General features: G+C 62.0%; 50 protein-coding genes (1 of these 50 cut by a window edge). 33 read left to right on the top strand and 17 right to left on the bottom strand.

Annotated elements, in window-relative coordinates:
* Positions 1 to 101: 101 nt before the first annotated feature.
* The 3 genes from secD (at position 102) to tcdA (ending at position 4,003) form a co-directional block, all read left to right on the top strand.
* Entirely contained in the window at positions 102 to 2,006 is a 1,905-nt protein-coding gene (secD, locus tag JOD78_RS13955; protein ID WP_121037904.1) for a protein translocase subunit SecD, read from the top strand.
* A 70-nt stretch (positions 2,007 to 2,076) separates the two neighbouring features.
* Positions 2,077 to 3,021: a protein translocase subunit SecF gene (secF, locus tag JOD78_RS13960; protein ID WP_039788956.1), complete on the top strand. Its 945-nt coding sequence runs from the start codon at positions 2,077 to 2,079 to the stop codon at positions 3,019 to 3,021.
* Between the two features lie 133 nt (positions 3,022 to 3,154).
* Positions 3,155 to 4,003: a tRNA cyclic N6-threonylcarbamoyladenosine(37) synthase TcdA gene (gene tcdA / locus JOD78_RS13965; RefSeq protein ID WP_134134608.1), complete on the top strand. Its 849-nt coding sequence runs from the start codon at positions 3,155 to 3,157 to the stop codon at positions 4,001 to 4,003.
* Positions 4,004 to 4,021: 18 nt separating this feature from the next.
* On the opposite strand, the gene JOD78_RS13970 is transcribed toward tcdA, so the two are convergent.
* The gene (locus JOD78_RS13970) at positions 4,022 to 4,960 is read right to left on the bottom strand and encodes a DMT family transporter (protein WP_209531876.1); all 939 of its coding nucleotides are present in this window, start codon (positions 4,958 to 4,960) and stop codon (positions 4,022 to 4,024) included.
* A 155-nt stretch (positions 4,961 to 5,115) separates the two neighbouring features.
* A complete protein-coding gene (locus JOD78_RS13975) occupies positions 5,116 to 5,676 on the bottom strand; it encodes a DUF4337 domain-containing protein (protein WP_121037913.1) in 561 nt (186 codons plus the stop codon).
* Positions 5,677 to 6,254: 578 nt separating this feature from the next.
* Here JOD78_RS13975 and katG point away from each other — a divergent pair.
* Positions 6,255 to 8,504: a catalase/peroxidase HPI gene (gene katG, locus JOD78_RS13980; RefSeq protein ID WP_209568703.1), complete on the top strand. Its 2,250-nt coding sequence runs from the start codon at positions 6,255 to 6,257 to the stop codon at positions 8,502 to 8,504.
* Positions 8,505 to 8,669: 165 nt separating this feature from the next.
* The gene (locus JOD78_RS13985; RefSeq protein WP_034332666.1) at positions 8,670 to 9,248 is read left to right on the top strand and encodes a phosphonate degradation HD-domain oxygenase; all 579 of its coding nucleotides are present in this window, start codon (positions 8,670 to 8,672) and stop codon (positions 9,246 to 9,248) included.
* Here JOD78_RS13985 and JOD78_RS13990 read toward each other — a convergent pair.
* The 3 genes from JOD78_RS13990 to JOD78_RS14000 all read right to left on the bottom strand — a co-directional run bounded on the left by JOD78_RS13990 (position 9,236) and on the right by JOD78_RS14000 (position 13,120).
* A complete protein-coding gene (locus JOD78_RS13990; RefSeq protein WP_209568701.1) occupies positions 9,236 to 10,000 on the bottom strand; it encodes an AraC family transcriptional regulator in 765 nt (254 codons plus the stop codon). The two genes, JOD78_RS13985 and JOD78_RS13990, sit on opposite strands and share 13 nt — an antisense overlap.
* Before the next feature lie 48 nt (positions 10,001 to 10,048).
* On the bottom strand, positions 10,049 to 12,172 hold the full coding sequence (locus JOD78_RS13995) for a DNA/RNA non-specific endonuclease (RefSeq protein WP_134134612.1): 2,124 nt from the start codon (positions 12,170 to 12,172) through the stop codon (positions 10,049 to 10,051).
* A 165-nt stretch (positions 12,173 to 12,337) separates the two neighbouring features.
* On the bottom strand, positions 12,338 to 13,120 hold the full coding sequence (locus JOD78_RS14000) for a 3-hydroxybutyrate dehydrogenase (protein WP_034332649.1): 783 nt from the start codon (positions 13,118 to 13,120) through the stop codon (positions 12,338 to 12,340).
* 499 nt (positions 13,121 to 13,619) lie between these two features.
* Here JOD78_RS14000 and JOD78_RS14005 point away from each other — a divergent pair, with 499 nt between their 5' ends.
* From JOD78_RS14005 to JOD78_RS14025, 5 genes are all read left to right on the top strand, one after another.
* Positions 13,620 to 14,387 (top strand): GNAT family N-acyltransferase, encoded by a 768-nt coding sequence (locus tag JOD78_RS14005; protein WP_039788946.1) that lies wholly within the window; start codon positions 13,620 to 13,622, stop codon positions 14,385 to 14,387.
* On the top strand, positions 14,384 to 15,274 hold the full coding sequence (locus JOD78_RS14010) for a UDP-2,3-diacylglucosamine diphosphatase (RefSeq protein ID WP_121037925.1): 891 nt from the start codon (positions 14,384 to 14,386) through the stop codon (positions 15,272 to 15,274). The genes JOD78_RS14005 and JOD78_RS14010 overlap by 4 nt, the downstream gene beginning before the upstream one ends.
* Before the next feature lie 49 nt (positions 15,275 to 15,323).
* Positions 15,324 to 16,373 (top strand): glycosyltransferase family 1 protein, encoded by a 1,050-nt coding sequence (locus tag JOD78_RS14015; protein WP_121037928.1) that lies wholly within the window; start codon positions 15,324 to 15,326, stop codon positions 16,371 to 16,373.
* A gap of 380 nt (positions 16,374 to 16,753) precedes the next feature.
* Complete coding sequence (locus JOD78_RS14020) at positions 16,754 to 18,514, top strand: methyl-accepting chemotaxis protein (protein WP_209568699.1); 1,761 nt, start codon at positions 16,754 to 16,756, stop codon at positions 18,512 to 18,514.
* 359 nt (positions 18,515 to 18,873) lie between these two features.
* A complete protein-coding gene (locus JOD78_RS14025) occupies positions 18,874 to 20,628 on the top strand; it encodes a methyl-accepting chemotaxis protein (protein WP_121037933.1) in 1,755 nt (584 codons plus the stop codon).
* 164 nt (positions 20,629 to 20,792) lie between these two features.
* Here JOD78_RS14025 and sixA read toward each other — a convergent pair whose 3' ends face one another.
* Complete coding sequence (gene sixA / locus JOD78_RS14030) at positions 20,793 to 21,272, bottom strand: phosphohistidine phosphatase SixA (protein WP_039788936.1); 480 nt, start codon at positions 21,270 to 21,272, stop codon at positions 20,793 to 20,795.
* A 41-nt stretch (positions 21,273 to 21,313) separates the two neighbouring features.
* Positions 21,314 to 23,434, bottom strand: a complete 2,121-nt coding sequence (gene ppk1 / locus JOD78_RS14035) for a polyphosphate kinase 1 (protein ID WP_034332662.1) — start codon at positions 23,432 to 23,434, stop codon at positions 21,314 to 21,316.
* Between the two features lie 417 nt (positions 23,435 to 23,851).
* Here ppk1 and pstS point away from each other — a divergent pair, with 417 nt between their 5' ends.
* From pstS to JOD78_RS14075, 8 genes are all read left to right on the top strand, one after another.
* Entirely contained in the window at positions 23,852 to 24,901 is a 1,050-nt protein-coding gene (pstS, locus tag JOD78_RS14040) for a phosphate ABC transporter substrate-binding protein PstS (RefSeq protein WP_134134616.1), read from the top strand.
* 171 nt (positions 24,902 to 25,072) lie between these two features.
* On the top strand, positions 25,073 to 26,083 hold the full coding sequence (pstC, locus tag JOD78_RS14045; RefSeq protein WP_121037939.1) for a phosphate ABC transporter permease subunit PstC: 1,011 nt from the start codon (positions 25,073 to 25,075) through the stop codon (positions 26,081 to 26,083).
* Positions 26,083 to 26,979 carry a phosphate ABC transporter permease PstA gene (gene pstA / locus JOD78_RS14050; RefSeq protein WP_134134617.1) on the top strand — a complete coding sequence of 299 codons (897 nt, stop codon included), beginning with the start codon at positions 26,083 to 26,085 and terminating at the stop codon, positions 26,977 to 26,979. Before pstC ends, pstA begins: the two co-directional genes overlap by 1 nt.
* Positions 26,980 to 27,014: 35 nt before the next feature.
* The gene (gene pstB / locus JOD78_RS14055) at positions 27,015 to 27,815 is read left to right on the top strand and encodes a phosphate ABC transporter ATP-binding protein PstB (RefSeq protein WP_034332671.1); all 801 of its coding nucleotides are present in this window, start codon (positions 27,015 to 27,017) and stop codon (positions 27,813 to 27,815) included.
* A gap of 180 nt (positions 27,816 to 27,995) precedes the next feature.
* Entirely contained in the window at positions 27,996 to 28,703 is a 708-nt protein-coding gene (gene phoU / locus JOD78_RS14060; RefSeq protein WP_121037942.1) for a phosphate signaling complex protein PhoU, read from the top strand.
* A 93-nt stretch (positions 28,704 to 28,796) separates the two neighbouring features.
* On the top strand, positions 28,797 to 29,474 hold the full coding sequence (locus JOD78_RS14065) for a response regulator (RefSeq protein ID WP_034332673.1): 678 nt from the start codon (positions 28,797 to 28,799) through the stop codon (positions 29,472 to 29,474).
* A 121-nt stretch (positions 29,475 to 29,595) separates the two neighbouring features.
* Complete coding sequence (phoR, locus tag JOD78_RS14070; RefSeq protein WP_121037945.1) at positions 29,596 to 30,906, top strand: phosphate regulon sensor histidine kinase PhoR; 1,311 nt, start codon at positions 29,596 to 29,598, stop codon at positions 30,904 to 30,906.
* 430 nt (positions 30,907 to 31,336) lie between these two features.
* Positions 31,337 to 32,977 (top strand): methyl-accepting chemotaxis protein, encoded by a 1,641-nt coding sequence (locus tag JOD78_RS14075; protein ID WP_209568697.1) that lies wholly within the window; start codon positions 31,337 to 31,339, stop codon positions 32,975 to 32,977.
* A gap of 165 nt (positions 32,978 to 33,142) precedes the next feature.
* Here JOD78_RS14075 and JOD78_RS14080 read toward each other — a convergent pair whose 3' ends face one another.
* From JOD78_RS14080 to JOD78_RS14095, 4 genes are all read right to left on the bottom strand, one after another.
* Positions 33,143 to 33,895 (bottom strand): SDR family NAD(P)-dependent oxidoreductase, encoded by a 753-nt coding sequence (locus tag JOD78_RS14080; RefSeq protein ID WP_209568695.1) that lies wholly within the window; start codon positions 33,893 to 33,895, stop codon positions 33,143 to 33,145.
* A 146-nt stretch (positions 33,896 to 34,041) separates the two neighbouring features.
* Positions 34,042 to 34,887, bottom strand: coding sequence for a fumarylacetoacetate hydrolase family protein (locus JOD78_RS14085; protein WP_121037954.1), 846 nt, complete (start codon positions 34,885 to 34,887; stop codon positions 34,042 to 34,044).
* 228 nt (positions 34,888 to 35,115) lie between these two features.
* Positions 35,116 to 35,598 carry an Lrp/AsnC family transcriptional regulator gene (locus tag JOD78_RS14090; protein ID WP_209568693.1) on the bottom strand — a complete coding sequence of 161 codons (483 nt, stop codon included), beginning with the start codon at positions 35,596 to 35,598 and terminating at the stop codon, positions 35,116 to 35,118.
* A 27-nt stretch (positions 35,599 to 35,625) separates the two neighbouring features.
* Positions 35,626 to 35,952, bottom strand: coding sequence for a hypothetical protein (locus JOD78_RS14095; RefSeq protein ID WP_209568691.1), 327 nt, complete (start codon positions 35,950 to 35,952; stop codon positions 35,626 to 35,628).
* A 37-nt stretch (positions 35,953 to 35,989) separates the two neighbouring features.
* On the opposite strand from JOD78_RS14095, the gene JOD78_RS14100 reads away from it, so the two are divergent.
* From JOD78_RS14100 to JOD78_RS14125, 6 genes are all read left to right on the top strand, one after another.
* Positions 35,990 to 36,595 (top strand): cupin domain-containing protein, encoded by a 606-nt coding sequence (locus tag JOD78_RS14100; RefSeq protein ID WP_245202141.1) that lies wholly within the window; start codon positions 35,990 to 35,992, stop codon positions 36,593 to 36,595.
* Positions 36,596 to 37,527: 932 nt separating this feature from the next.
* Positions 37,528 to 38,337 (top strand): ABC transporter substrate-binding protein, encoded by an 810-nt coding sequence (locus tag JOD78_RS14105; RefSeq protein ID WP_084320241.1) that lies wholly within the window; start codon positions 37,528 to 37,530, stop codon positions 38,335 to 38,337.
* Positions 38,338 to 38,418: 81 nt separating this feature from the next.
* Positions 38,419 to 39,075, top strand: a complete 657-nt coding sequence (locus tag JOD78_RS14110) for an amino acid ABC transporter permease (RefSeq protein WP_039788912.1) — start codon at positions 38,419 to 38,421, stop codon at positions 39,073 to 39,075.
* A gap of 7 nt (positions 39,076 to 39,082) precedes the next feature.
* A complete protein-coding gene (locus JOD78_RS14115) occupies positions 39,083 to 39,871 on the top strand; it encodes an amino acid ABC transporter ATP-binding protein (RefSeq protein WP_209568689.1) in 789 nt (262 codons plus the stop codon).
* A 183-nt stretch (positions 39,872 to 40,054) separates the two neighbouring features.
* Positions 40,055 to 41,383 carry an FAD-binding oxidoreductase gene (locus JOD78_RS14120; protein WP_209568742.1) on the top strand — a complete coding sequence of 443 codons (1,329 nt, stop codon included), beginning with the start codon at positions 40,055 to 40,057 and terminating at the stop codon, positions 41,381 to 41,383.
* Positions 41,384 to 41,518: 135 nt separating this feature from the next.
* Positions 41,519 to 43,312 (top strand): methyl-accepting chemotaxis protein, encoded by a 1,794-nt coding sequence (locus JOD78_RS14125; RefSeq protein ID WP_209568687.1) that lies wholly within the window; start codon positions 41,519 to 41,521, stop codon positions 43,310 to 43,312.
* 130 nt (positions 43,313 to 43,442) lie between these two features.
* Here the strand turns inward: JOD78_RS14125 and JOD78_RS14130 are convergent, their stop codons facing one another.
* Complete coding sequence (locus tag JOD78_RS14130) at positions 43,443 to 44,354, bottom strand: LysR family transcriptional regulator (RefSeq protein ID WP_209568684.1); 912 nt, start codon at positions 44,352 to 44,354, stop codon at positions 43,443 to 43,445.
* Positions 44,355 to 44,459: 105 nt separating this feature from the next.
* Here JOD78_RS14130 and thrC point away from each other — a divergent pair, with 105 nt between their 5' ends.
* A complete protein-coding gene (gene thrC / locus JOD78_RS14135) occupies positions 44,460 to 45,881 on the top strand; it encodes a threonine synthase (RefSeq protein WP_209568681.1) in 1,422 nt (473 codons plus the stop codon).
* A 64-nt stretch (positions 45,882 to 45,945) separates the two neighbouring features.
* On the opposite strand, the gene ltaE is transcribed toward thrC, so the two are convergent.
* Positions 45,946 to 47,010 carry a low-specificity L-threonine aldolase gene (gene ltaE / locus JOD78_RS14140; RefSeq protein ID WP_209568679.1) on the bottom strand — a complete coding sequence of 355 codons (1,065 nt, stop codon included), beginning with the start codon at positions 47,008 to 47,010 and terminating at the stop codon, positions 45,946 to 45,948.
* A gap of 102 nt (positions 47,011 to 47,112) precedes the next feature.
* Here ltaE and JOD78_RS14145 point away from each other — a divergent pair, with 102 nt between their 5' ends.
* Positions 47,113 to 48,006 (top strand): LysR family transcriptional regulator, encoded by an 894-nt coding sequence (locus JOD78_RS14145; RefSeq protein ID WP_134134633.1) that lies wholly within the window; start codon positions 47,113 to 47,115, stop codon positions 48,004 to 48,006.
* Positions 48,007 to 48,209: 203 nt separating this feature from the next.
* Here JOD78_RS14145 and JOD78_RS14150 read toward each other — a convergent pair whose 3' ends face one another.
* Together JOD78_RS14150 and JOD78_RS14155 are read right to left on the bottom strand one after the other, a co-directional pair.
* Positions 48,210 to 49,115, bottom strand: a complete 906-nt coding sequence (locus JOD78_RS14150) for an SDR family oxidoreductase (RefSeq protein ID WP_134134634.1) — start codon at positions 49,113 to 49,115, stop codon at positions 48,210 to 48,212.
* Positions 49,116 to 49,413: 298 nt separating this feature from the next.
* Positions 49,414 to 50,355: an aromatic alcohol reductase gene (locus tag JOD78_RS14155; protein WP_134134636.1), complete on the bottom strand. Its 942-nt coding sequence runs from the start codon at positions 50,353 to 50,355 to the stop codon at positions 49,414 to 49,416.
* Positions 50,356 to 50,451: 96 nt separating this feature from the next.
* On the opposite strand from JOD78_RS14155, the gene JOD78_RS14160 reads away from it, so the two are divergent.
* From JOD78_RS14160 to JOD78_RS14180, 5 genes are all read left to right on the top strand, one after another.
* Complete coding sequence (locus JOD78_RS14160) at positions 50,452 to 50,877, top strand: helix-turn-helix domain-containing protein (protein WP_134135316.1); 426 nt, start codon at positions 50,452 to 50,454, stop codon at positions 50,875 to 50,877.
* 172 nt (positions 50,878 to 51,049) lie between these two features.
* Entirely contained in the window at positions 51,050 to 51,904 is an 855-nt protein-coding gene (locus tag JOD78_RS14165; protein WP_134134637.1) for a helix-turn-helix transcriptional regulator, read from the top strand.
* A gap of 366 nt (positions 51,905 to 52,270) precedes the next feature.
* The gene (locus JOD78_RS14170; RefSeq protein WP_227022580.1) at positions 52,271 to 54,349 is read left to right on the top strand and encodes a TonB-dependent siderophore receptor; all 2,079 of its coding nucleotides are present in this window, start codon (positions 52,271 to 52,273) and stop codon (positions 54,347 to 54,349) included.
* 71 nt (positions 54,350 to 54,420) lie between these two features.
* Positions 54,421 to 54,876 carry a hypothetical protein gene (locus JOD78_RS14175; protein WP_209568677.1) on the top strand — a complete coding sequence of 152 codons (456 nt, stop codon included), beginning with the start codon at positions 54,421 to 54,423 and terminating at the stop codon, positions 54,874 to 54,876.
* Positions 54,863 to 55,270 carry a hypothetical protein gene (locus JOD78_RS14180; RefSeq protein ID WP_121037966.1) on the top strand — a complete coding sequence of 136 codons (408 nt, stop codon included), beginning with the start codon at positions 54,863 to 54,865 and terminating at the stop codon, positions 55,268 to 55,270. Before JOD78_RS14175 ends, JOD78_RS14180 begins: the two co-directional genes overlap by 14 nt.
* Positions 55,271 to 55,297: 27 nt before the next feature.
* Here JOD78_RS14180 and JOD78_RS14185 read toward each other — a convergent pair whose 3' ends face one another.
* Positions 55,298 to 55,747, bottom strand: coding sequence for an acyl-CoA thioesterase (locus tag JOD78_RS14185; protein ID WP_199724998.1), 450 nt, complete (start codon positions 55,745 to 55,747; stop codon positions 55,298 to 55,300).
* A 179-nt stretch (positions 55,748 to 55,926) separates the two neighbouring features.
* Here JOD78_RS14185 and JOD78_RS14190 point away from each other — a divergent pair, with 179 nt between their 5' ends.
* Both JOD78_RS14190 and JOD78_RS14195 read left to right on the top strand, forming a co-directional pair.
* A complete protein-coding gene (locus tag JOD78_RS14190) occupies positions 55,927 to 57,003 on the top strand; it encodes an alpha/beta hydrolase (protein WP_121037972.1) in 1,077 nt (358 codons plus the stop codon).
* A 62-nt stretch (positions 57,004 to 57,065) separates the two neighbouring features.
* A complete protein-coding gene (locus tag JOD78_RS14195) occupies positions 57,066 to 57,488 on the top strand; it encodes an EamA family transporter (protein WP_034332684.1) in 423 nt (140 codons plus the stop codon).
* A 29-nt stretch (positions 57,489 to 57,517) separates the two neighbouring features.
* Here the strand turns inward: JOD78_RS14195 and JOD78_RS14200 are convergent, their stop codons facing one another.
* A protein-coding gene (locus tag JOD78_RS14200; RefSeq protein ID WP_121037975.1) for a lyase family protein crosses the window boundary here: on the bottom strand, positions 57,518 to 57,546 show its 3' end. It continues 1,489 nt past the right edge of the window; the window shows 29 of its 1,518 coding nt (coding positions 1,490–1,518); its start codon lies beyond the right edge, outside the window; its stop codon occupies positions 57,518 to 57,520.

A 57,546-nucleotide genomic window follows, 5' to 3' on the forward strand; every position in this document is an offset into this window, starting at 1 on the left:
GTCGTTAGAACGGTGTGCAGAAACTTCCGGTTCCTGGCACCCGTTCTGAACAGGGCGGCAGGTCCCTGCCTCCCTCTCCCGCAAGCAAGAAGCACAAGACCATGAATCGTTACTCTCTCTGGAAATACGCACTGATCGTCCTGGCCCTGCTGTTCGGCGTGATCTATACCGTCCCGAACTTCTTCGGCGAATCCCCCGCGGTGCAGATCAGCAGTGCCAAGTCGACCCTGAAGGTCGAGCCTGCCGTGGCCGGCCGTGTCGATCAGATCCTGAAACAAGGCAATCTCGGCGCAGAGAGCGTGGCGTTCGACAATGCCGGTTCGCAGCCCTCGGTGCGAGCCCGCTTTGCCACCACCGACATCCAGTTCAAGGCCAAGGCCCTGCTGGAGAAGGAACTCAATACCGACCCCAGCGACCCGACCTACATCGTCGCCTTCAACCTGCTGCCCAATACCCCGCAATGGCTGCAAAGCCTGCACGCCTTCCCGATGTACCTGGGCCTGGACTTGCGCGGCGGCGTGCACTTCCTGATGCAGGTCGACATCAAGGCGGTCCTGAACAAGCGCCTGCAAGGCATGCAAGCCAGCGTGCGCAGCCTGCTGCGTGACAAGAACATCCGCCACAGCGGCATCAACCGCTCGGGCGACAGCATCGAGATTTCCTTCCGCGATGCCGATACCCGCAACAAGGCCCGCGCCGCCCTGGGCGAGCTGCAGGAAATGCTGCTCACCGACGCCGGCAGCGGCGATGACCTCAAACTCATCGCCACCCTGCGTCCGGAAGCCCTGAAGCAGACTCAGGAAGACGGCGTCAAGCAGAACATCAGCACCCTGTCCAAGCGTGTCAACGAACTGGGCGTGGCCGAGCCGCTGATCCAGCGCCAGGGCGCCGACCGCATCGTGGTCGAGCTGCCGGGCGTGCAGGACGTCTCGCGTGCCAAGGACATCATCGGCCGTACCGCGACCTTGGAAGTGCGCATGGTCGATGAAAGCGTGGTGCGCGGCACCGAAGAAACCTCGGCCATCCCCTTCGGCTCCGAACTGTTCAAGATCGGCAAGGGCGCACCCGTGGTGCTGAACAAGGAACCGGTGCTGACCGGCGACTACATCTCCAACGCCTCGGCCAGCTTCGATGAAAACCACCAGCCGGCGGTGAGCATCGACTTGAACGGCGACGGCGGCCGCAAGATGCGCGAAGCCACCCGTGACAAGGTCGGCAAGGCCATGGCCATCGTCCTGTTCGAAAAGGGCAAGGGCGAAGTGCTGACCGTGGCCACGATCCGTTCCGAACTGGGTTCACGCTTCCAGATCACCGGCATGGGTTCGCCCGAAGCGGCCAGCGACCTGGCCCTGCTGCTGCGCGCCGGTTCGCTGGCCGCACCGATGGACATCATCGAAGAGCGCACCATCGGCCCGCAACTGGGTGCCGACAACATCAAGAAGGGCTTTGATTCGGTGCTGTATGGCTTCCTGGCCATGGCCGTCTTCATGGTGATCTACTACCAGCTGTTCGGTTTCTTCAGCGCCCTGGCGCTGTCGGTGAACGTGCTGCTGCTGGTGGCGCTGCTGTCCACGCTGCAGGTCACGCTGACCCTGCCGGGTATTGCCGCCATCGCGCTGGCACTCGGTATGGCGATCGACTCCAACGTGCTGATCAACGAACGCATCCGTGAAGAACTGCGCGCCGGCAATTCGCCGCAGGCAGCGATTGCCGCCGGTTTCGACCGTGCGTGGGCGACCATCCTGGACTCCAACGTTACCACCCTGATCGCCGGCCTGGCGCTGCTGATCTTCGGCTCCGGCGCGATTCGCGGCTTCGCCGTGGTGCACTGCCTGGGCATCCTGACCTCGATGTTCTCGGCCGTGTTCTTCTCGCGCGGTGTGGTCAACCTCTGGTATGGCCGCAAGAAGCGTCTGTCGGGCCTGGCCATCGGCCAGATCTGGAAGCCCGAGGGCGATGTGCTCTCGACTTCCGGCAAGGCCGCCGCCAAGCGCGACGCCAAGTAATCACCAGCAGCACAGCCAGATTTGAGCCAGGCACCCCGCTGCAGGTGGTGCCGGCACCGAAAGGATAGTGATGGAATTTTTCCGCATCAAAAAAGACATTCCCTTCATGCGTCATGCCCTGATCTTCAATGCGATCTCGGCACTGACCTTCGTGGCCGCGGTGTTCTTCCTGTTCTCCAAGGGATTGCACTTCTCCATCGAATTCACCGGCGGCACGGTCATGGAAGTGGCCTACAACAAGCCGGCCGACCTGGAGAAGATCCGCAAGTCGATTGAAGGACTGGGTTACCGCGACACCCTGGTGCAAAGCTTCGGCACCGCCCAGGACGTGATGATCCGCCTGCCCGCCCAAGCCGGCGTGAACGCCAGCCAGCAGAGCGAAAAGGTCAATGCCGCCCTGAAGGCAGAGGATCCGGACGTGCGCCTGCAGCGCGTGGAATTCGTGGGCCCCCAGGTGGGCGATGAACTGGCCCATGATGGCCTGCTGGCCCTGGGCATGGTGGTGCTGGGCATCGTGATCTACCTGGCCTTCCGCTTCGAATGGAAGTTCGCGGTGGCGGCGGTGATCGCCAACCTGCACGACATCATCATCATCCTGGGCTTCTTCGCCTTCTTCCAGTGGGAATTCTCGCTGACCGTGCTGGCCGCCATCCTGGCCGTGCTGGGCTACTCGGTCAACGAATCGGTGGTGGTGTTCGACCGGGTGCGCGAAGCCTTCCGTGATCGCCGCTTCGGCAAGCTTTCCGCGCCCGAAGTCCTGAACCACGCGATCACCAGCACCATGTCGCGTACCGTCATCACCCACGGCAGCACTGAAATGATGGTGCTGGCGATGTTCTTCTTCGGTGGCCCGACGCTGCATTATTTCGCGCTGGCGCTGACCATCGGCATCCTGTTCGGTATCTATTCCTCGGTGTTCGTCGCCGCAGCGCTGGCCATGTGGCTGGGCGTGAAGCGCGAAGACCTGATCAAGCCGGTCAAGGTCAAGGACGAAAACGGCGGCGCAGTGGTCTGATTTCCAGATTCACCTGCGTTGCACAGGGAGGGCCGCCGCGATCACGCAGCGGCCCTTTTTCATGAAAGGCCCGCAAAGGCGGGATAATGCTGATCTTCACGACAGCGCATCACTGCATTCCCCTTTTTTCATCATGACCGCATCCATCGATCTGAACGATATCGACTATGAGCGCCGCTTCGGCGGCGTTGCCCGCCTGTACGGCGCGGCAGCCCTGCAACGCTTCGGCCAGGCGCGCGTGTGCGTGGTCGGCGTCGGCGGCGTGGGCTCCTGGATCGTCGAGGCGCTGGCCCGCAGCGCCATCGGCCACCTGACCCTGATCGACCTGGACAACCTGGCTGAATCGAATGTCAATCGCCAGATCCATGCGCTCACCGGCACCCTGGGACAGGCCAAGGTGACGGCCCTGCATGAGCGCATCCGGCAGATCAATCCGACCTGCGTGGTCACCGAGGTGGAGGATTTCGTCGATCCGGAGAATGTCGAGCAGATGCTGGGCGGTGGCCGTTTCGATTACGTCATCGACGCCATCGACAATGTCCCGGCCAAGGTGGCCATGATCGCCTGGTGTCGCCAGAACGGCATGCCCATGGTCACCATCGGCAGCGCCGGCGGGCAGATCGATCCGACCCAAATCGAGATCCGCGACCTCTGCCGCACCGAGCAGGAACCGCTGCTGGCCAAGGTGCGCAAGCGCCTGCGTTCACAGCATGGTTTCCCGCGCGGGACCAAGAACAAGTTTCATATCGACGCAGTGTTCTCGACGGAACCGCTGCGTTTCCCGGATCTGGCCGAGGGCGAAGCCTGCGAGATCGCGCCGGCAGAAGATCTGGATGTGGGCGAGGATGCCGCCGACAGCACGCAAGCTGGCGTGACAGGGCTGAATTGCGCCGGTTTCGGCTCGGCCATGGTGGTCACGGCCACCTTCGGCCTGGTGGCCGCAGCGCATGTCTTGAAGAAGCTGGCCGAGAAGGCCAGCTGAGGCAAGGAGGCGGGGGCTTCAGTGCCCGCCGCCCTCATCGACCCGGTGCGCGGACACGCACAGCAGCACGCTGACGGTGACCAGCACCATGGCCGCGATCTCCAGCAAGGTCGGCCAACGCTGTTCCCACAGGAAGCCGTAGAGCAGGGCAAAGAGGGTCTCGAACAGGATCATCTGCCCGATCATGGTCAGTGGCAGCAGGCGGCTGGCCTTGTTCCAGCAGGCATTGCCGAACAGCGACGCAAAGATCGCCACTCCCGCCGACACCGCCACGAAATGCATCCACTCGCTGCCCGGATGCGGCTGCAGCATCACCGTGAAGGCCGGCACTGCGATGAACAGCGACAGCAGCCCCGTGACCACGCCGATCAGCAAATTCCAGTCGTGCGCAGAAACTTCATGCAGGCGCGCCAGCCAGCGGCTGTTGCCGACCGCATAGGTGGTCCAGGAGGCCAATGCGGCCAGGGCGCAGAAGAAGCCGATGACACTTTGCTTCATATCGCCTCCAGCCGACCCGGATAGCGACTGCCAGGCCACGCAGGCGATGCCGGCCAGGCCCAAGGCCAGCGACGGGGCCAGCTTGCGCAGCGAGACCGCGCCATGGCCGCGGCTGCCGATGATGCTCACCGCCACCGGCAGGAAGCCGATCACCAGCGAGGTCATGGCCATGCCCCCCAGTTGCACGGCACTGGCCAGGAACACGTAATACACCACATTGCCCAACAGGCTCAGCCACACCAGCGCACGCCATTCGTCACGGCCCAGGTGTGGCAGCAGTTTCTTGATGCGCGGCGCGATCAGCAGCGCTGCGAACAGTCCGTAGGCGAGATAGCGACCGGCCGTCAGTTGCCAGGGCGAGAAGGCGCGCGTCAGTTCAGGGGCCAGGAATACCAGGCCCCAGGCGGCACCGGCCAGTGCGCCATAAAAAATGCCTTGCAGGATCGTGTTGGAACTCATCGGGAATCAAAGCCAGCCATGTTGCAAAGGGGGGCAGTATGCCCCAGCCGACGCGGGAAGGATTGTTGCAGGCTACGGTTTTCTTGTGGCGGGCGAGGGCGGAAACGAAAACGCCGGCACGAGGCCGGCGTTGGTCTGCTGTGCGGTCAAGCCGTTCAGATCGCGGTGCCGAACAAGCCCGCACCGACAAAGGCCAGCGCCACCACGCCGATGCCCATCGACAGGTAGGCCAGCACGGCCACGCCGGTGATGATGGTGGCCGAGGCCAGCACGATGGCGACTTGCAGCATGCCGGCGGCCATTTCCATCTTTTCGTATTTCTCCATGTAGGCATGCGCTTCATGCTCGGCTTCGCGCGCCTTGTGGGACAGTTCCTTCTTGCCTTCGCCGCTCTTCTCGTCGCTGTCGTAATGGGCGATGGCGTCGTCGAGCTTGGCCACGGCCGCGCTGATGCGTTCATCCTTGGGATTGCCCAGCAAGGTCAGTTGCTGCTTGGCCAGCTGCGCCGCATTGCCGCGCACCGACTTGGCCTGGAAGAAGGACCACAGGTTGGCCGCCTCCTGATGCTTCAGGATGACCTCGGTCTGGTAGGACTTGGACAGGGTTTCGGTAATGGCCAGCACCAGCGCCAGGATGGCGATGAGCAAGGCCAGCTTCTTGTTGCCGGAGGCATGGGCGTGCTCGGCGTGTTCCAGGTTTTCGGTGGCTTCCGTCATGATGGTTCTTGTAATGTGGGAAAAGGAGGGCAGCCCGGCACGCGGGCAGCGTCCCATCAACGATTCACCTCCATATCGGTTGACCTGAAGAATATTGAAACTCGTATTTTCCTGTAGGCCAGGATGGCGGCTTCCCTCAGGCAAGATTGCCCCAGCAGGCAATGTACGCTTCCGATATTCGCATTTCCTCACGGTCGGGTCGATCGCGTTCTCCGCTGCTGTTGCGCACGGTCTGCACAAACAATGTGCCGCAAGTCCAGCAGGAATATTTGCCTTTGGCTACACTGTTCACCCACAAATTCTGAACCTGTGGGATTGGATTTATTGACTGGCATTATACAAAAAGACAATCACGTAATTGTTTTCAATCAATTACATTAATGGTTCTTCGCAAGCACGACCGGAACAAGGCGAAGCTGGCCCCGCAGTACGGCGTCATGGTGCCGTAGCAGAACGCAGTCAGCCTGTCGCTGCAGTACAAGCCGCTATGTCCAGCCAGGCTGGAGGTAGCCACGAAGATGCCCGTTTCCCGGTCCGGGCGTCATGACCCATCGGGTCGATCAACAGGAGAGAACGCAATGTCGAATGAAGCCAAGTGCCCCTTCAACCACACCGCCGGTAGCGGCACCAGCAACCGCGACTGGTGGCCCAAGCAGCTGCGTGTGGATCTGCTGGCCCAGCATTCTTCCAAGTCCAACCCCATGGGTGAGGATTTCAACTACGCCGAAGCCTTCAAGAGCCTGGACCTGGCCGCCGTCAAGGCCGACCTGGCCAAGGTGATGACCGATTCGCAGGACTGGTGGCCGGCCGACTTCGGCCACTACGGTCCGCTGTTCATCCGCATGGCCTGGCACAGTGCCGGTACCTATCGCATCGGCGATGGCCGCGGCGGTGCCGGCCGTGGCCAGCAGCGCTTCGCGCCCTTGAACAGCTGGCCCGACAACGTCAACCTGGACAAGGCACGCCGCCTGATCTGGCCGGTCAAGCAGAAGTACGGCAACAAGATCTCCTGGGCTGACCTGCTGATCCTGACCGGCAACGTCGCGCTGGAAACCATGGGTTTCAAGACCTTCGGTTTCGCCGGTGGCCGCCAGGACGTGTGGGAACCGGACCTGGACGTCTACTGGGGTACCGAATCGACCTGGCTGGGCGGCGATGACCGCTACGGCAAAGGCAAGGCCGGCGCCAGCCACGGCGAGATCACGGCCGATGCCGACCGTCACGGCAATGAGCAGAGCCGCACCGGCCCCACCGGCCGCAACCTGGAAAACCCGCTGGCTGCCGTCCAGATGGGCCTGATCTACGTGAACCCGGAAGGTCCGGAAGGCAACCCTGATCCGGTGGCCGCCGCCCATGACATCCGCGAAACCTTCGCCCGCATGGCGATGGACGATGAAGAAACCGTGGCCCTGATCGCCGGTGGCCACACCTTCGGCAAGACCCACGGTGCAGGCGACGCCAAGCACGTGGGCCGTGAACCGGAAGGCGAGGGCCTGGAACACCAAGGCATGGGCTGGAAGAGCAGCTTCGGCAGCGGCGTCGGTGGCGACACCATCAGCTCCGGCCTGGAAGTGACCTGGACCCAGACTCCGGCCCAGTGGAGCAATTACTTCTTCGAGAATCTGTTCAACTATGAGTGGGAACTGACCAAGAGCCCGGCCGGTGCCCATCAATGGGTGGCCAAGGGCGCCGATGCGGTGATCCCGCACGCCCACGGCGGCGCACCCCTGCGTCCCACCATGCTGACCACGGACTTGTCGCTGCGCTTCGATCCGGCTTACGAAAAGATCTCGCGCCGCTTCCTGGAACACCCGGAGCAGTTCGCTGACGCCTTCGCCCGCGCCTGGTTCAAGCTGACCCACCGCGACCTCGGTCCGCGTGCGCGCTACCTCGGCCCGGAAGTGCCGGCTGAAGAACTGATCTGGCAAGATCCGCTGCCCAAGGCAGAAGGTGCGCCGATTGATGCAGCCGATGTCACGGCCCTGAAGAGCAAGATCCTGGCCTCGGGCCTGTCGGTGAGCGAGCTGGTCTCGACCGCCTGGGCTTCGGCCTCCACCTTCCGGGGTGGCGACATGCGCGGTGGTGCCAACGGTGCGCGTATCCGCCTGGCGCCGCAGAAGGATTGGGCTGCCAATCAGCCGGCCCAGTTGGCCAAGGTCTTGAAGGCACTGGAAGGCATCCAGTCCGAGTTCAACCAAGGTGCCAAGAAGGTGTCGCTGGCGGATCTGATCGTGCTGGCCGGTAGCGCAGCCGTCGAAAAGGCGGCCAAGGATGCAGGCGTGGCCGTGACGGTCCCCTTCAGCGCAGGCCGTGTGGATGCGTCGCAGGAGCAGACCGATGTGGCCTCCTTCGAGCCGCTGGAACCCGTCGTTGATGGTTTCCGCAACTTCCAGAAGCAGCGTTATGCAGTGCGTGCCGAAGACATGCTCATCGACAAGGCCCAGCAACTGACCCTGACCGCGCCGGAAATGACGGTCCTCATCGGTGGCCTGCGCGTGCTGGGCAACACGGTGGGTGGCAGCACCAAGGGTGTGTTCACTTCCAAGGTGGGCGTGCTGTCCAATGACTTCTTCGTCAATCTGCTGGACATGGGCACCGAGTGGAAGTCCACCTCGCCCGCCCAGGAAGAGTTCGAAGGCCGTGATCGCAAGAGTGGTGCCGTCAAGTGGACCGGCACCCGTGTCGACCTGGTGTTCGGCTCCAACGCCGTGCTGCGCGCCCTGGCTGAAGTCTATGCCAGCTCGGACGCCAAGGAAAAGTTCGTCAAGGACTTCGTGGCGGCCTGGGTCAAGGTGATGGATCTGGATCGCTATGACCTGAAGAAGTAAGCAGCAAAGCAGTCAAGCAGTGAGGCAGTGAAGCGATGAACGACGGCGGGCCGCAAGGCTCGCCGTTTTTCTTTGCGCGTGCGCATGTCATGGAGATGTCACGGAGTGCGCCGATGCAGGGGCTATAGTGGCGTTCGGTCTTTTTCTTCACCTGAGAGGCGCATGATGGCCCTGAGCCTGGATGACATTGCCCTGCTGTTCACACGGCACGGCCACACGCAATACACCGGCGAGCCGGTTACGCAACTGGAACACGCGCTGCAATCGGCGCTGCTGGCCGAGCAGGAGGGCGCAGCGCCCAGCCTGATCGTGGCCAGCCTGCTGCACGATCTCGGCCACCTGCTGGAAGACCTGGGCCAGACGCCCACCCTGGCCGGCATCGATGACCTGCACCAGTATCGCGTGCTGCCTTTCCTGCGCGGCGTCTTCCATGAATCCGTGCTGGCGCCGATTGCCCTGCATGTGGATGCCAAGCGCTACCTGTGCGCCACTGATCCGGACTACTTCGCGCAGCTCTCGGCCGATTCGGTGCGCAGCCTGCAATTGCAGGGCGGAATCTTCGATGTGGAACAGGCCGCGGCTTTCATCGATCGGCCCTATGCCGAGGATGCCGTCAGGTTGCGGCGCTGGGATGATCGTGCCAAGACGGCGGGTCTGCCGACGCCCGATTATGCGCACTATGCCGGCTACTTCAATGAATGCCTGCTGCGGCCGGGCAAGGCCAGCCGTCCTCAGGGCAAATAACTTTTCCGATACGCTGATGGGGTCGTGCCGCGCAGCTTGCGCAGCGCATGCGTGAGCGCACTCTGGTCGCCATAGCCGCAGCGCTGGGCAATCTGCGCCAGCGGCAGGCTGCTGGTGCGCAGCAGCTGGCAGGCCCGGGCCACGCGCACTTCGGCCAGCCAGGCGCGCGGCGACGTGTCCAGTTCAGCGCGAAACCATTCATGCAGGCGGCTGGGGGAGATCGCCGCCAGTTCCGCCATCTGCGCCACCGTCCAGGGATGCTCGGCGCGCGCCTCCACCCGTGCCAGCATCAAACGCAGCCGCGACAGTGCCTGCGGCTGCTGCGTGAGCGCGTCCAGCAGCAGGGGAACCCAATGCTGCAGCGTGTTGCCGGCGGGGCGGGTGTCGCTGAGTGCCACCGCCATGAATTCCACCAGTTTCCCGGCGGCGCGGGACAAGGGCAGGAACGGGCGCTGTGCCAGCGACTCCAGTTGCAGGCTGCCGACCGCATCGGGTGCCAGGTCGACCACCAGCGAACGATTCTCGCCGCCCGCGCGCGTGGCATGCCGCGCGCCGGGTTCGACGAAGGCCGCCGTGGCGGTATCGGCCAGGCCTTCGCGGCCGGCGATGTCCATCGCCAGATGGCCTGCCAGCGGCAGCACCAGTTGCGGAAAATCATGCCGGTGCGCCAATGACTCCTCCCGATAGCTGCGCAGGTGCAGCTGCGCCACGGGTGGGGCAGTGTCGGGATGCGGTCGCGAGGATGGGATCATGGCGGGCAGGGATGCAAAGCAATCCCGCCATGATAGCGGACTTCGCTGCTACAGCCGGATCTGCTCGAAGGCCGTGATGCGCTGGCGCGCTTCGCCGACCTGAGGCTGCTTGCCATCGGCGATGGTATCGGCGGCGCGTACCCTGGAACCGAAGTCCAGCCCGGTCATCCTTTCCAGTTCGGGAATGGCCACGCGCCAGTGGTTGACGTCCACCGAGGGCAGGTCGCGCGGCGCTCCCAGGCTGTGCCGGCTCTCCGACAGCAGGGCCGACTGGTCGGCCAGCAGGCCTACCGCTTTCAAGCCTTGCTTGCCCTTCCACACCACGATCTTGAAGAAGGCCGAAGGGATCTGCACCTCATCGGCCCACAGGTCCACCTGGTCGTTGAACACCGGGCCCTGGAAGACGCACAGGCGGCCCTTGCTGCTGGCAGCCAGCACACCGTTCTCCAGCACATAGCGCTCCAGGCCCTGCCAGTAGGTCGCGCTCTGGTTGAAGCGGAAATGCTGGGGCGAGCAATTGGTGAAATGGAAGGTATCGGCATTGGCGCGTTCGGCTTCTTCCGGCGTACCCCAGCTGGGATCGGAGCGGCGCGTCAGGTGGCCGCGATCGAAATAAGTCGACCACGCCGAATAGAAATCCTGTTCCAGCACGCTGCCGGCCGCCACGCGCGGATCGCGGAACCAGGCATCGCCTTCGGCCGCATTGACCTGGCCGCTGCCGCGATCGACTGCGAGGTAATGCGTACCGTCGATGTTGGTGGCAGTGAAGGCGGCCATGCGGCGGCGCTTCAACAGCTTGATGCTGAAGTGTTCATATTTCAGTTCGCCGTCATCGCCAGCGGCACCGGCCACGGTAGGCAGCAGCGGGACGATGTCGCCCGCCAGCTTCGCATCCGGCTGCGGCAGCGGCAGTTCGGCACCGGGGATGAAAGCGGCATCGTAGCCGCTGCGATTGCCGTAATCCGGATCGATGCGCAAGGCTTCTGCGCCTGCGGAGGGGCGGGGCGGAGAGAGCCGGCGTGGTGGCTGCAAGGTCGCGTTGTTGGCAGCGAGGCTTGCGTTGGCGGCAGCGGGTGTCGTCGCCTGGGCGACGGTCGTTGCACCTCCCGCAACCCGCACCGTCACTTCCAGCGGAATCGTCAGGGTTGCGGTCTGCAGAGCGATGTCTTTGCCACTGTTGTTCATGCTGATCTCCTGTGTCATGTCGGATGCGGTGTTGTCGGCGACGGTGAGGGCAGCGGGCGCGCTGGCCACCTGATAGCTCAAGGCTTCCTGCAGCAACGCCCGGGCCTCAGGCGGCAAGGTGGGCAGGCGTGCCAGCAGGTCACGGTAGAGGGCGCTGATGCGTATGCCTTCGTTGACCTTGCGCAGCCGTTGATCTCCCGCACCAGCATCGCGATAAGGCTCCCCCCAGTGATGCAAGGCCACCAGCTGCCAGTCGTCATTGAAGACCGGCGAGCCGGACGAGCCTTGCTGGGTATCGGTCTCGTAGAGCAGGGTGTGTTCGGTGCGCGCGGTGACGGTGTTGTTGCGGATGCTGATCATCTTCATCCAGCCGGACGGATGCTGGATGATGTTGGCCGCCATGCCGATGACGTGTTTGTCGGGCTGGTCCGAGAGCGGGCAGAAGCCCAGCTCCTCCACAGTGGCCGTCCCTGACTGGCGTTCGCCCAGTGCGATGAGGGCATAGTCCAGCTGATCCGCTGGAGAGAACAGCGCCAGCCGCTCCGGTGCCAGCAGGTAGCTGGTGGTGGCACGCGGCACTCCGCGTGCGTCGAGTTCGCGCAGGAAGGTGAGACGTGTGCCGCGTGCGGCGGCGGTATCCGCGATGACGTGCTGGTTGGTCAGGAACAGGCGCGGGCTGATCAAGAAGCCGGTGGCCAGTTCGCTGCTCTGATCGCTGTTGACCTCGACGTAGGCCACCGCTCGCGCCACCGCTGCGCCTTGCGCCAGGAAGCTGGCGCGCAGGAAATCCTCGCTGTCGCCGATGATCGATTCCGGACCGGCCGGATGGCCCAGGTTGCGCTGGCGCAGGGCATAGGCGCGCGCCCGTTCACTGTCGGGCTCGGCCTCGCGCCATTGCCCGCAGGCCACCAGCGAGCGTACACGCTGGCGTTCGCTGGCAGTGTCGGCCACGCAGGCGCGGAAATCCTTGAGGGCTTGGGCATCCATGGCATCTCCAGATTCTCGGGGGAGGGTCCGGGGACGTTATTACCTTCATATGACATCGGCATGACCTGAAACATCTTGCAAAACATCAGTGTTTCCGGTGGCCAAGACAAAGCCGCCGGGCTTGCGCCACGGCGGCTTTGGGAGAAGCCTGGATGCGGGTGAAGCTTACTGCATATGCCAGCCGTGGCTGACCACGACGGACTGGCCGGTCAGCGCATTGGTCGGGAAGGCCGCCAGGAACACGGCGGTCTGGGCCACGTCCTGGGTGGTGGTGAATTCACCGTCCACGGTGTCCTTGAGCATGATCTTCTTGATGACATCCTCTTCGCTGATGCCGAATTCCTTGGCCTGCTCGGGGATCTGCTTTTCCACCAGCGGCGTGCGCACGAAGCCGGGACAGATGACATTGGTGCGGATCTTGTCCTTGGCCCCTTCCTTGGCCACGGTCTTGGCCAGGCCCAGCAGGCCGTGCTTGGCGGTCACGTAGGGCGACTTGAGCGCCGAGGCCTGATGCGAGTGCACCGAACCCATGTAGATGATCGAGCCGCCACGGCCCTGCTTGATCATGGCTTTCATCGCCGCGCGGGTGGTCAGGAAGGCGCCGTCCAGGTGGATCGCCAGCATCTTGCGCCAGTTTTCCAGCGACAGTTCGGTGACCGGGCTGATGATCTGGATGCCGGCATTGCTGATCATGATGTCCAGCCCGCCGTAGGTGTTCACGGCATCGGCCACGCCCTTGTCGACCTGGGTTTCATCGGTGACGTTCATGGCCACCGCCATCGCGGTGCCGCCGTTCTTGACGATCTCTTCAGCCGTGGCCTTGGCGGCTTCCAGGGCCAGGTCGGCGATGACGACCTTGGCGCCTTGTTTGGCGTATTCGATCGCGATTTCCTTGCCGATGCCGCTGGCCGAACCGGTAATGAGTGCGACTTTATCCTTGAGTAGCATGATCTTCCTTTATGTTTCGAGTTGACGGACATTGCAAAGCCAGACCGTCCTCGGCACCGGCGCTGTCGCACGCGGTCCCCGACGACGGTCATCAATCCCTGGTTTCGATGAACTGCGCATCGAAAGATTCCTCGGGTGCCGATCTCGCCCTTGCACCCGTTTTCCTTGCCCTCGCGCATGCGTCTGCTCCCCGCAGGGAGGTCTCCGGACGCCGCTTTGTCACGCCATTGTAACGCTGGGCCGCTGGTTGTTGCTGCACTGCCAAAACGCCCGCAAAGGTCATGTGCGTGAAACATTCGCTGGTTAGTCTGTGCAGCGTTATCCCGGGGACATCGGCTGTTTCTCGAAATTAATCGATCAATTCTTCGATTTCATTTGAGGCAGCCGCAATTCTGAAGGGGACGCGGGAAGCAGTTCAGGTGAGGTCGCTTATGTTGTCTGGTTGACCTGGCTGACATCTTCCACGGTCTCTTTCAAACATCACCACAAAGGACAATGCATGAGACTGCTTACCATTCCTGCCGATGCCAATCCGAGTTTTGCCAAGCTGAACCTGAGCCTGGCCAGCACCCCGGAAGAAGTGCGCGAAGTTCAGCGCCTGCGCTACAAGGTCTTCATCGAAGCGATGAACCTGTCGGCCCTGGCCAACCCCGAAGGCCTGGACAAGGATGAGTTCGACGACTACTGCGATCACCTGATCGTGCGCGACAGCAAGACCCTCTCCGTGGTCGGCACCTATCGCGTGCTGAGCCCGCACGGTGCGCGCCGCATGGGCAAGTTCTACTCGGAACAGGAATTCGATCTCTCGCGCCTGGACAACATCCGCGGCGTCATCGCCGAGGCTGGCCGCGCCTGCATCCACCCGGACTACCGCAGCGGCGGCGTCATCATGATGCTGTGGGCCGGCCTGGCCGCCTACATGCGCAAGGAACGCTGCGAATACCTGATGGGCTGCGCCAGCGTGAGCCTGGCCGATGGCGGCCACAACGCCGCCGCGCTGTACCACGCCTTCCGCGAAAAGAACCTGGCGCCGCCGGACTATCGCGTCACGCCGCTCCTGCCCTTCCCGCTGGAAGACCGCCAGGCCGGCGTCGATCCGCAGATCCCGCCGCTGCTGCGCGGCTACCTGCGCAGCGGTGCGTGGGTGTGCGGCGAACCGGCCTGGGATCCTGATTTCCACTCGGCCGATTTCTTCCTGCTGCTGCCGCTCTCCAAGCTCGACAGCCGCTATGCCCGCCACTACCTCAAGGATTCGAGGACCGCATGAAGCCACGCGAACAGTTCATGGAAAAAGCCCAGGGGCTGTTCGCCGACCTGGGTCCCGACCACGATGCCGGTGACGAGGAAGCCAGGCGCGATCCGCTGCGCTTCCGCACCATCTGGATTTCCGATATCCACCTGGGCACCACCGGCTGCCAGGCTGAACGCCTGCTGGAGTTCCTGCGCGCCACCGAATCCGAAACGCTCTACCTGGTCGGCGACATCATCGACGGCTGGCAACTCAAGCGTCGCTGGTACTGGGACCAGTCCCACAACAACGTGGTGCAGACCGTGCTCAAGAAAGCCAAGAAGGGCACCAACGTCATCTTCGTTCCCGGCAATCACGATGAAGTGATCCGCCAGTTCATCGACCTCGATTTCGGCGGCATCAAGATCCGCGACGAGCTGGTGCACGTGACCGCCGAGGGCAAGCGCATGCTGGTACTGCACGGCGACCGCTTCGATGGCGTGATCGCCTGCGCCAAGTGGCTGGCCTACGTGGGCGACAGCCTCTACACCATGATCCTCAAGTTCAACCAGTGGTTCAACAGCTGGCGCGCCCGTGCCGGGCTGCCGTACTGGTCGCTTTCGCAGTACCTGAAATCCAAGGTCAAGAATGCGGTGAACTACATCACCTCCTTCGAAGACGCGCTCGCCGACGAGGCCAAGAAGAAGGGTCTGGATGGCGTCATCTGCGGTCACATCCACAAGCCCGAGATCCGCGACATCGGCGGTGTCGTCTACTGCAACGACGGCGACTGGGTCGAGAGCCTGTCGGCACTGGTGGAAGACCCCAGCGGTGAACTGCGCCTGGTGACCTGGCAGGAAATCATGCAACTCAAGCGCGCGGGCAAGGAAGCGCGCCAGGCCGCCCGCGAACTCGCCACCGCCTGAGGCAGCGGGTTCCTTGCGAATCATATTGTTTATATTGTTTATATAGTTTATGCGCATTGCCATCATCAGCGACGCCGGAGAGCCGCAAGTCAACGGCGTCGTCAACACCTTGCGCTCGACCGTGCGTTGCCTGCGCGGTCTCGGTCACGAAGTGCTGCTGCTGTCGCCGCGCGACTTCCGCACCTTCGCCTGTCCGACCTATCCTGAAATCCGCCTGGCCTACAAGCCCTATGCCCGCATCGTGGCGGCGCTCGAAGCCTTCCAGCCCGATTGCATCCACATTGCCACCGAAGGTCCGATGGGGCTGGCGGCGCGCCGTTATTGCGTGCGCCACAAGCTCAGTTTCACCACGGCGTATCACACCCGTTTCCCGGAATACCTGGCTGCGCGCAAGCTGCTGCCCAAGGCGATCACGTATCGCCTGCTGCGCTGGTTCCATGGCCGCTCCGAAGCCATCATGGTGCCCACTCCCGCGATGAAGACGGCGCTGGAAGAGGAGGGCTTCCGCAACGTCGTCCTGTGGGGGCGCGGCGTGGATACCAATCACTTCCGCCCGGCGGTGGAAGACCATGCCTGCATCGAACGTCCACTGTTCCTCTACGTGGGCCGCGTGGCGGTGGAAAAGAATATCGAAGCCTTCCTCAAGCTGGACCTGCCCGGCACCAAGTGGGTCGTGGGCGATGGCCCGCAACTGGAAGACCTGAGCGCGCGCTACCCGGAAGTGCGCTTCCTGGGGGCCAAGGGCCACGATGAGCTGCCGGCGTATTACAACTGCGCTGATGTGTTCGTCTTCCCCAGCAAGACCGATACCTTCGGCCTGGTGCTGCTGGAGGCCATGGCCTGCGGCATTCCGGTCGCGGCCTATCCGGTGGAAGGCCCGATCGACGTGGTCGACAACGGCGTGTCCGGCGTATTGCGCCAGGACCTCAAGCAAGCCTGCCTGCAGGCCATGAAGCTCGACCATGAGGCGGTGCGCGCCCACGCGGCCACCCGCTCCTGGGAATCGGCCACCCAGCAGTTCCTGCAGCACCTGCACCTGGCGCACCGCAGTGCGCCCGGCAAGGCTGCGGCCATCAAGCCGGTGCGAGAGATCCGCTGACCCGGCAACGGCTGCCTTGCGCAGCCGTTCAGTTCTTCATCTTTTGATAACTATGCAAGACGCACATGAGGGCATGCCGACAAAGCATTGGCATGCCCGCGTACCCCTCTTCTAAGATGCGCCACGCCCGCGTGCGCCGCTTGTAATACCGATTACAAAAAACCAAGAATCCACACCGGAGGCACGCCGCAGACCGGTCGCGTGGGCCTGAGAGCCGCTACAGGCGGGCCTTGCCGGGGCAAGGTAGCGGGCCGGGCATGAATCATGCTCCACCGCGAGCGCAACAATACGCAGTAAAAAGAGCAACTCGCAGGGTGCTGGTTCACCGTGCGCGCAATTGCATCACCGTCGACGTTCGCGTTATCAGGAAGAGACACGCCATGATTCAACATCTCAAGATCGGCAGCCGCCTGGCATTCGGCTTCTGCCTCATTCTGCTGCTGGCCACCGCCATCCTGCTGATCGGCCTGTGGCGCATGGCCGAGCTGGAAGCCAGCAGTGAATACGTGATCGACCAGAAGGTCGCCGCCATGACCAGCGCCATGAACATGCGCGAGGCCGGCAGCCAGCTGGCCCTGGCGCTGCGCAAGGTGGTCACGCCCACCGATGCCGCCGAGGGCAAGGCCGAGGACGCACACCTGGGCGAGATCCTGAAAGCCTATGCCGGCTTCGAGAAGCAGATCACAGGCTTGTCCGCCGATGGCCGTGGCAAGGATTTGCTGGCAGCCACCAGCGGCGAGAGCAAGAAGCTGTTCCCGCTGGTGGAGCAGATCCGCCAGCAGGTGGCCAGCAACAATTACTTCGATGCAGCCCAACAGCTCAAGAGCGATTTTCTCCCTGCGCATGAGAAGTGGATGGCCAGCGTGGCGGCGCTGGCGGCGTTCCAGCAGGAGGACATGAAGCAGGCCCACGCTGACGCCAAGGACAGCTACCGCAAGGCGCAGATCGGCATGCTGGCCATGGGCGTGCTGACGCTGGGCCTGGGCTTCTTCTTCACCTTCATCATCACGCGCTCCATCGTCAATCCGCTCAAGCGCGCCGGCAGTATTGCGGAAACGATTTCCCGTGGCGATCTCACCCACGACTTCCACGACCAGGGGCGCGATGAAGCCGCACATCTGGTCAACGCCCTCGATGCCATGCAGGGCAATCTGGCGACCACGCTCAACGAGGTCAAGGAAAGCGCCGCCGTCATCGCCGTGGCCTCGCATGAAATCGCGCGCGGCAACGTGGATCTCTCCAACCGCACTGAATCGCAGGCCTCCAGCCTGGAAGAAACCGCCAGCTCGATGGAACAGCTGACCTCCACCGTGCAGCAGAACGCCGCCAACGCGCAGCAGGCCAACCAGCTGGTGTTGTCAGCTTCGGATTACGCCACCAAGGGCGGGCGTGTGGTCGGCCACGTGGTCGCCACCATGGGTTCGATCAAGGAGAGCTCGGGCAAGATCGTCGACATCATCGGCGTGATCGATGGCATTGCTTTCCAGACCAATATCCTCGCGCTCAACGCGGCAGTGGAAGCGGCCCGCGCCGGCGAGCAGGGACGCGGGTTTGCGGTGGTCGCCTCGGAAGTGCGCGCGCTGGCCCAGCGCAGCGCGGCGGCCGCCAAGGAAATCAAGGAGCTCATCAGCGATTCGGTGGACAAGGTCGATGCCGGCGGCAAGCTGGTCGATGAGGCCGGGGCCACCATGAGCGAGATCGTGGCGTCGGTGAAGCACGTGGCTGACATCATGGGCGAGATCACGGCCGCCAGCCAGGAGCAGAGCGCCGGTATCGCCGAGGTCAACAATGCCATCGCGCAGATCGACGAGATCACCCAGCAGAATGCGGCACTGGTCGAGCAGGCCGCCGCCGCTGCCGAAAGCCTGCAGGAGCAATCCGATGTGCTGGCCCGTGCCGTGGCCGTGTTCAAGCTGAAGACGGCGGCGCAGGCGCGGCCTCAGTCACAGCCTCAACATCCGGCGCACAAGCAGTCCGCCGCGCCGGTGATGAACAGTCCGGCAGCGGCGCGCACGGTCAATCCGCCGCCCGCGGTGGCTGCCGCCAGGAAGCCAGCTCTGGCCAGCTTGCCGCCGGTCTCCGGTGCGTCCAAAGGCAAGCCGGCGACGGCCGCACGCGATGATGATTTCGAGGAATTCTGATCGGATGCGTTGTTGCAAGAACTTGTAATTCTGGTTAAGCATTAGTCAATAAAAAATCAAGTTCGCGTGCAAGCGCCGCCACCCTTCAAGGTGGCGGCGCTTTTATTTTTTCAGGGTGGCAAGCACGCTGCGTGAGAATTCAAGATAATTGCGAAGTTGCCGTAAAGCTATATCAAATGTTGCAGGCGGATTGCCCCGGCAAGGGGAGGGCGGTCACCTGCGCACCCGGGGGGAGAGCGCGGCGTCGCAGCAGCGGCCACACAGGCCGGACGACGACCACGCCGATTGCGCAGAGTGCGCAGCACGCGGCCCCGGGGATTGCAGTGCGGCCCTTTCCCTTCATCCACCGGAATCAGTCCATGTCCATCAAGAACCTCTCGATCAAGGCGCAACTCGCCATTGCCGTCCTTGTCCTGTCCCTCCTGCTGCTTGCGCTCGGCCTGTCGGGCCTGCTGGGCATGTCGGCCGCCGTGAGCATCAACCGCCAGCTTTCCGAAGAACGCATTCCCAAGACGGTGGCCGCCGACAACACCCTGATCTGGATCGGCCGCCAGCGGACCTCGCTGGACCAGGCCGCCATGAGCCTGGATGCGGCCTGGACCGAGCGCATGTTCGTCATGGAAGCCAATGCCCGCAAGGAAGCCCTGCAATGGTGGGACAAATATACGGCTCTGCCGCAGACGGACGAGGGCAGGGCGCTGGTGAAGAAGGTCTCCGAAGGCATTGCCAATACCCAGGTCGCGCTGGACAAGTTCACGGCCGCCATCAAGTCCCAGGATCGCCAGGCCATCGCCGATCAGGCACGCAAGGTGGGCCAGGCCTACAGCGCCATGCAGCTCGATGGCCAGGCTCTCAACAAGTACGAGACCGAGCAGGCCGCAGAAAGCCTGGCTGCCACCAACGCGCGCTACCAAGCCTCACGCATGTTCTCGATTGCCGCCGTCATCGGTGGCCTGCTGCTGGCCTTCTTCAGCTGGTGGTCGCTGCGCCGCGCCATCGGTGAGCCGATGCAGCGTGCGCTGCGCCACTTCGATGCCATCGCCAATGGCGACCTGACGCAGCCGGTCCACGTGCATTCGAAGAATGAAATGGGCCAGCTGCTGCAAGGTCTTTCCCGCATGCAGGAGAGCCTCTCGCGTACCGTGCGTGCCGTGCGCGGCGGCAGCGATGCCATTGCCACGGCCACGCGCGAGATCGCGTCCGGCAACCTGGACCTGTCCGCACGCACCGAGCAGCAGGCCGCCTCGCTGGAAGAAACCGCCTCCAGCATGGAAGAACTGACCGGTACCGTGAAGCACAACGCCGACAATGCCCGCCAGGCGACGACCCTGGCGGTCAACGCCTCTACCATCGCTGCCGACGGCAATGCCGTGGTGGGCCGCGTGGTGCAGACCATGGAAGAGATCCGCGAGAGTTCGGCGCGCATCACCGACATCGTCAGCATCATCGACGGCATCGCCTTCCAGACCAACATCCTGGCCTTGAACGCCGCCGTGGAAGCGGCCCGTGCCGGTGAGCAGGGCCGCGGCTTTGCGGTGGTGGCCACCGAAGTGCGGGCGCTGGCGCAGCGTTCTTCCAGTGCCGCCAAGGAAATCAAGGAACTGATCATGCACTCGGTGGAACGCGTGCAGGCCGGTTCCGAACTGGTCGGCCAGGCCGGCGAGACCATGAGCGACGTGATCCAGGCAGTGCAGCGCGTCACCGACATCATGAGCGAGATCTCGGCCGCCTCCAATGAACAGAGCGCCGGTATCGACCAGGTCTCGCGCGCGGTCACGCAGATGGATGAAGCGACCCAGCAGAATGCCGCCCTGGTGGAACAGGCCAGTGCTGCGGCCAAGTCGCTGGAGCAGCAGGCGCAGGCATTGATGCAGGAAGTGGCGATCTTCCGCGTAGGCCAGGGCGATGTGGTGAGCTTACGGCCGCAGGTCAACGTGCAGCAGCCTGCCCCCAAGGCTGCCGCCACGCCGGCCAAGCCTGTTGCAGCGACCAAGCCGGCCGTACCCAAGGCGGTCCCGGCACTGAAGCGCCCGGCCTTGCCGGCAGCCGCCGCCAGTGCCAAGCCCGCCTCGCGTCTGCCGGCGGGGGATGATGGCGACTGGGAGACCTTCTGATTTCCTGATCTTCTGATCTCCTCCGCTCCGGACGATCTGGCGTTTTTGCCAGAAACTTCACCCCGCTCCATGAAGAATCGCCGCAGCCCGCTTGCGCAGGGTGCGGCGATTTTTTCATTCACTTTTCACGCAAAAGGGGGCGATCCACCCCTCCCGTACGGGGATCAGCGCGGCGGATGCTTGCCCGGGCTGTTCAGCAATTCCGGGGCGACCACGGCCTTGAGGTAATTGGTGGTCACGTCGCCCCGGTCGCGCTGGGCGATCCACCACACGTTGCCTTTGCGCAGCGACCATTCCTGCGGCTGCCCCGAGATCAGGCGTGCCGCCACCTGGCCCAGCGTCGGCTGGTGGCCCACGATCAGCACCGGCTCGCGGCTGTCGGGCCAGTTGGCCGCGCGCAGCAGGTCGTCGGCGCTCATGTTGGGGGCCAGGTCGGCCACCACCTTGTACTTGCGCTTCAAGGCTTCCACTGTTTGCAGCGTGCGTGTGGCCGGGCTGACCAGGATGCGGCAGCTCTCGGGCAGGTTGCGGTCCAGCCATTCTGCCATCTTGGCCGCCTGCTTGTGCCCCTTCGGGGTCAGGGCGCGGCCCTCGTCGGGTTCGCCCAGTTCAGCCTCGGCATGACGCCACAGAATCAGGTCCATCTCAGCTCCTTGAGGAAATCAGCAGGCCGCCATGCGCGGCATTACACAGGCTCTTCCGGCGGCGTGGCCGGGATGCCCAGCGTGGTCATCAGATGCTGCTGGGCGTTGAAGGACTGCTGCTTGCTGCGCGCTTTCTTGAGGGTATAGACACCATTGACGTCGAGGTGCCAGGCGTTGGTGTTGTCCTTCAGGTAGGGATTCAGGCCCTCGTTCATCACGCGCTTCTTGAGTGCCTTGTCCAGCACCGGGAAGCCGACCTCGATGCGGCGGAACAGGTTGCGGTTCATCCAGTCGGCGCTGGCCAGGTAGACGTCGTGCTTGAGGTCGTTGCGGAAGTAATAGATGCGCGAGTGTTCCAGGTAGCGGCCGATGATGGAGCGCACCTTGATGTTCTCCGACAGCCCCGGCACGCCGGGCCGCAGCGCGCACGCACCGCGCACGATCAGGTCGATCTTGACGCCGTCGGCCGAGGCCGCATAAAGCGCGCGGATCACCGATTCATCCAGCAGCGCATTCATCTTGGCGATGATGCGCGCCGGCCGGCCTTCGCGGGCGATCTGCCCTTCGTTGCGGATGGCACGGATGATTTCCTTCTGCAGCGAGAACGGGGCCAGCCACAGGTGCGTGAGATTGCGTGGTTTGGTCAGGCTGGTGAGGTGGATGAAGACTTCGTTGACTTCGGCGGTCAGCTCCTGGTTGGAGGTCAGCAGGCCAAAGTCGGTGTAGAACTTGGTGGTATTGGGGTGATAGTTGCCGGTACCCAGGTGCGCATAGAAGCGCAGGTTCTGGTCGTCGTCACGACGGATCACCAGGGCCAGCTTGGCGTGCGTCTTCAGGCCGACCACGCCGTAGACCACTTGCGCGCCGGCCTGCTCCAGCTTGACGGCCCAGTTGATGTTGGCTTCTTCATCGAAGCGCGCCATCAGCTCCACGATCACCGTCACTTCCTTGCCATGCTGGGCGGCGTAGATCAGTGCCTCCATCAGGTCCGAGTTCATGCCGGTGCGGTAGATGGTCTGCTTGATGGCCAGCACGCGCGGATCGTGGGCGGCGGTGCGGATGAAATCGACCACCGGCTGGAAGGACTGGAAGGGGTGGTGCAGCAGCACGTCCTTCTTGTCCAGCGCGGCGAAGATGTTTTCGTTGGCCAGCTGCGGCGGCAGCGTGGGCGAGAAGGGCGGGAAGCGCAACTCCGGCTGGTTCACCAGGTTGACGATCTCGCCCAGGCGCACCATGTTCACCGGACCCTGCACGGCGTACAGACGATTGCGCTCGATGTTGAACTGGTTCAGCAGGAACTGCGCCAGGTGTTCCGGGCAGTTGGCCGCCACTTCCAGGCGCACCGCCACGCCGAACTGGCGGCTCTGCAATTCGGTCTCCAGCGCCTGGCGCAGGTTCTTGACCTCTTCTTCATCGACCCACAGGTCGCTGTTGCGGGTGACGCGGAATTGCGAATAGGCGGTGATGTCGCGCCCCGGGAACAGGTCCGCGATATGCGCATGGATCACCGAAGAGAGCAGGCAGAACGAGGACTGCCCCTTGGCCGACAGGTGGTCCGGCAGCTTGATCACGCGCGGCAGTACGCGCGGTGCCTTGACGATGACGATGGCCGTGCCTCGTCCGAAGGCATCCTTGCCGGAGAGCTCGATGATGAAATTGAGGCTCTTGTTGTGCACCTGCGGGAAGGGGTGGGCCGGATCCAGCCCGATGGGCGTCAGCAGCGGCCGCACGTGCTGCTCGAAATATTGCTTCACCCAGGCGCGCTGGGCTTCGTTGCGGTCGTCATGGCGCAGCAGGTGGATGCCGTTGGCGGCCAGCTGCGGCAGGATCTCTTCGTTCAGGAGTTCATATTGGCGCGTGACGATGCGGTGGCACTCGGCGCTGGTGCGTTCGAGCGCGGCGCGCAGTTCGGGCGGGTCGATGTTCTCGCCCTCGATGCGGTTGGCCAGCAGGCTGGCGATGCGCACTTCGAAAAATTCATCGAGATTGCTGCTGCAAATGCACAAATAGCGCAGGCGCTCCAGCAGCGGCACGCTGTCGTCTTCGGCCTGGGCCAGCACGCGGCGGTTGAAGGCCAGTTGCGACAGTTCACGGTTGAGGTAAATCGTACTGGCGGGAAGTTCAGGTTGGGTACTGCTCTCCGGCTTTGCTTTTCTGGTCATCAATGGTCCCTGTCCATCCACTTAGAGCGGGCAGTGTATTTAGGAGGTATGACGAGTTTATGACAACGCCTTGGCCACTTTGTCACATTTGCTTCAGTATAAATCGATCTCTATATGATGACAAAATCATATTTGTCTGCAGGCAACCCTTGACATCACCCGCCACGGGCCATGACATCAAACTGTCAGGAGAGCCGCACCGCGCGCGGCATGCGGGTTTTCGGGCGGTTGCCGGGTGCCGGGCAGGGAGTGTTGCAGCGCGGCGCGGAGGCCCGTGCGATCTGGACTGAATGACAAGTTCGGGTCATAAACTCGTCACATTAGCTGGTTAAAGTTCGCCCTGTCTCGAAAGTCATCCCTCCCGACGTGATGTTTCTCGGTGACCGTCCTCTCTTCAAAATCATAGGAGTAGCAGAAATGGGTTTTAACCATCTGATCAAGTCTGTTGCAATCGCAGTGGCTGGCGCTTTCGCTTTCAGCGGTGCCGCGCATGCAGCAGAAATCACCGGCGCTGGCGCCTCCTTCCCGTACCCGGTCTACGCCAAATGGGCTGAGCTGTACAAGGCCGCCACCGGCAACAGCCTGAACTACCAGTCCATCGGTTCGGGCGGTGGTATCAAGCAGATCAAGGCCAAGACCGTCGATTTCGGCGCTTCGGATGCTCCGCTGCCGCAAAGCGAACTGGCTGAAGCCGGCCTGACCCAGTTCCCCGCCGTCGTCGGTGGCGTGGTTCCCGTGGTCAACCTGGACGGCGTGACCCCCGGCCAGATCAAGCTGTCGGGCCAGGTGCTGGGCGACATCTATGCCGGCAAGATCACCAAGTGGAACGCACCGGAGATCACCGCCCTGAACCCGGGCGTGAAGCTGCCGAATGAAGACATCACCGTCGTCTACCGTTCGGACGCATCGGGCACTTCCTACGTCTTCACCTCCTACCTGTCCAAGGCCAACGCCGACTTCAAGAGCAAGATCGGTGCCGGTACTGCCGTGAAGTGGCCCACCGGCGTGGGTGGCAAGGGTAACGAAGGCGTTGCCGCCAACGTGCAGAAGGTCAAGGGCGCAATCGGCTACGTCGAGTACGCCTACGTCAAGAAGAACAAGCTGAACTACACCCAGCTGAAGAACAAGGATGGCAACTTCGTCTCCCCGGACGATTCCACCTTCAAGGCTGCCACCGCCGCTGGCGACTGGGCCAAGACCCCTGGCTTCGCAGTGGACTTCACCGACGCAGCCGGCAAGGAATCGTGGCCGATCTCCAGCGCCACCTTCATCCTGCTGCACAAGGAACAGGCTGGCGATGGCGCCAAGGGCAAGGAAGTCCTGAAGTTCTTCGACTGGGCCTACAAGAACGGCGGCAAGGTTGCTGCTGAACTGGACTACGTGCCCCTGCCGGATTCGGTCACCAAGCTGGTGGAAGATTCCTGGAAGAGCAACGTCAAGGACAGCAGCGGCAAGGCACTCTGGTAAGCCAAGCCCAGTCCGGCCGGATGCCATGAACATCCGGTCATAGCAGCCTCTCCCCTACGGAGCATTCGGGTCATCGCAGCGAGAACGAGCAACTCTGGAGCACAGAGCATTCGCGGCGATGGCCCGTTTTAATGGTGAATTCAAATGAGCGCTAATTATTCCACCACGGCAATGTCGAATACCGAAGTCAAAAAATCCCCGACAGAGACTGAAAGTGCGCAAGCTGCGCGCGAGAAGTTGATGGCCGTCATGCGCCGCCAGCGTCTGCAGGATTTCTTTTTCCACAAGATCACCCTGATCTTCGCCCTGTCCGTGCTGCTGATGCTGGGCGGGATCATCGTTTCCCTCATCATCGGTGCCGCACCGGCGTTCCAGGCCTTCGGCCCGGGCTTCATCACGCGCGTCGAATGGGATCCGACCAATAACGAATTCGGCGCCATGATCGCCATCGTCGGCACGCTGTCGACCTCGATCATCGCCTTGCTGATCGCTTTCCCGGTCAGCTTCGGCATCGCCCTGTTCCTGACCGAAATCTGCCCGGCCAAGCTGCGCCGTCCGCTGGGCACCTGTGTGGAACTGCTGGCGGGCGTGCCCTCCATCATCTACGGCATGTGGGGCCTGTTCGTGTTCGCACCGCTCTTCTCCGAATACGGCCAGCCCTTCCTGAAGGCCACCCTGGGCCAGATCCCCGGCATCGGCGTGCTGTTCTCCGGCCCGACCATGGGCATCGGCATCCTGACCGCCGGCCTGATCCTGTCGGTGATGATCATCCCCTTCATCTCCTCGGTGATGCGCGACGTGTTTGAAGTTGTGCCCGCAGTGCTGAAGGAATCGGCCTACGGTCTCGGCTGCACCCGCTGGGAAGTGGTGCGCAAGGTGGTGCTGCCCTACACCAAGACCGGTGTGGTCGGTGGCGTGATGCTGGGCCTGGGCCGTGCGTTGGGCGAGACCATGGCGGTCACCTTCGTGATCGGCAACTCGCATCGCCTGTCCTGGTCGCTGTTCTCGGCCGGCAACTCGATTGCCTCAACCCTGGCCAATGAAATCGCCGAAGCCTCCAGCAAGCTGCACGTGTCCTCGCTGTTTGCCCTGGGCCTGATCCTGTTCGTCATCACCTTCATCGTTCTGTCCGCCGCCAAGATCATGCTGATGGGCATGACCCGCAAGGAAGGAGCCAAATAATGAGCCAGACCGTACAAGCCGGTGTGAAAAACACCGACCAGGCGCAAGCCATGAACCCCGTCTACCGCCGTCGCCTGATGCAGCATCGCATGGGCATGCTGTTCTCCTTCCTGGCCATGGGCCTGGGCCTGTTCGTGCTGGCCTGGATCCTGCTGACCCTGGTCTTCAAGGGCGTGGCCGCCCTGAACCTGGGCCTGCTGACCGAAAACACCCCCGGTCCGGGCGATGCCGGCGGCGGCCTGTTGAACCCCATCGTCGGCTCGCTGCTGATGGTCGGTATCAGCACCATCATCAGCACCCCGATCGGCATCCTGGCCGGCGTCTATCTCGCCGAATACGGCGAGGAAAGCAAGCTGGCCCAGGTCACCCGCTTCGTTACCGACATCATGCTGTCGGCACCGTCGATCGTGATTGGCCTGTTCATCTATGCGATCTACGTGGCCAACGTGAACCACTTCTCGGGCTGGGCCGGTACCTTCGCCATTTCGCTGATCGCCATTCCGGTGGTGGTGCGTACCACCGACAACATGTTGAAGCTGGTGCCGAGCGGCCTGCGTGAAGCGGCCTTCGCGCTGGGTGCCCCGCGCTGGAAGGTAGCCATCATCGTGCGCCTGCGCGCCGTCAAGGCGGGCGTGGTGACCGGTGTGCTGCTGGCGGTGGCGCGTATTTCGGGTGAGACTGCTCCGCTGCTGTTCACCGCGCTGAACAACCAGTTCTTCAGCACCAACATGAACCGTCCGATCGCCAACCTGCCGGTGGTGATCAACCAGTTCGCCATGAGCCCGTATGACAACTGGGTCTCGCTGGCATGGGGCGGCGCCTTGCTGATCACCTTCAGCGTGCTGCTGCTCAACGTGCTCTCGCGCACCCTGTTCAAACAACAAATCCCCGGCTAATTCTCCAAGTGACCGACATGACTACTGCTCATCAAATGGCAAGCCACGCTTCGACCGCACCTCTCAACGCCGCTGCGGCCCAGAAGACCACGCTGGAAGTTTCGCAACTGAACTTCTACTACGGCGGATTCCAGGGTTTGAAGAACATCAACCTGAACATCTATGAAGGCAAGGTCACCGCCTTCATCGGCCCCTCGGGCTGCGGCAAGTCGACGCTGCTGCGTACCTTCAACCGCATGTATGACCTGTATCCCGGCCAGCGCGCCGAGGGCAAGATCATCTATGCCGGCAACAACATTCTCGAACCGGGCCAGGATCTGAACATGCTGCGCGCCAAGGTCGGCATGGTGTTCCAGAAGCCGACTCCGTTCCCGATGTCGGTGTATGACAACATCGCCTTCGGTATCCGCCTGTATGAAAACCTGCCCAAGGGCGAGATGGATGAGCGCGTCGAATGGGCGCTCAACAAGGCGGCACTGTGGGGTGAAGTGAAGGACAAGCTGCACAAGAGCGGCCTGTCGCTCTCCGGTGGTCAGCAACAGCGTCTGTGTATCGCACGCGGCGTAGCCGTGAAGCCGGAAGTGCTGCTGCTGGATGAACCGACGTCGGCGCTGGATCCGATTTCGACGGCCAAGGTGGAAGAACTGATCGGTGAGCTCAAGAACGACTACACCATCGCCATCGTGACCCACAACATGCAGCAGGCGGCGCGCTGCTCGGATTACACCGCTTACATGTACCTGGGCGAGCTGGTGGAGTTTGGCGAGACCGACCAGATCTTCATGAATCCGGTGCGCAAGGAAACCCAAGACTACATCACCGGCCGCTTTGGCTGATCGAACCGTCGTCTCGGCTACTGCGCGCTCCGATTTCGCGTCTGCGATGCTCGCCGTACCCCAGTACGGCTGCGCTTCTCGACGCGAACTCGAAGCGCTCGCTACGCCGATACGACGATTCCACAGAGTAGTCATTGCACCGTATATATTATTTATAGAAATTCTTTTTAGGGACGTCACATGACCGGCGATCATTCCTCCAAACAGTATGACCAGGATCTGGAGCAGATCCGCTCCAAGGTGCTCGCCATGGGCGGCATGGTGGAACACCAGTTCCAGGACGCGATTGCGGCCTTCCGCAACGGCAACCTCGACGTCGCCCATCGCGTGATGAAGGACGACGAAGCCGTCAATCGCCTCGAAGTCGAACTCGACGACGCCTGCAGCCACCTGATCGTGCGCCGCCAGCCAACCGCCAATGACCTGCGTACCGTCATGGCCACCATCAAGATCATCACCGATCTGGAACGCGTGGGCGACGAGGCGACCAAGATCGCCCGCACCGCCATCCACCTGCACAAGCGTGGCATCGGCCTGGTCTCGCACTATGAAACCGTGAGCCTGATCGCCGAACAGGCCATGGACCAGCTGCGCAGCGCCCTCGACGCCTTCGCCCGCCTGGATGACCAGCAGGCGCTGGAACTGATCAAGCAGGACGAACGCATCGACCACGGCTTCCGTTCCATCACCCGCAGCCTCATCACCTTCATGATGGAAGACCCGCGCACCATCTCCGGTTCCATCGATACCCTGTGGGTGGCCAAGGCCATCGAACGCATCGGCGACCATGCCAAGAACATCGCCGAATACGTGGTCTACGTGGTCGGTGGCAAGGATATCCGCCACACCGACTTCGGTTCGGCCAAGACGCTCCAGGAAGAAGACTAAGCACGACGGCACCGGTGCTGGCAGCGGGGGAAGCGCTGCCACTGCCGGATTGCGGAGGGGAGACCCGCGATACTGCTAACAAGCCTGACTATCATGACTACTATCCTCATCGTCGAAGACGAACCCTCCATTGCCGAACTGATTGCCTTCACCCTCAAGGAGGCAGGCTGGTCCAGCTTCGTCGTCTCCAACGCGGCCGCGGCCTGGGACTTCGTCCAGCACCGCGCCCCGCAACTGGTGCTGCTGGACTGGATGCTGCCCGACCGCAGCGGCTTGCACCTGCTGTCGCGCATCCGTGCCGACCGCCAGCTGCAGCAACTGTCGGTCATCATGCTCACCGCCAAGAGCATGGAAGAAGACAAGATCGCCGGCCTCGACAACGGTGCCGACGACTACATCACCAAGCCCTTCTCGCCGCGCGAACTGACCGCGCGCATCAAGGCCCTCCTGCGCCGCAAGAGCCCGGAGCACGCCCAGGAAGTGATGTCGGCCGGTCCGGTCACGCTCGATCCTGCCAGCTGCTCGGTGAGCCTGTCGGGCGCACGCATCGATATCGGCCACGCCGAATACAAGCTGCTGAAGTTTTTCCTGGCGCATCCTGATCGCGTGTTCTCGCGCAGCCAGCTGCTCGACCGCGTCTGGGGCGACCACGTGGTGATCGAGGAACGCACCGTGGATGTCCACGTGCTGCGCCTGCGCAAGGCTTTGCGCGATGCCGAGTACCTCATCAAGACGGTGCGCAGCGTCGGCTACATGCTCTCGACCAAATAAAGATCGAGCAAACAAAGATCGAGTAAATAAAGATCAAAGACCAAACAGCCCGCGTCGTTCATAATCAGCAAAATTAAAAAGTTTGGCGCGCGGGCGCTTCCCAGATTTATCTGTCAAATCAATGAGTCCACAACTTCTGTTCTGGATTCCTGCTGTATTGCGCCTGGTGTTGTGCCTGGCCGGAGCAGGAGTCGTCGGTTTCTTCTTCGGCCCCATCATCGGGCTGGTCACGGCGGTGCTGGGCGTGGGCGCGATGATGATCACGCACCTGCACTACCTGCTGCGCCTGTCGACCTGGCTGGATGATTCCGGCCAGTCGCGCCTGCCCGATGGCTGGGGGGCCTGGACCGATGTCTATGCACGGCTGTACCGCATGCGCCGCGACGATGAACGCAACCAGGCCGAACTGGCCGAGTGGCTGGCGCGCTTCCGCCAGGCCATGAGCCTGCTGCCGGATGGCGTGGTGATCATGGACGACGTGCTCTTCCTCGAATGGTGCAACCCGGCCGCGCAGTCGCACCTGGGCCTCAAGCTGGACCGCGACAAGGGCATGCGCGTCACCAACCTGATCCGCAATCCGGCCTTCATCGACTACATCATCCTGGGCCGCTACGAGCAGCCGCTCACGCTGGCCCTGCATGAGCGCAAGCTGATCATCCAGATCATCCCCTTCGAGAACCGCCGCCAGATCCTGGTTACCCACGACGTCACCGAATCGCAGCGCATCGACATGATGCGCCGTGACTTCGTGGCCAATGCCTCGCACGAACTGCGCACGCCGCTGACCGTCATCAACGGTTTCCTGGAAATCGCGCTGGCCCAGCCGAACCTCGAAGAGTCCACCCGCATGGCCCACCTGAAGCTCATGACCGAGCAGGGCCAGCGCATGCAGAACCTGATCGACGACATGCTCACGCTGACGCGCCTGGAATCGATCGACTACCCGCTGCGCTCCGAAGTGCTGCGCGTCCGTCCGCTGCTGGAGCGCATCGCCGAGGAAGGCCGTGCGCTGTCGGCGGGCAAGCATGACATCCGCCTGGTGGTCGACGGCCCCGACCTCAAGGGCAATGCCGATGAACTGCGCAGCGCCTTTACCAACCTGGTCACCAATGCCGTGCGCTATACCCCGGAAGGCGGCACCATCACCCTGCGCTGGCAGAGTGACGAGCAGGGCGCGCATTTCGCGGTGCAGGATACCGGCATCGGCATCAGCCCCGAACATATCTCGCGCCTGACCGAACGCTTCTATCGCGTCGACAAGAGCCGCTCCCGCGAGACCCAGGGCACCGGCCTGGGCCTGGCCATCGTGCGTCACGTGCTGCTGCGCCACCATGCCACGCTGGATATTGCCTCGGTGCCGGATCACGGCAGTACCTTCACGGTGCACTTCCCGGCGACCCAGACCATCGCGGATTACGCGGCGCAGCAATAAACTGCCCACCTCCGGTCAAACCAAATGGAAAGGATGCTTCGGCATCCTTTTTTCATGTTTGAATCGGCCGCAGGCGCGTACTATTGCGCCATAGCTCAACGCTGACATGTCGTCAGTAAGTGAAATTACGAATGCCTGCCTTCTGTCTTCACGGCAACAATGGCGCCTCGCAAGCCCCGGCCATTGCCGGCGGCGCTGTCGCATGCATGTGCGCGCCACGGGCAGGCTTCGCATTCCTGGCCGGCACCGGGCGCATCCCGCCGTGTGCTAGCCAGCAAGCCGTCATCCCGTTGCCGCGATGACAGCTTGTTGTCAGGAAATCCCTGATCGCGCCGCGGCGGTATTCGTCGCACCATGAAGCCGAAGCGCCTGAGACCGGTCCGTAGATGTACCGGTCTACCCCTCCACCTACTGCGCATGAGAGAAAACGATGAGCTATTTCGCCAACATGAAGATCGGCCGCCGCCTGGGCCTGGGTTTTGCCGTCATCCTGGCCGCAGCCAGCGTGGTCGTCGCGCTGTCGATCTGGCGTTTGCAAGGCATCGCCGCCGCCACCGACGAAATGATGCACGAGCCGCTGACCAAGGAGCGCCTGGTCTCCGACTGGTATCGCACCATCCACACCAGCGTGCGCCGCACCACGGCCATTGCCAAGAGTGCCGATCCCAGCCTGGCCAGCTTCTTCGCGGCCGACGCCGCCGAGGCCAGCCGCATGTCCACCGAACAGCAGAAAGCCATCGAAGCCCTGATCGAATCGCCTGAAGAGAAAGCTGTCTTCGCCAAGCTGGGCGAGGTACGCAAGGATTACATCAAGCACCGTGACGCCATCTCCAAGGCCAAGGCCGATGGCAACGCCGAGGAAGCCGCCAAGATCCTGGCCGGCCCCTTCGATGCGGCGGCCAAGGGCTATCTGGAGAATCTGCAGCAGTTGCTCAACCTGCAACGCGCCAACATCGACCAGGTGGCCAAGGACATCCAGCAGGTCTATCACGAAAGCCGCAACCTCATGATCGGCCTGGCCATCCTGCAAGTGGTGCTGGGCTGGCTGTTCGCGCGCAGCCTGGCGCTGGGCATCACGCGGCCGCTGGAAAAGGCGGTCAATGTGGCCGAAGCCGTGGCCGCTGGCGATCTCACCACCCGTGTCGATGACCATCTGGCCGCCCGCAAGGATGAAACCGGCAAGCTGATGCATGCCCTGCAGGCCATGACCGGCAACCTGGCGCGCATCGTCGGCCAGGTGCGCAGCGGCACCGATGCCATCGGCACCGCCTCGCGCGAGATCGCCACCGGCAACCTCGACCTCTCGGCGCGGACCGAACGCCAGGCCGGTGCCCTGGAAGAAACTGCCTCGGCCATGGAAGAACTGACCTCCACCGTGGCCCAGAATGCCGACAACGCCCGCCAGGCCAACCAGCTGGCGGCCTCCGCTTCCTCGGTGGCACAGCAGGGCGGGGAAGTGGTGTCGCAGGTGATCTCGACCATGGGTTCCATCAATGAATCCTCGCGCAAGATCGTCGACATCATCAGCGTCATCGACGGCATCGCGTTCCAGACCAACATCCTGGCCCTGAATGCCGCCGTGGAAGCGGCCCGTGCAGGCGAGCAGGGCAGGGGCTTCGCGGTGGTGGCTTCGGAAGTGCGTTCGCTGGCCCAGCGCTCGGCCTCGGCCGCCAAGGAAATCAAGACCCTGATCGATGACTCGGTGGCCAAGGTCGGCTCCGGCAGCGAGCTGGTGGAGCGTGCCGGCACGACCATGGACGAAGTGGTGGCCAGCGTGCGCCAGGTCGCCGACATCGTCTCCGAGATCACGGCGGCCAGCAGCGAGCAGAGCGACGGCATCAGCCAGGTCAATCTGGCCATCACCGACATGGACCAGACCACCCAGCAGAACGCCGCCCTGGTCGAAGAAGCTGCCGCCGCTGCCGAAGCGATGCAGGAACAGGCCGCGCGCCTGTCCGAAGTGGTGAGCCAGTTCAAGGTACTGGCGCAGGACCAGGTGGGCTACGGCAGTGAGGAAGTGGTGAGCCGCCCACCGGTAGACATCACGCCGCCGCGACCGGCCTTGCGCTGACAAGGCGACGAAGCGCCGAAGCCGACGCCACAAACAAGAAACCCGCCATTCACATCCTGGCGGGTTTCTTGTTTTGGGCAGGCCGCAACGACGGTGGGTAGCGGCGCAAATGAAGCATTCTGCGTCACATCCCCCGACGATGGCCGGGGGCCGCGCCCCGCGCCATCAGTAGGTGGCTCGTCCGCCCGACAGATCGAAGACGGACGCGGTAGTGAAGGAATTCTCCTCCGACACCAGCCACGCCACCATCGCCGCCAGCTCTTCCACCTTCACGAAGCGCGCACGCGGGATCTTGGAGAGCATGTAATCGATGTGGGCCTGGGTGCATTGCTCCAGGATGCGGGTCTGTGCGGCGGCCGGGGTGATGGCGTTGACGGCGATGTTGCGGGTCGCGGTCTCCTTGCCCAGGCTCTTGGTGAGGGCGATCATGCCGGCCTTGGCGGCGCTGTAGGCGGAGGCGGTGGGATTGCCTTCCTTGCCGGCGATGGAGGCGATGTTGACGATGCGGCCGTAGTTCTGCGCGATCATGCGCTGGACCACCACCTGGTTGACATAGAAGGCGCCGTTGAGATCGATGTCGATCACGCGGCGCCATTCTTCAGGCGAGTAGTCCGCCACCGGATTGTTCTGCCCGGCGATGCCGGCGCTGTGCACCAGAATGTCGATGGACTGGGTGAGTTTTTCGGTGGCTTCGATGGCTTGCTGGACGTCGGACTGGCTCGAGATATCCACGCGGACGGTCTCGACATTGCCCAGCGGTTCCAGCCTGGCGCGGGCCTCGGCCAGCGCTTTTTCGTCCATGTCCCACAGCACCACCTTGGCCTTGCCTTGCAGCAGGCGTTCGGCCACGGCATAGCCGAAGCCCTGGGCACCACCGGTGATGATGGCGCTGCGGCCCTGGAAATCGTAGTGATTCATTGTGTCTTCTCCTTCCCTGTTGCGGTCATTGGATCGCGCAGGCGGACATGCGCCCGCGCATGGTCGTTCTTGTTCTTGTGGACTTCGATGGGGATGCAACCGCGCCGCCGACTGGCGGCGCGGGGTAACGCGGTGATCCGGATGGATCAGGCGTCGATGGTCTTCTGCTGCTGTTCGCCGAGGCCGTCGATGCCCAGGCGCATGGTCTGGCCGGCGCGCAGGTAGACGGCTTCCGGCTTGACGCCCATGCCCACGCCCGGCGGCGTGCCGGTGGAGATGACGTCGCCCGGCTGCAGGCTCATGAAGCGCGACAGGTAGGAGACGATGTGCGCCACGCCGAAGATCATGGTGCTGGTATTGCCGTTCTGGTAGCGCTTGCCATCCACTTCCAGCCACATGCCCAGCTTTTGCGGATCGGCGACTTCATCGCGGGTGACCAGCCAGGGGCCGATGGGGCCGAAGGTATCGCAGCCCTTGCCCTTGTCCCAGGTGCCGCCGCGTTCGATCTGGTATTCGCGCTCGGAGACGTCGTTGACCACGCAATAGCCGGCCACGTGGGACATCGCGTCCTTCTCGTCGATGTAGCTGCCGCCCTTGCCGATGACCACGCCCAGTTCGACTTCCCAGTCGGTCTTCTTGGAGCCGCGGGGGATCTTGACGTCGTCATTGGGGCCGACCACGGCGGAGGTCCATTTGTTGAACACGACGGGTTCGGCCGGGATGGGCAGGTTGGATTCGGCGGCGTGATCGGCGTAGTTCAGGCCGATGCAGATGAATTTGCCGATGTTGGCGACGCAGGCGCCGATGCGCGGCGAGCCTTCCACGGCGGGCAGGCTTTCGAGGTCGAGCTTGCGGATCTTGTCCAGGGAAGCGTCATCCAGTACGGCACCGTTGACGTCCTTGATGTAGGCGGACAGATCGCGGATCTTGCCGGATTGGTCGAGGACGCCGGGCTTTTCCTGCCCCACCGGGCCGTAACGCAGTAATTTCATCGTGTTTCCTTTGAGAAATGATTGTCTCTGAATGACGCCTTTTTGCCGTGGCTCGGCCTCAGCGTGCCGAGGGCGGGCGACAGGTCGAGGGCTGTCGTTTGGGGAAACTGGATATTACCAGTTTATTGGTAAGACCAATACGCTTGAAGCTGTCGAAGGGAGCCTGGCCGCTTGCAGCGACTTCGATCAGGAGACCCGCAGTCCTTCTGCGCGCAATCGGCCAGCAGCTCAAGCCAGCTTGTCCAGCGGGTATTGTCCCTTGAGCGAGGGCGAGGCGATGACGATGTAACTGAAGTATTTATCGACGTTTCCTTTTTCTCTCAGCACGTCTTCTGCCACACGCTGGTAATGCCCCAAATCGCGCGTCACGAATTTCAGAAGATAGGTAAATGCACCGCTGATGAGATGACACTCCACGATTTCATCCACGTCACGCACCAGGGTTTCAAATTTCTCAAAATCGCCGCGCGTGTGACCGGAGAGCGTGACCTGGGTGAACACGAACTGAACATGCCCCAGCTTTTCCAGATGGATGTGGGCACCATATCCGGCGATATAGCCCGCCTTCTCCAGGCGTCTCACCCGATGCAGGCATGGGCTCGGCGACAGGCCGATCTCGTTGGAGAGATCCACATTCGTCATGCGGCCGTTGCGTTGCAAGAGGCTGAGGATCCGGATATCGAACCGGTCAAGCTTCACTAATTCCGACATGTTTCCATCGTCCCCAATGATTCAGCGTCAATTGGATTTATCTGGTCGTCGTGGAGGGTGACTGCCGATCCGGCTCACGTTACGGCCTGCCAGAATCAGCCGATGGCCCAGCGCGGGTGGCAGTTCATGCGGCGTCAAAGGCTGGCCGTCGCCTGACTGTCTGCAGGAAGCGGTGGACACAGGTGCTTCCTGCAGTGAAAAATGCAATGAAGCGAGGCCGGAAGCTTCCTTTCGAACGTTCAATACAATATGACATTGTTCAATATAATGATCAATAGATTTTCCGGCATCCGCCATGTGCTCCTGCAATAAAATGTGCGAAGGCACCAGCTTCCGGTGTCCTGAAATCACCATGAGGTTTCCAGAGAAAGCAAATGACGCAATGACACAAATGAAAATCAAGAAAAAGGATCCGGCAGCTGCTTCGCATGCGGATGTGGGGGCGCGCCTGAAGGCGCTTCGTCTGGAACGGGGGATGTCGGTCAACGAGCTGGCGGCTGCCGCCGGCGTTTCCGTGGGGACGGTCAGCCAGGTCGAACGTAACAAGGCCAATCCGTCGATGCGTATCCTTGAACGTCTGAGGGTGGCGCTGTCCGTTCCGCTGAGTGCCTTGCTGGAGGATGCCGAGGCCACCCCGGATTATGTTGCCAGCGACGTGGTGCGGCGCGCCAAAGACCGCCCCGTCTTCGATGTGGGCAGTCGGGGCATGCAGAAGGAGTTGCTGTCGCCGCAGGGAAATCATGATCTCAAGATGATGATCATCCTGATCCCGCCAGGGGCCGGTTCCGATGAAGTGCTGATCGGGGTTGGCGAGAAGGCCGGGGTGGTCATCGAGGGATCGGTCGTCCTCAATCTTGGTGGCAGCCGGGTTGAACTCAAGTCCGGTGACAGCTTCCAGTTCGCCAGCACCATTCCGCACAGCGTGCATAACGAGAGCGCAAAGCCCGCACGTCTGCTGTGGGTGATGAATACGCAACCCCCCATTGTTCATCTCTGAAATCCGGCCCCGATATGGGGCCTTCGTGCGTCCAATCAGGGGCGCGGCGCACCGAAAAAGTGAACAGGAAGCGGGCCGGATAAAAACATGAGTTATTTTAACCACAGGCCTAGAATTTCATTCTGAATTCACTATAATGAAATTTATAAATAATATTTCACGCGCTTGATTCAGTAGGGAAAACGATCCCTGGTCGGAGTTCACGGGCATCCTGGCAGCGATTGCTTGAAGGTGCCGTTGAGCTGCGATGGTTCATTCCGCCTGTAGTGCGGTTTGTATTGGTGAGTATGTAGCGGTCATCGCATTTTTCAGGAGACGGCGGGCAGACATTCTGTCTTGGAGCAGGCCCGAGGCAACAATGCCGGGCGAGGCATTTTTTTTCACGGGCGACGGGGTTGCCCGGGAAGGTAGGGCAGCGGCACGGGTCTTCCGCCATTTGGCAAATCATCGTGATGCGGCATCACGGAAGCTTGCGATGGGAAGGTCGCCAGCGCCATTGAGCTTGCACGCTGCCTGGCACGTTTCTCATGCCGCGGCTGGTAACTTTGCTCGCTTCCTCCTGATTGGAGTGGGTTTCAGGTGCGTTCGCCGCCTGAAGAAATCTTGTATGCGTTTTGGAATGTGCGGTTTTCTTTTGAAGAAAACGCGGTAGCCGGTTCGCCCCGAGCTCAGGGCGGCCAGTGCCCGTAGTCACGTTTGCCAGCAGATTGCCGGAAAGTTTCGCTTTGCGGCAGTTAGTGCAGATGGGTAGTCACGAAATTGCAGTGTGTCTTGCGCGGCGCTTCAATTATGTAGTCGTTCAATTGTGCAGTCGTTCAATTGTTCAATTGTTCAATTGTTCAATTTTTCGAATGTTCGATTGAAAAGAAGAGTCCTCCTCTTCATTGCCTGTTTTCCAGAACTTGTCAGAACCACTTTGTTAAGGATCGGCTATGCACCCCTGTATTTCTCCCCGTGCTTCCAAGAAGCACATCGCTCGCGCCTTGCGCAACCTGGCCTCCGGCCTGGCGACCTGCCTGATGCTGGTCACGATGACTCAGGCTCAGGCGGCAGGTCCCGCCAAAGTCTCTGCCGGAACGACACCTTCCAGCGTGCCCAATGCATTCCTGAACATCAAGACGCAGCAGATTGAAGGCGTGATGCCGGATGTGATCCGCGAAATCGGCAAGCGGGAGGGATTTGAAATCTCCTTCGACATCGTTCCTTTTTCCGCGCTGGTGCAGTCCGTGGTCTCGGACAAGATCGATCTCATCGTGGCCGGGATGTCGCCCACCCCGAAGCGCAAGGAAGTCGTCGATTTCTCTGAGCCGGTAGCCGAATTCGGAAAGGGCATCATCGTCAGTGCCTCGGACAAGAAGCAATATCGGACCATCCAGGATCTGGCCGGAACCGTCATCGGTGCCGGTGCAGGCGAAGAGACGTCGGAAGAGTTGATGAAGCTTGGCATCTTCAAGGAAGTGAAGCTGTACAACACCGCTGCCGATATGGCGCGTGACGTTGCCTTGGGCCGCATTACCGCAGGCTTCAATGATTACCCGATCTGGAAAGCCCAGGAAGCCAACGGTGCCCTGCAAGGATGCCGTGTAGTCGATGGCTTCAAGCCGCTGCGCAAGGTGCCGATTGCCTTTGGCGTCAAGAAGGGCAATACCGCGCTGCTGACCAAGATCAATGATGGACTGGTCAAGATCAAGGCCGATGGCACGTTGGACCAGATCTTGAAGAAATGGAACTTCGTCGACTGACGTGGCTTTCAACCCGGCTTCGGGACCGGCGTGACGGAGGCTGCTCCGTCACCTCCAACAATCATCATCAGAGGGAAGACAATGCGTTGGAATGATATGGCGGATTTTGTGCCGATCCTGTTGCAAGGGGCGGGGATGACGATTTTCATCACCCTCAGCTGCCTGGTATTGAGCACGCTGCTGGGTCTGGTCTGGGCCTTGCTGAAGATGTCCCGCCATGCCCCGGTGCGGCAGGTCACGGCGACCCTGATCAACATCGTCCGCGGCCTGCCGATGATCGTCTTGCTGTTCTATATCTACTTCGTCTTTCCCTCGATTCATATTCAGCTCAGCGCCTTGCAGGCCAGTATCATCGGTCTCGCGTTCGGCTATTCGACTTATGTGGCCGAGATCATCCGGTCCGGCATCGAATCGGTGGATATGGGGCAGTATGAGGCCGCGCAGTCGATCGGCATGGGCCGGGTCAAGACCATGACGCGGGTCATCCTGCCGCAGGCCATCAAGGTCGCCCTGCCGCCGTACAGCAATACGCTGGTCTCGATGCTCAAGGATTCCTCGCTGGCCTCCACCATCACCGTCACGGAAATGACGCGGCAGGGAACCTTGCTCGCAGCCGCCACCTTTCAGAACCTTGAGGTCTATACGCTCATTGCCGTGGGCTACCTGGCGATGAGCCTGCCATTGATGAGTCTCACCAAGATGCTGGAGAGACGTTTTGGAAAACACAAGGTGAAGTGAGCCGGCGATGATTGAAATCAAGAACGTGACCAAGAATTTCGGGGACTTCTCCGTCCTCAAAGGGATTTCCCTGGAGGTGAAGGAAGGCGAGGTCGTTTGCCTGATCGGCGCATCCGGCTCCGGTAAATCGACGCTGCTTCGCTGTATCAATGCGCTTGAATCCTACGATTCGGGGGAAATCCGGTTGTTGAATCAGGTGGTCGAGCAGCGTTCGCGCCACATCAATCTATTGCGTACCCAGGTCGGCATGGTCTTTCAGCGATTCAACCTGTTCCCGCATCGGACCGCGCTGGAAAACGTGATGGAAGGCCCGGTGCACGTCAAGCGGCTGCCGGTTGAACAAGCGCGCCGGGAAGCCATCGAGATGCTCAACAAGGTCGGATTGGGACAGAAGATCCATGCCTATCCGCATCAGCTCTCGGGCGGCCAGCAACAGCGGGTGGCCATTGCAAGATCACTGGCGATGAAGCCCAAGGCCATCTTGTTCGACGAGCCGACTTCTGCACTCGATCCCGAGCTCGTCGGCGAGGTCCTCAGTGTCATGCGGACCTTGGCGCGGGAAGGCATGACCATGCTGGTTGTCACGCACGAAATGGGCTTTGCGCGCGAAGTGGCTGACCGCGTTTGCTTTCTCCACGCCGGCCTCATCATCGAAGAGGGGGAGGCCAGACAAGTCCTTGGTGCGCCCCGCGAAGCGCGCACCCGGGAGTTTTTGCGCCACGTGCTGACCAATCGGGCCGACGATGAGCGGCCCGCCGCGCCTGCAGAGCAGGCAATGCCTGAGGCAAAAGAGTAAATGCGGGTATCGCTGTCCTCAGCGATCCGCAGATGCCGTTGATCCTGCTTCCAGGGATCGCATCCCGGCGAAGTTGCAACAGGATTTCGCAAGACATGTGACCGCCTGGTGCAGGCGTTCATGGCCACCGCTGTAAGGCGGATTTTTCTTGTAGACCAGAGACTGAGAGATCGGACCAGTGCCATGCTGAGAGTGGAAGAAGTTTATGATTCGCCCGAGTTTGTCAGTGAAGTCGATGTCGTGGTCATCGGTGCCGGCATCGTCGGCACCTCGATCGGCTATGAGCTGGCCAGGCGCGGCATCTCCGTGGCCATCCTTGAAAAGGGCATCGTCGGCGGCGAACAGTCTGGCCGCAACTGGGGATGGGTGCGCCAGCAGAACCGGGATCTGTTCGAATTGCCGCTGGCCATGCGCAGTCTGCGGCGTTGGAACGAACTGCGCGACGAGATCCAGATCGATCTGGGCTTCCGCCGTGAAGGAATTCTGTACGCCACCAACGAAGAGAAGGATCTCGCCAAGTGGAGCGCGTGGGGCCAGCGCGCGAAGGAGGTCGGCTTTGTCAGTCATCTCCTCAGTGCGTCCGAAGTGAAGGCGCGTACGCCTTCGGGCGGGCCGGGCTACAAAGGCGGCGTCTGGTCTCCCACTGATGGCCGAGCCGAGCCCTCGCGAGCCGCGCCTGCGTTGGCGGAGGGCGCCAAGCGCCTGGGGGCGCACCTCTACCAGCAGTGCGCCGTCCGAGGCCTGGAGACCAGCGGGGGACGTCTCAGCGGTGTGTGGACCGAGCGCGGTCTGATCAAGGCCTCCACCGTGGTCTGCGCCGGCGGTGCCTGGAGCGGGCGCTTGTGCCGGCGTCACGGGATTGCGTTCCCGGTGGTCAACGTGGTCGGAACCACCATGCGGACTTCGGTTGCGCCGGAGGTCGTGAGCGGCTGCTTCAGCGGCCCGGGCTTCGCGCTGCGTCGTCGTCTTGACGGTGCCTATTCGGTCGCCGTACCCGGTTTCGGACGCATTGACCTGGCCCCCGTCGGGCTGAAGAACGGGCTTCAGTACTATCGCAATTACAAGAACGACATCGGCAAGAAACTGACCTATCGTCTTTCCCGGGCGTGGATGGAGGGGCCCGAAGCCACCAGCACCTGGGCGTTTGATCAAGTGTCGCCATTTGAGCGGTGCCGGGTACTTGATCCGCGTCCCGATGCCGATTTTGCCAGGCGTGCGCTGGATAACGTCAAGCGTGCCATTCCGCAATTGTCGGAGTTGCGCGTGGCTTATGCGTGGGCCGGCGCGATTGATACCACGCCCGATCTCATCCCCGTCATTTCTGACGTCGCCGCCTTGCCGGGCCTCTATCTCGCCACCGGGTTCAGCGGTCATGGTTTCGCGCTGGGGCCGGCGGCAGGGGAACTGGTGGCGGATATGGTCACGGGTGCAAGCCCGATGATCGATGTCTCTCCCTATCGTCTGAGCCGTTTCAACGATGGTACCTCGCTCAAGGTACCGGAAATGATGTAGCTGTCATCACTATCCTCCGGATGTCGCAACCGCCGCCGGCGCAGTCAACGCCAGCGGCATTGTTCCCTGCCGACATCCGGATGGAGCTGTAGTGCTTGCAGTCTTGTCCCCCCAATCACTTTTACCTGTCTCCCCATGCTCACTTCCATTCGCGCCCGCGTGATCTGCGCCTTCGTTGCGCTGGTTGTCTTCTCCGTGGTGGTCAGCACCGCGGCCAATTACCTGATTGCCCGCAACAGCATGTGGGACGCCACGGACAACAGCCTCTCCACCTCGTTGAACGACCATGCCCGCGTGATTGGCGACTGGGTCGCCGAAAAAACGCGCCTGGTCGACTCCTTGCAGGATGTCGTCCTGACCGATTCTCCCGATGCGATGCTCAAGCAGATCCAGGTCGCCGGCGGATTTTTCGATGTCGGCGTGGGGTATCCCGACAAGAAGACCAAGTTCACCGACTGGCCCAATATTCCCGCTACCTATGACCCGACCACCCGTCCCTGGTACAAGGGGGCCGTTGAGGCCGGCAAGCCGGCGGCCATTCCGTATATCAGTACCAGCAAAGCCTTGCTGGTGGCGCTGGCCATTCCCGTGATGCGTGAGGGCAAGCTCAAGGCGGTGCTGGTGGGTGACGTGGCCCTTGACAGCGTGGTGGAGACCATCAAAGCCATTCATCCCACACCCGAGAGTTTCGGGATGCTGATCGACAAGAACGGCCGCATCATCGCGCACCCCAATGCGGAACTGCGTTTCAAGCAGGCCACCGATATCGCTCCCGAGTTCGCGCAGTTGAGTTCCGCTGCTGACGACAAAGCGAGCGCGCCGATGAAGATCGTGGTCGATGGCCGGGCCAAGCTGGTGCGTGCGCAGAAAATTCGCGGGACCGACTGGAGCATCGTGATCGCCATCGATGAATCCGAAGCCATGGCCGGCGCACGCTCCCTGCTCAATACGTCGCTGCTGTCCCTGATCCTGATCGTCGGCATCGCTTCGGTCATCGGTGTGGCCGTGACTGCCACGGCGTTCCGTCGGCTCGGGCAAGTCAGCCAGGCCATGGCCGCCATCGGCTCGGGCAGCGGTGACCTCACGCAGCGCCTGCCCGATCAGGGCAAGGACGAAGTAGCGGTCATTTCGCGCTCCTTCAACCAGTTCGTTGGCCAGTTGCAAAACGTGATGCTCGATATCCGTGATGCCAGCGAGGCGGTCCGTACGGCCTCCAATGAAATCGCCACGGCCAACCAGGACTTGTCGACCAGAACCGAATCGGCCGCCGCCAGTCTGGAACAGACAGCGGCCTCCATGGCCGAGATCTCGGAGACGGTCGGCCGCTCGACGGCTGCCGCCAAGCAGGCGGACCAGCGCTCCAGCAGCGCCACCGAGATTGCCTCGCAAGGTGGCAAGGTGGTGTCCGACGCCGTGACCACCATCGGCGAGATCGAAAAGGTATCGAGCCAGATCGGTGCGATCATCACCGTCATCGACGGCATCGCTTTCCAGACCAATATCCTGGCCTTGAACGCCGCCGTGGAAGCGGCCCGCGCCGGCGAGCAGGGGCGCGGCTTCGCAGTCGTGGCCCACGAGGTACGCAGCCTGGCCAAACGCAGCGCGGAAGCGGCACGCGAGGTCAAGGAACTGGTGGAGACCACCGTCTCGCGGGTTTCCGCGGGATCGGTACAGGTGCGCCAGGCTGGCACCACCATGGGCGAGATCGTGACCCAGTCGGCCGATGTGCAATCGCTCATTTCAGGTATCGCAAGGGCGACCGACGAGCAGATGCGCGGTATTCAGGAAGTCAATCGTGCCGTGATCCAGCTCGATTCCATGGTGCAGCAGAACGCCTCCCTGGTGGAGCAGTCGGCCGCAGCGTCGGCGACCTTGCAGGCGCAGGCCAATACGCTGGCATCGACCATCGGCCGTTTCAGGATCTCCTGAGCCTGTCGCCCGGCCGCTCCTTGTTGAGTACCGCCGTGCAGACTGAACTCACCGGCGTGCATTGCCCATGCGTGACGGCGCTGCCGCTGGTGGTGGAGATCTGCGCGAAAGAACCTGGCTGAAACGCATTTCACGCCGATTGATGAACTGGGTTCTGGACGATAAAGGCCTTGCTCTTCAACACCTCCATGACGGCCTTCACGGAGGACGGCACGGTCCGGGCTTTCTTGCAGGCCAGAAAAGTGGGCCGCTCCATCGCCGGCGTGATCGGTCTGACCTGAATCTGGGGTGAGCTCACCGACTGTCCCGCTTCAGCCGGCAGGACTGCCGCACCATAGCCGGCAGCGACCAGACCCTTGATGGCCTCGCCGTTGTTGAGGGCGATGCGAGGACGCGGGAAAAATCCGGCGCGTGAAAACCATTGCAAGGTCTGATGATGCAAAGCGCTGCCGGGTTCATTCATCAACAGGGGCTGCCGTGCCAGCCAGGCCGGGCTGACTCGCTTGGGCACGGTCCAGGCCGCCGGCAGGAACGCCATCAGCGGGTCGCTGCGCCAGCGTGTCAGCACCAGGCCCTGGTGCCGGGTGGTGGCCCCCACCAAGGCCAGATCCAGTTCATCCGCCTGCAGCTTTTCCATCGCCATCGCGGTAGTCGTGACGGCCAGTTCTATCTTCAGTTCCGGGCGATGTTGCGCCATGTACTGCAACAAGCGAGGCATCTCATGCGTGATCAGGCCGGTCGATGCCCCGAGCCGCACGACCCCTTGCACGCTTTCCCGATAATGGCCGACCGCTTCGCTGGCCTGGTCAGCCAATGCCAGCAGCTTGCGCGCATAGTCGATCAGGATCTTGCCGCCCGCTGTCACCGTGACGCCATGGCGGTTGCGCTTGAGCAGAGGAATGTCCAGCCGCGACTCAAGCTCCCGCAAGTGCAGCGAAATGGTCGGCTGTGCCAGGTGCAAGGCTGCCGCTGCATTCGACAGCGAGCCGGAATCGACTACTGCCAACAGCGTACGAAGATGATCCAGGTTGAATTCTCGCATCAGGATTTCTAATAATTGAACGGGTCAAATTTAATTTTACTTCGCCAAGGCGGGATGCGAGAATTTTTCCACGGACCCCATTTTCCACCGGACTGGCAGATCACCATGAACTACATTTCTACACGCGGCGACCGAACTCAACGTGGTTTCTCGGAGGTCTTGCTGGAAGGGCTGGCGCCCGATGGCGGCCTCTATGTTCCGCTGGCCTATCCCAGGATCGATGATGCCACCTTGCAGGCGTGGCGCACCTTGTCGTATCCGGATCTGGCTTTTGAAATCATGGCGCTCTACGTCGGCGACATGCCGGCCGGGCAGTTGCGCAGCGCCATCGCCCGTACTTACACCGCGGAGATATTCGGCACTGCCGATATCGTCCCGCTCAGGCCGCTTGAGGATGGCTTGTTCGTCCTGGGTTTGTCCAACGGCCCTACCTTTGCTTTCAAGGATGTGGCGATGCAGTTGCTGGGCAACCTGCTGGACGATGAGCTGGGACGACGTGGTGAGCAACTCAATATTGTCGGAGCCACCTCTGGCGATACGGGAAGCGCGGCCGAGTACGCCATGCGCGGCAAGAAAAACATCCAGGTCTTCATGCTCAGTCCGCATGGCCGCATGAGCCCGTTTCAACAAGCGCAGATGTTCAGCCTGCAGGACAGGAACATTCACAACATGGCTGTAGAAGGAAGCTTCGACACCTGCCAGGACATCGTCAAGGCGATCTCCTCCGATCTCGGCTTCAAGCGCCGCTTCCATATCGGGACTGTCAATTCCATCAACTGGGCGCGCTTGCTGGCGCAGGTCGTCTATTATTTCGCGGGCTATTTCCAGGCCACGCGCAGCAATGGGGAAAGAGTCAGTTTTGCAGTTCCATCCGGCAATTTCGGCAACATCTGCGCCGGCCATGTGGCCCGCATGATGGGGCTGCCCATCGACAAGCTGGTCCTCGCCACCAATGAAAACGACGTGCTGGACGAGTTCTTCAGAACCGGGTGCTACCGCCCCCGATCCAGCGCTGAAACCCCGGCGACCTCCAGTCCCTCCATGGATATCGCCAAGGCTTCCAATCTCGAGCGCTTCATCTTCGATGTGCTGGGACGCGATGCGCAAAGCGTGCAACAGCTTTTTGGCGAGGAGCTGGCACACCATGGGAAATTCGTCCTGAGCAAACAAGAGCATGAACGCATGGCCGACTACGGTTTCGTCTCGGGCAAGAGTACGCACGCTGATCGTTTGGCCACGATTTCGCAGGTCTGGAGCGGGCGTTCGATGATGATCGATCCGCATACCGCTGATGGCGTCAAGGTTGCACGCGATCATCGCGTGCAAGGGGTTCCCACCATTGTGCTGGAGACGGCCCTGCCATTGAAGTTCGAAGAGACCATGCGTGCCGCCACCGGCCGCGGTGTACCGCGGCCGGCTGCGTTGGCAGACCTGGAAGCGCGGCCGCGGCGGTTTGCCGTGATGCAGGCATCGACAGAGGACATCAAGGAACGGATAGCGACGTCTTGCGGGCTGCGCTCAAGCTGAACATGCAACGCCGGGCCTCGCCCTGTCACCCGATTTCAATGAAACCGGGTGGCAGGGCGAATGTTCAGAACGACTCGGCGGCTTTGATGGCGCGGACCACGTCATCCTGGCTCACATCGAGGTGCGTCACCCAGCGGATACGGTTCATCATGCCTTCCTTGCTGCGATAGGCACCTCCCTGCAGCGTGATATCGTGGGCGGCGAAGTGGGCAATGAGATTGTCGGCAATATCGGCTTGAACATCCGTAAAGACCATGTTGGTCTGCGCTGGCTGGACGTGGAATGCGCCACGCAGTTTGGGGTTGTTGCTGGCCGCCTCGGCCAGGCCGCGCGACAGCAGATCTGCATTGGCATGATCGTCGGCCAGGCGGTGAACGTTATGCTGGAGCGCATGCAGGCCGGCCGCAGCCAGCATGCCGGCCTGGCGCATGGCACCGCCCAGCATCTTGCGAATGCGCCGCGCCTCGTGAATGAAATCCTTGGAGCCCAGCAGTACCGACCCCACGGGCGCGCCCAGGCCTTTGGACAGGCACAGTGAAACGGAGTCGAAGCCCTTGCACAATTCGCGCGCGCGCATCAGAGGTTCGCCGCCCCCGGCCAGCGCAACAGCCGCATTGCACAGACGGGCTCCATCGATATGGGCGCGCAGGCCACGGCGCTTGGCCAAAGCGGCGACTTCCTGCATGTAGGCCAGAGGCAGCGGCTTTCCGCCCACCGTGTTTTCGATCACGATGAGCCGGGTACGGGCGAAATGCGGATCGTCCGGTTTGATCACCGCCTCGATGTCGTCCAGAGCAAGCGTGCCGTCAGGCTGTTGCTCCAGCGGCTGGGGCTGGACCGATCCCAGAACGGCCATGCCGCCTGCCTCCCAGCGATAGGTGTGCCACTGCTGACCGACAATGGCCTCGTCACCGCGGCGGCAATGCGTCATCATGGCGATCAGGTTGCTCTGGGTGCCGCTGGGCGCAAACAGGCCAGCTTCGAAGCCGAACATCGTGGCGGCGGTGTGCTGCAGAAGATTTACCGTAGGATCTTCTCCCATGACGTCGTCACCGAGCGGCGCTTCGATCATGGCCTGCTTCATGGCAGGGGAGGGCTGGGTGACGGTGTCGCTGCGAAAGTCGCTCATGGAATGTTCCTTGCAATCGGTCAGAAGTGAATCATGATTGTGAGTTCTTTTTGATGTTGATGGGTGCTGGTTGAGCACTCGATCTGTTCCCTGGATGCACAGATGAAACTACCCCCCCTGGAAAATCTCCGCATCTTTGAAGCCGTTGCGCGCCTGCAAGGATTTACGGCTGCGGGCGAGAGTCTGGGGCTGTCGCATAGTGCGGTCAGCCGCCGGGTGTCGGAACTGGAGTCTCGGCTCAATGTGCAGTTGATGCACCGAACCAGTCGCCGCCTGGCCCTGACTCCGGAAGGAAAGGTCTTGCTGGAAGCGGTCCAGGAAGCGCTGCAGCGAATCGAAGAGGCAACGGAGGAGATCTTGCGTCCTGCCCGGCAGCGGCCGCTTCTGGTGTCTTGCGAACGGTCGCTGGCGATGCGATGGCTGATCCCGCGCCTGTCCCAGTTTCAGGATGCGCATCCGGATCTGCCGATCTATCTGTCGACGGGCAATGGCGCGGTTGACGTTGCGCGGGAGCATATCGATGTGGCAATCCGTCGGGCCGATTTCGCACTGGATCCACGGGCGGTCTGCATCCCGCTGTTCACGGAACAGACCGGGCCGGTCGCGCTGCCCGGCCTGAGCGGAAAGGCGCTGCTGACGCGTCTCCACTCGACCAGCCGTCCCGATGCCTGGAAGACCTGGGCGAGACGCGCCAGGGTGGCTGCCCGCGCCGCGCGGGGCGCGGCCTCTGATCTGCATTTCGACCATTTCTTTCTCAGCTTGCGCGCTGCGGAAGCCGGACTGGGCATGGCCATTGCGCCCTTGTTCATGGTGGTGGACAGCCTGGAGGCAAGGACCCTCACAGCACCTCAAGGCTTTGTGGCAGATGACTCACGGTACATCGCATTGATGCGCAGGCTCCCCGAGCCGGGTTCGCCGGAGGCACGCTTCATGGACTGGCTGCATGCCGCCGTTGAGGAGACGCTGAGTGCAGCTCGTCCCTATTGCCGCGTATAGCGTATAGCATGTTGCTAGCATGTCGCGTCAGGAACAAAGCGTGGTCGCCAGGCAGAGCGTTGGCGCGGGACGATGATCGCAGGCATGGCTTCAGTCTTCGGCCAGAAGCCGATCTTTGAATCCGTCTGGCGTCCATCTGCTGGCTGTCTTCGTCAACAACGGCTATCCCTTCCAGATGCGCCGCGATCTCGCCCCGGGAATCGTCAGCCTTTTGGGGGTGGTGCTGTACCTGTCAGCGTTTCGGCTGTCTGCCACAGGCGCGCGGAATCAGCCTGACGGGCAGACTGCGGTTGCCGCGCGACATGCGGACTACCGATAAGCAAAAATCTTGGGCCGTAGAATGCGCCTTGCGCTGCATTCGGATCGAGCGCTGCCTGCAGCAGTGACTCGGTGGCCCACTTGACGTCCATTGAGGGAACCAGCCGGAACATCAGCCGCTTGTGGGTGGAATCCGTTCCCATGTTCGGCCCGCTGGTCTGCAGATTGGTCCGCGTATGGCCCGGATGGGCGCTGGTGCTCAGCAATGGCCAGTCGCGCTCGCGCGCGATGGCTGCCAGCTGATTTGCCAGCAATAGGCAAGCGAGCTTGGATTGTGCGTACGCGGTGACGGGCGAGTAGGAACGTTCGCTTTGAAGATCGTCAAAATTGATCTTGGCACCAATGGCGGCGCTGCTCGTGATGGTTGTGACGCGCGGCGCTTTGGCTTCGAGCAGCAGCGGCAACAAGAGGTTGGTGAGCGCGAAGTGGCCCAGGAAGTTGGTGGCAAACTGCAGCTCGAATCCGTCCGGGCTCAAGGCGCGCTTGGGCGGCATCATGATCCCGGCATTGTTGAGCAGCAGATCGATGGGACGTCCTTCGCTGAGCATCTGGCCGGCAAACGTGCGCACGCTGGCCAGGCTGGAGAGATCAAGGATGCGTACCGCCAGCGATGCCTTTGGAAACTCTTTCAGTATCTCCTGCCGTGCAGCTTCGCCCTTCGCTTCACTGCGTACTGCCATGACGACATCGGCACCCGCCGCCGCCAATCGTCTGGTTGCTTCCTTGCCGGTGCCACTGTTGGCACCGGTCACGATGATTTGGCGCTGGCGTTGATCCGGTAACTGGTACATCCGCATATCTCCCATGAGGGCAATCAATGGAACCCATTTCACACACAGGCAATCACGCTCATGTAGGGCATGGGTTCTGACTCAACTGCTTTTCCAAAGATGGGAAAATAACGCTCTGCCTGCGTTTTGACAAGCCAGCATTTTCGTAGCAGCGAGGCAGTGGCTGACAGAGCGCTGACAATGCTGGCGTGACCGGGACATCAGGCTCGCTCATGTGGCCACCCTGATCGTGCTATCTGCCGCGCGTGCGCCTGGAAATTGACGCGCAAGTTCCACGAGGAGCTCGCGCGGAGGCGGATCACTTGTCCTTGATATGTTTCTCCGCCCACTGTTCTGCAGTGGTGACCGCAATCGATTGCCGTGCATTGAATGTCCCTGCCTTCGGCCACGCTACACCCTTGCCTTGCGCAAAGACGGCACGGTATTTCTTGATGTGATGAGATGGATCTTTCTTCAGTTCATCGAGCAGGTAAGGAACGCTCCAGACATTGCGCCGGAAAGGACGTCCGAGGACACGTTCGAGAATATTGGCTACCTCGCCGTAGGTCACCGTATCACCCGACAGATAGACGATTTCATTCTTGAAGCGGGGCTCGAAGAAAACGATCTCCGCAGTCAGCAGTCCGATGTCATCCGGTGTGGTCAGGGTCACACTGGTCTCCAGGCTGCCCAGGGCGTTGAGGGTGTCGTTGGCGAAGTCCACCACTTCAAACACCGGTTCGAACATGAAACTGGTGAACATGCCGGTCGAGATGATGACCCATTCCGTCTTGCTCTGCGCGCGCAGCAGTTCGCGTACATCGAGCTGTGCATCGAACAGGTCCTGGGGACTGCCGCGCCCGATGGCCTCGAAATCGACACCGAACTGCCACGGGAAGTAGCGCTTCACCCCCGAGCGCAAGGCGGCCGTGGCGAGCTTCATCGGAGTCTCGCGGCCGGCGACCATGCCGGCACAGCCGATGACGGTATCAAAGCGCGCGAAGATTTCTGCCAGCTGATCGATCGTATCGTTCACAAGATCTGCTGCCACCATCCGGATGCCCAGGGCGCGGAGTTCGTCGATCTCCGCTTTTTTTGCGGGGACTTGTGTATTGATCGTCGATTCCCTGAGCAGGACGCTGATGCTCGATCCGGGGGCACGTTCTGCCACGCGCGCGAGATTGCGCAATACCGGAAGGCCGAGTTCGCCCGCGCCTAACACGAGGATGGATTGAGGAGGGAGTTGGGATGTACCATGCATGATCTGTCCTGAGGGTCGTTGCTGATAAGATGGCCGCATGGTTGCACGATCACGCAACGCTCTCAAGAAGGCACACGGATGATACCAAGAGAAGCCATCATCGCTGATGAAGCACTGAAGGAAGCAGAAGCCATCTGCCAGACCCTGCGTGAAGATGACGATGGGGTCCGGCGGGATGTCCTCGCGCATGCAGGCAGCCGCTGGGCGCTCGGGATCCTGCACGCGCTCGGCGTATATGGCACGCTGCGCCACGCCGAGCTCAAGCGTCAGCTGAGCGGCGTGACCCAGCGCATGCTGACCAAGACGCTGCGCGCACTGGAACGCGATGGCCTGCTGCTGCGTCACGAAACCGATGAAAAGCCGCTGCGCGTGGAGTACGAGCTGACTGCGTTGGGCAAGGATTTGCTGCTGCGCATGTCTCCGATCTGGACCTGGGTGGTGGAGCACGCGGAGGACTTCCGCCAGGCGCGCCACACCTTTGACAGTCAGGACAAGCAACAGAACATCCATCGACTCAGGTAGCGCCGACGTCAGGCATCGCCGATCCCTGTGGCGAGCCTGCCGACGTCCTGCAAAGCGCTTTCTGCCATTAAACCGTGCCGATTCCAGGGTCCAGGCTTGTGCTGCAAGCTGGTCATCCTGTTTCGCACCTTGGCCCACTCACATCGTCCCGTACGAGCCTGTCCAGAACATCATGTCGCGCATCGCAATCACCGGTCAGATCCTGGCTCCGAGGGACGTCGACAGCGTGTCCCGTCCCGTAGTGGCCCTCGGCACCACATCAGTCGCCAAGGACTGGGAGAACGCCCGGCATCAGCATCGCAAGGCGCAACTGATTTATTCGGTACGCGGCGTCCTCAACTGCGAAGTGGAAGACGGCGTCTGGATCGTGCCACCGCAGTGCGCCGTATGGATCCCGGGCGACCTGCCGCATGCCGCACGCGGGGCAGGAGAGACGGAATGCTATTGCCTGTTCGTCGAGCCGGATGCCGCTCCGGATCTGCCGACCACCTGTTGCACGATTTCCGTATCGCCCTTGCTGCGCGAACTGCTGCTCAAGGTGGCGGGTTTTCCCGAGCTGTATCCCCTGGGCGGACGCGAAGAACGCCTGATCGCCACCTTGCTTGACGAGCTGGCGAGCGCGCCGGTAGAAGACCTGCATCTGCCAATGCCGCGCGACCAGCGCTTGCGGAGACTCGCCGACCTGCTGCTGGCCGATCCCACCGACAAGACGTCCAAGGCTGCCTGGGCCCATCACATCGGCATGAGCGAACGCAGCATGAGCCGCCTCCTGCAGCAGCAAGTCGGCATGAGCTTCGGGCGCTGGCGTCGTCAATTGCACGTGATCCTGGCACTGCAGCGTCTGACCAAGGGCGACAGCGTGCAGACCGTGGCACTGGAGCTGGGCTACGAAAACGCCAGCGGCTTCATCACCATGTTCCGCAAGGCCGCAGGCAAGTCTCCGGCACGCTATCTCTCCGATCGCACCGACAGCGCGGTACGTGCGGCGGTGCCGGCCATCGTGCTGCCGGATGAACGCCCCGCCTGAACACCACAGATCCACCCCGTCGTGAGTGTGGCCGAAATGCGAAATAGTCTGGCCTGGTTTCGCTATTGCGACCACGCGTCTTCATTGTTAAATGGCTGCTCCAAATAACAATGATTATCGTTTATGTGCTCACGCCATGCCGTTTCAACTTCGCGTCGCTTCCTCACTGCATACGTTCCGTCGCCTGCCTGCCCGCTCTCCGACCGGGCCATGCGGGACTTGCTCCGACGCACGCCGCACAAGGTCTTGAGTTCTGCGGTCGCCGCCGCTGTTCTGCTGGGCGCGCAAGCCAGCTTCGCCGCTGATTCATCACAAATCCGGCAAAGCCCTGCCGATTCCGGGACGGCGGCGCAAGCGCAAACCTCCTTGCCGGCTGTCACTGTCACCGGGCATGCGGAGCCGGCGACCACGGAGGGTACAGGAGCCTATACGACGGGCGAGACGGCCGCGGCAACGCATCTGCCGCTGTCATTGCGGGAGACGCCGCAGGCGGTGACGGTGATCACGCGCCAGCGCATGGATGACCAGCAATTGAACTCGGTGCAGGGCGTGCTGGACAACACCACCGGCATCACGTCCTACCAATCCGATAGCGAGCGCACGAGTTTTTATTCGCGCGGTTTCCTGATCAACAACGTGCAGTATGACGGCATCCCTACGGTGGTCGGCAATACCGTCAACGGCAGCGGGATCAGTGCTGTCGATACCGCCTTCTATGATCGCGTGGAAGTGGTGCGGGGTGCTTCCGGCCTGCTTACCGGAACGGGCAATCCCTCGGCCGCCATCAATCTGGTGCGCAAGCGTCCGACCCAGGATTTTTCGGCGTCGGCCTCGCTGAGCGCAGGCAGCTGGGATACCCATCGCGCCATGGCCGATCTCTCGACCCCACTGACAGCTGATGGCCGCATCCGCGCGCGACTGGTGGGCAGCTATCAGGACGGCCACTCCTATATCGATGGCTACAAGCCCGAGAAGAAGTCGTTCTACGGCATCGTCGAGGCTGACCTGACTTCACACACCACCGTCAGCCTGGGCTATGACGATCAGCACATCACATCGACGGGAGCCACCTGGGGCGGGTTGCCGCTCTGGTTCAGCGACGGCACGCAGGCTGACTACGCCTCGTCGAAGAGCTACGCACAGGATTGGAGTCAATGGAACACGACGCTCAAGACTGCCTTTGCCGAGCTCGATCATCGCTTTGACAATGGCTGGAAACTGCATGCCACGGCCAGCCAGTACCGCACTGAATTCAATGCCGAACTGCTCGGCCTGGTCGGCCGTCCGGACCGCGCCACCGGGCTGGGCACCTATCCTTTCGGGGCGTATCCGGTGGCCCTCGCGTCACAGGGCAGCAGTCGCACCAACACCTTCGATGTGATGATGGCTGGCCCCTTTGACCTGCTGGGCCGTCATCATGAAGCAGTTGTGGGGGCCATGACCTCACGCCGCACCTCCGGCGAGAATGACATCGCGCCGTTCTATGCCGGATTCATGCCGGTCAATATCAATGAGCTCAGCACACCCTTTGCCCGTCCGGACTTCGCAGCGATGCCATGGGTGCCGACCAGCACCGGGATCAAACAGAGTGGCGTGTATGGCGCGGCCCGTCTGTCATTGGCCGATCCCCTGAAACTCATCGTCGGTGCGCGTGTGAGCAACTACGAAATTGACAACAGCGTCGGTGGCGCGGCGATGCGTTACGAGAAGAACGGTGTCTTCACGCCCTATGCCGGCCTGGTCTACGACATCAACCGGATCTATTCGGCCTATCTCAGCCATACGCGCATCTTCAATCCACAGACCGACTATCAGGACAGCAAGGGCAACGTCCTCACGCCGGCCACAGGTAAGACGACGGAGATCGGCCTCAAGGGGGCGTACCTTGAAGGGCGCCTGCACGCCTCCGTGGCCCTGTTCGAAACCCGGCTGGACAACGCGGCCCAGATCGTTGCCGGTGCGTTCACGCCAGCGGGCGCGCAAGCCTACAGCGGTGCAGATGGCACCAAGTCACGCGGAGTCGAAGTGGATCTGCAGGGCGAGCTGGCACGTGGCTGGAACATCTACGCAGGCCTCTCCCACTTCATCGCCGAAGATGGCAACGGTGTGCGTCTGAATTCGCAGCTGCCGCGTACCACGGCTCAGTTTTTCACGACCTATCGCCTGCCTGGTGCGTGGCACAAGCTGACGGTGGGGGGCGGCGTGAGATGGCAGAGTGGCATCTATGAGGCGGCCAATACCGGCACCAGTACCTTGGGCGGCCAGCAGGGCGGCTATGCCCTGGCATCGCTGATGGCGCGTTATGCCGTGTCGCAGAAAACCACGGTGGCGCTCAACGTGAACAACCTCTTCGACAAGAAGTACGCGCTGCAGAAGGGAGACTTCGATACCGTGACCTACGGTGCTCCACGCAACATGATGGTGACACTGGATTACCGCTATTGAGTCCGCACAGACGCCTTTTGCATCATCAGAAAATATTATGAATCGCTCCTTTAATCATCTGGAAAAATGATATGTCAATTCAGTCGCCGCTTTCCTCCCCGCATCCTCTGCCGACCCGGCCTCCGGACCAGACCGCCTTGTTCTGGCTGGCCACTGCCATCGGGGCCGTGCTCTTCGTGAGCTTCCAGCTGTTCTTCTACGTCAACGACTTCGTGAGAGCACAGGGCAGCGCGCCCGCCATCACCTTCGAGACCAAGATGCTGTGGATGTTTTCGGCCTACTACGGCTGCTGGATCGTCACCGTCCTGCTCGCACTGTCCGCCAACCGCGCGGCCCGGTGGGGCGCGCTGATCCTGGGCAGCCTGCTGGTTGTCCTCAACACCTTGGGCGGCATTGCCGACGGATTGCGCGATGGCTGGCACATTGCCTTCTCGGCGATGTTCTTCATTTCACTGCCGGGCGTATTCGCCATCGCGACCACCTGGCGCCACCTCAATCGCAAAGGAGACGGCCATGTCGATGAATAGTGCGGATTTCCCGCTTGTATGGATGAATCTCACCCAGCAACCCGGACATGATCACGAGCAGGATTTCACGGAGTTTGAAGCGAACCTGCAGCGCGAAGAACCCTTCGTGCTGCTGACCGATACCGTACCTGCCGAAGATCACGAGCATTCCGCGGAAGAAAAGAAACGTACCGCACTCTGGATGAAGCAGCACAAGCATGCCTTGCGCAAGCTGGTACTGGCGATGATCGTGGTGGAACCCAATGCGGCCAGGCGGGTTGGCTTCAAGGCCTTCGCGGTGGTGTTTGCGAAGTTCTGGGGCTACCCGCTGCTGCTTGCGGGCTCGCGTGAGCAGGCGCTGCAGATGGCGAGGGAACTGCTGGCGCAGAATGGCAAAGCAGTCGGGCTGACCTGAGGCTGTTTTCTGACCGAATTGCGGCGGCTATTGCCCGGCTTGCTCCGGGTTTGCTACAGGCGCAGCTGCCAGCGCCGCCGCAATCGCCTCCGGCACGAATGGCCGGTTATTCATGAAGCAAGCCCCGACAAAGACCGCCTCGGCATACACCACGTCCGCCACCTTGATCTGCTGCACGAAATTCACCCGGCTGCGCTTTTCGTGTTTCTGCACTTCGCAGGTAACCTCCATCGTGTCGCCCTTTTGCAGGCTCTTGCGAAAGCGCAGCGAGTATTCCAGCACCATGAACACCTGCCCTTGCCGGAAGGCCTCTTCGATATCGATTCCCAGCGCTTCCTTCAAAAAGGCATGCCGCGTCCATTCCATATAAAACGGGTAGTACAGCCCATCGACCACGCCCTGGAAATCGATGTGCTTGGGATCCACTTCAAACTGTTTTGAAAACATGATGTCGTTCCTTCCGTTCAGATTGGTCAAACCGGTGACACGATAATCGCAGGGCAGGGCAACCGTCTACCCTCCACGCGCGCAGCCATCGCAAAAGGTCGGGCCGGTAAAACGAGGTGAAGCCCGACCTTGTTGTGCGAATCCGGCTACCATCGGCGATATCGATTGTGCGCGCCATCCCGATCTCACCTACCTGCCCGATTCCTCCCATGCATTCACACCCCTTCCTGTTCCGTGCGAAAACTGTGCTGGCTGCCAGCCTGTTCAGCGTATTGGCCTCCATGCCTCCGCCGGTCCCTGCTGCCACTACGACATCTGTCCCCGACATGGAAAACGCGCCGGTCTACGGCCCCCAGCTGGAGGGCTTCGACTACCGCTGGCCGGTCTCGCGTTATCGTTTCCACTCGCAGCGCCAGGACATCGAGATGGCCTATCTCGACGTGGCACCTGCCGCCGGCAGTGTCCCGCACGGCACCGTCGTCCTGTTGCACGGAAAGAATTTCTGCGCCGGCACCTGGGAGCAGACCATCGATGTCCTGCGTCGCGCCGGCTACCGTGTGATTGCACCGGACCAGATCGGCTTCTGCAAATCCAGCAAGCCCGAGCAATACCAGTTCAGCTTCCAGCAACTGGCCGCGAATACGCACGCCTTGCTGGCCTCGCTCGGCATCGATCAGGCCATCCTGGTAGGCCACTCCACTGGTGGCATGCTGGCCATCCGCTATGCGTTGTCCTATCCACAGCAGACCCGCCAGCTGGTGCTGGTTGACCCCATCGGCCTGGAAGACTGGCGCGCCAAGGGCGTGCCGCCGGTGTCGGTGGACCAGTGGTATGCGCGCGAACTCGGTACCACGGCCGAGCGCATCCGCAACTACGAGCGCGCTACGTATTTCTCCGGGCAGTGGAGTGCGGAGTATGAACCCTGGGTGCAGATGCTGGCCGGCATGTACCGCGGGCCGGGCAAGGAGCGGGTGGCGTGGAATTCGGCACTGCTGTACGACATGATCCTCACGCAACCGGTGTTTTACGAACTGAAGAACCTGAAGACGCCCACGGTCCTCATGATCGGCGACCAGGACAGCACCGCCATCGGCAAGGAATTCGCACCGCCGGCATTGCGCGCCGGGCTGGGCAACTATGCGGTGCTCGGGCGCGAGGCGGCTGCCGTCATTCCGCACGCGACCTTGGTGGTATTCCCCGGCGCTGGTCACGCACCGCAGATGCAGATGCCGGAGTTGTTTCATGCGCAGTTGCTCAAGCGGCTTGCGCCCGAAGGCGGGCGCTGAACCGCAGATGGACAGATGGTTGCGGTTGTTGCCTTACACGATCTTCATTCAAGGATAAGACGATGGAACGCTGGATCGCCTACGCATTCATTTCCATGGCCTTTGCAGGCTTCACCTCGGTCATCGCCAAACTCGGCTTGACCGGCATCTCCAGCGATCTGGGATTGGCCATCCGGACCTGCTTCGTGTTTGTCTTCGTGCTCATGTTCGCCGCTGCTGTCGTGCCGGCCGCGCAGTTGAGCGCGGTCACCTGGCAGAACGTCCTCTGGCTCGGCCTGTCGGGTGTGACCACCGCCGTCTCCTGGGTGTTCTACTACAAGGCCATCAAGGCGGGGGACGTCTCCACCGTGGCGCTGATCGACAAGGGCAGTGTCATCGTGGCCTTGCTGATGGCGGTCTGGATTCTCAATGAAGTCATCACGCCCGCCAAGCTGATCGGGGCCGCGCTCATTGCTGCGGGATTGCTGGTGATTTCCCGCGGCTAGGCCAAGCTGCACGGCCCGCCCGGCACGCCTTACTTCACCCCCGCCGAGACGGCCATCC

The sequence above is a fragment of the Herbaspirillum sp. 1130 genome (genome assembly GCF_017833835.1).
In the GTDB taxonomy this organism is placed as follows: domain Bacteria; phylum Pseudomonadota; class Gammaproteobacteria; order Burkholderiales; family Burkholderiaceae_D; genus Herbaspirillum; species Herbaspirillum huttiense.

Coding starts and splice junctions, on each gene's coding strand:
- secD (WP_121037904.1), top strand. CDS start 102: ATGAATCGTTACTCTCTCTGGAAATACGCACTGATCGTCCTGGCCCTG.
- secF (WP_039788956.1), top strand. CDS start 2,077: ATGGAATTTTTCCGCATCAAAAAAGACATTCCCTTCATGCGTCATGCC.
- tcdA (WP_134134608.1), top strand. CDS start 3,155: ATGACCGCATCCATCGATCTGAACGATATCGACTATGAGCGCCGCTTC.
- JOD78_RS13970 (WP_209531876.1), bottom strand. CDS start 4,960: ATGAGTTCCAACACGATCCTGCAAGGCATTTTTTATGGCGCACTGGCC.
- JOD78_RS13975 (WP_121037913.1), bottom strand. CDS start 5,676: ATGACGGAAGCCACCGAAAACCTGGAACACGCCGAGCACGCCCATGCC.
- katG (WP_209568703.1), top strand. CDS start 6,255: ATGTCGAATGAAGCCAAGTGCCCCTTCAACCACACCGCCGGTAGCGGC.
- JOD78_RS13985 (WP_034332666.1), top strand. CDS start 8,670: ATGGCCCTGAGCCTGGATGACATTGCCCTGCTGTTCACACGGCACGGC.
- JOD78_RS13990 (WP_209568701.1), bottom strand. CDS start 10,000: ATGATCCCATCCTCGCGACCGCATCCCGACACTGCCCCACCCGTGGCG.
- JOD78_RS13995 (WP_134134612.1), bottom strand. CDS start 12,172: ATGGATGCCCAAGCCCTCAAGGATTTCCGCGCCTGCGTGGCCGACACT.
- JOD78_RS14000 (WP_034332649.1), bottom strand. CDS start 13,120: ATGCTACTCAAGGATAAAGTCGCACTCATTACCGGTTCGGCCAGCGGC.
- JOD78_RS14005 (WP_039788946.1), top strand. CDS start 13,620: ATGAGACTGCTTACCATTCCTGCCGATGCCAATCCGAGTTTTGCCAAG.
- JOD78_RS14010 (WP_121037925.1), top strand. CDS start 14,384: ATGAAGCCACGCGAACAGTTCATGGAAAAAGCCCAGGGGCTGTTCGCC.
- JOD78_RS14015 (WP_121037928.1), top strand. CDS start 15,324: ATGCGCATTGCCATCATCAGCGACGCCGGAGAGCCGCAAGTCAACGGC.
- JOD78_RS14020 (WP_209568699.1), top strand. CDS start 16,754: ATGATTCAACATCTCAAGATCGGCAGCCGCCTGGCATTCGGCTTCTGC.
- JOD78_RS14025 (WP_121037933.1), top strand. CDS start 18,874: ATGTCCATCAAGAACCTCTCGATCAAGGCGCAACTCGCCATTGCCGTC.
- sixA (WP_039788936.1), bottom strand. CDS start 21,272: ATGGACCTGATTCTGTGGCGTCATGCCGAGGCTGAACTGGGCGAACCC.
- ppk1 (WP_034332662.1), bottom strand. CDS start 23,434: ATGACCAGAAAAGCAAAGCCGGAGAGCAGTACCCAACCTGAACTTCCC.
- pstS (WP_134134616.1), top strand. CDS start 23,852: ATGGGTTTTAACCATCTGATCAAGTCTGTTGCAATCGCAGTGGCTGGC.
- pstC (WP_121037939.1), top strand. CDS start 25,073: ATGTCGAATACCGAAGTCAAAAAATCCCCGACAGAGACTGAAAGTGCG.
- pstA (WP_134134617.1), top strand. CDS start 26,083: ATGAGCCAGACCGTACAAGCCGGTGTGAAAAACACCGACCAGGCGCAA.
- pstB (WP_034332671.1), top strand. CDS start 27,015: ATGGCAAGCCACGCTTCGACCGCACCTCTCAACGCCGCTGCGGCCCAG.
- phoU (WP_121037942.1), top strand. CDS start 27,996: ATGACCGGCGATCATTCCTCCAAACAGTATGACCAGGATCTGGAGCAG.
- JOD78_RS14065 (WP_034332673.1), top strand. CDS start 28,797: ATGACTACTATCCTCATCGTCGAAGACGAACCCTCCATTGCCGAACTG.
- phoR (WP_121037945.1), top strand. CDS start 29,596: ATGAGTCCACAACTTCTGTTCTGGATTCCTGCTGTATTGCGCCTGGTG.
- JOD78_RS14075 (WP_209568697.1), top strand. CDS start 31,337: ATGAGCTATTTCGCCAACATGAAGATCGGCCGCCGCCTGGGCCTGGGT.
- JOD78_RS14080 (WP_209568695.1), bottom strand. CDS start 33,895: ATGAATCACTACGATTTCCAGGGCCGCAGCGCCATCATCACCGGTGGT.
- JOD78_RS14085 (WP_121037954.1), bottom strand. CDS start 34,887: ATGAAATTACTGCGTTACGGCCCGGTGGGGCAGGAAAAGCCCGGCGTC.
- JOD78_RS14090 (WP_209568693.1), bottom strand. CDS start 35,598: ATGTCGGAATTAGTGAAGCTTGACCGGTTCGATATCCGGATCCTCAGC.
- JOD78_RS14095 (WP_209568691.1), bottom strand. CDS start 35,952: ATGGTGATTTCAGGACACCGGAAGCTGGTGCCTTCGCACATTTTATTG.
- JOD78_RS14100 (WP_245202141.1), top strand. CDS start 35,990: ATGAAAATCAAGAAAAAGGATCCGGCAGCTGCTTCGCATGCGGATGTG.
- JOD78_RS14105 (WP_084320241.1), top strand. CDS start 37,528: ATGCACCCCTGTATTTCTCCCCGTGCTTCCAAGAAGCACATCGCTCGC.
- JOD78_RS14110 (WP_039788912.1), top strand. CDS start 38,419: ATGCGTTGGAATGATATGGCGGATTTTGTGCCGATCCTGTTGCAAGGG.
- JOD78_RS14115 (WP_209568689.1), top strand. CDS start 39,083: ATGATTGAAATCAAGAACGTGACCAAGAATTTCGGGGACTTCTCCGTC.
- JOD78_RS14120 (WP_209568742.1), top strand. CDS start 40,055: ATGCTGAGAGTGGAAGAAGTTTATGATTCGCCCGAGTTTGTCAGTGAA.
- JOD78_RS14125 (WP_209568687.1), top strand. CDS start 41,519: ATGCTCACTTCCATTCGCGCCCGCGTGATCTGCGCCTTCGTTGCGCTG.
- JOD78_RS14130 (WP_209568684.1), bottom strand. CDS start 44,354: ATGCGAGAATTCAACCTGGATCATCTTCGTACGCTGTTGGCAGTAGTC.
- thrC (WP_209568681.1), top strand. CDS start 44,460: ATGAACTACATTTCTACACGCGGCGACCGAACTCAACGTGGTTTCTCG.
- ltaE (WP_209568679.1), bottom strand. CDS start 47,010: ATGAGCGACTTTCGCAGCGACACCGTCACCCAGCCCTCCCCTGCCATG.
- JOD78_RS14145 (WP_134134633.1), top strand. CDS start 47,113: ATGAAACTACCCCCCCTGGAAAATCTCCGCATCTTTGAAGCCGTTGCG.
- JOD78_RS14150 (WP_134134634.1), bottom strand. CDS start 49,115: ATGTACCAGTTACCGGATCAACGCCAGCGCCAAATCATCGTGACCGGT.
- JOD78_RS14155 (WP_134134636.1), bottom strand. CDS start 50,355: ATGCATGGTACATCCCAACTCCCTCCTCAATCCATCCTCGTGTTAGGC.
- JOD78_RS14165 (WP_134134637.1), top strand. CDS start 51,050: ATGTCGCGCATCGCAATCACCGGTCAGATCCTGGCTCCGAGGGACGTC.
- JOD78_RS14175 (WP_209568677.1), top strand. CDS start 54,421: ATGTCAATTCAGTCGCCGCTTTCCTCCCCGCATCCTCTGCCGACCCGG.
- JOD78_RS14180 (WP_121037966.1), top strand. CDS start 54,863: ATGTCGATGAATAGTGCGGATTTCCCGCTTGTATGGATGAATCTCACC.
- JOD78_RS14190 (WP_121037972.1), top strand. CDS start 55,927: ATGCATTCACACCCCTTCCTGTTCCGTGCGAAAACTGTGCTGGCTGCC.
- JOD78_RS14195 (WP_034332684.1), top strand. CDS start 57,066: ATGGAACGCTGGATCGCCTACGCATTCATTTCCATGGCCTTTGCAGGC.